The 57,671-nt window shown below is 73.2% G+C and carries 49 protein-coding genes (2 of these 49 only partly in view); 39 read left to right on the forward strand and 10 right to left on the reverse strand.

Translation table 11 applies throughout. From position 1 onward, the window contains the following. The 9 genes from AC5WAM_RS33995 to nusB form a co-directional block, all read left to right on the forward strand. Position 1 carries a 1-nt sliver of a shikimate dehydrogenase gene (locus tag AC5WAM_RS33995; RefSeq protein WP_495519857.1) on the forward strand. Its footprint begins 842 nt before the window's first position, so just 1 of its 843 coding nucleotides falls inside the window; its start codon lies beyond the left edge, outside the window; its stop codon straddles the left edge of the window (only 1 of its three bases is visible, at position 1). A 148-nt stretch (positions 2-149) separates the two neighbouring features. After that, positions 150-1,334 (forward strand): chorismate synthase, encoded by a 1,185-nt coding sequence (gene aroC, locus AC5WAM_RS34000; RefSeq protein WP_495519858.1) that lies wholly within the window; start codon positions 150-152, stop codon positions 1,332-1,334. A 53-nt stretch (positions 1,335-1,387) separates the two neighbouring features. Further along, positions 1,388-1,870: a shikimate kinase gene (locus AC5WAM_RS34005; RefSeq protein WP_495523699.1), complete on the forward strand. Its 483-nt coding sequence runs from the start codon at positions 1,388-1,390 to the stop codon at positions 1,868-1,870. Beyond that, entirely contained in the window at positions 1,867-2,958 is a 1,092-nt protein-coding gene (gene aroB, locus AC5WAM_RS34010) for a 3-dehydroquinate synthase (protein ID WP_366789795.1), read from the forward strand. Before AC5WAM_RS34005 ends, aroB begins: the two co-directional genes overlap by 4 nt. A 158-nt stretch (positions 2,959-3,116) precedes the next feature. Further along, on the forward strand, positions 3,117-4,169 hold the full coding sequence (locus AC5WAM_RS34015) for an AAA family ATPase (RefSeq protein ID WP_495519859.1): 1,053 nt from the start codon (positions 3,117-3,119) through the stop codon (positions 4,167-4,169). A 119-nt stretch (positions 4,170-4,288) separates the two neighbouring features. Continuing rightward, positions 4,289-4,795, forward strand: a complete 507-nt coding sequence (locus AC5WAM_RS34020; protein WP_495519860.1) for an excalibur calcium-binding domain-containing protein — start codon at positions 4,289-4,291, stop codon at positions 4,793-4,795. Between the two features lie 127 nt (positions 4,796-4,922). After that, entirely contained in the window at positions 4,923-6,023 is a 1,101-nt protein-coding gene (locus tag AC5WAM_RS34025) for a M24 family metallopeptidase (protein WP_366789798.1), read from the forward strand. 46 nt (positions 6,024-6,069) lie between these two features. Beyond that, positions 6,070-6,636, forward strand: coding sequence for an elongation factor P (gene efp / locus AC5WAM_RS34030; RefSeq protein ID WP_138958567.1), 567 nt, complete (start codon positions 6,070-6,072; stop codon positions 6,634-6,636). Between the two features lie 2 nt (positions 6,637-6,638). After that, complete coding sequence (gene nusB / locus AC5WAM_RS34035; protein ID WP_242715527.1) at positions 6,639-7,070, forward strand: transcription antitermination factor NusB; 432 nt, start codon at positions 6,639-6,641, stop codon at positions 7,068-7,070. A gap of 182 nt (positions 7,071-7,252) precedes the next feature. Here nusB and bldD read toward each other — a convergent pair whose 3' ends face one another. Next, positions 7,253-7,753 (reverse strand): transcriptional regulator BldD, encoded by a 501-nt coding sequence (gene bldD / locus AC5WAM_RS34040; RefSeq protein WP_016638847.1) that lies wholly within the window; start codon positions 7,751-7,753, stop codon positions 7,253-7,255. 240 nt (positions 7,754-7,993) lie between these two features. Here bldD and pyrR point away from each other — a divergent pair, with 240 nt between their 5' ends. The 8 genes from pyrR (at position 7,994) to pyrF (ending at position 18,119) form a co-directional block, all read left to right on the forward strand. After that, on the forward strand, positions 7,994-8,569 hold the full coding sequence (gene pyrR, locus AC5WAM_RS34045) for a bifunctional pyr operon transcriptional regulator/uracil phosphoribosyltransferase PyrR (RefSeq protein WP_030674879.1): 576 nt from the start codon (positions 7,994-7,996) through the stop codon (positions 8,567-8,569). A 122-nt stretch (positions 8,570-8,691) separates the two neighbouring features. Beyond that, positions 8,692-9,726 (forward strand): aspartate carbamoyltransferase catalytic subunit, encoded by a 1,035-nt coding sequence (locus AC5WAM_RS34050; protein ID WP_366794090.1) that lies wholly within the window; start codon positions 8,692-8,694, stop codon positions 9,724-9,726. Positions 9,727-9,731: 5 nt separating this feature from the next. Continuing rightward, the gene (locus AC5WAM_RS34055; protein ID WP_495519861.1) at positions 9,732-11,018 is read left to right on the forward strand and encodes a dihydroorotase; all 1,287 of its coding nucleotides are present in this window, start codon (positions 9,732-9,734) and stop codon (positions 11,016-11,018) included. Then, positions 11,015-11,644 carry a PH-like domain-containing protein gene (locus AC5WAM_RS34060; protein WP_366794092.1) on the forward strand — a complete coding sequence of 210 codons (630 nt, stop codon included), beginning with the start codon at positions 11,015-11,017 and terminating at the stop codon, positions 11,642-11,644. The genes AC5WAM_RS34055 and AC5WAM_RS34060 overlap by 4 nt, the downstream gene beginning before the upstream one ends. After that, positions 11,641-12,810: a glutamine-hydrolyzing carbamoyl-phosphate synthase small subunit gene (gene carA / locus AC5WAM_RS34065; protein ID WP_495519862.1), complete on the forward strand. Its 1,170-nt coding sequence runs from the start codon at positions 11,641-11,643 to the stop codon at positions 12,808-12,810. Before AC5WAM_RS34060 ends, carA begins: the two co-directional genes overlap by 4 nt. Beyond that, positions 12,803-16,111: a carbamoyl-phosphate synthase large subunit gene (gene carB / locus AC5WAM_RS34070; protein WP_366794094.1), complete on the forward strand. Its 3,309-nt coding sequence runs from the start codon at positions 12,803-12,805 to the stop codon at positions 16,109-16,111. Before carA ends, carB begins: the two co-directional genes overlap by 8 nt. A 56-nt stretch (positions 16,112-16,167) precedes the next feature. After that, positions 16,168-17,280, forward strand: coding sequence for a quinone-dependent dihydroorotate dehydrogenase (locus AC5WAM_RS34075; RefSeq protein ID WP_495519863.1), 1,113 nt, complete (start codon positions 16,168-16,170; stop codon positions 17,278-17,280). Then, positions 17,277-18,119, forward strand: coding sequence for an orotidine-5'-phosphate decarboxylase (gene pyrF, locus AC5WAM_RS34080; protein ID WP_366794096.1), 843 nt, complete (start codon positions 17,277-17,279; stop codon positions 18,117-18,119). Before AC5WAM_RS34075 ends, pyrF begins: the two co-directional genes overlap by 4 nt. Positions 18,120-18,289: 170 nt before the next feature. Here pyrF and AC5WAM_RS34085 read toward each other — a convergent pair whose 3' ends face one another. Next, positions 18,290-19,540: an IS701 family transposase gene (locus tag AC5WAM_RS34085; protein ID WP_495519864.1), complete on the reverse strand. Its 1,251-nt coding sequence runs from the start codon at positions 19,538-19,540 to the stop codon at positions 18,290-18,292. 607 nt (positions 19,541-20,147) lie between these two features. Between AC5WAM_RS34085 and AC5WAM_RS34090 the strand changes: the two genes are divergently transcribed. The 6 genes from AC5WAM_RS34090 to AC5WAM_RS34115 all read left to right on the forward strand — a co-directional run bounded on the left by AC5WAM_RS34090 (position 20,148) and on the right by AC5WAM_RS34115 (position 26,489). Next, positions 20,148-20,471, forward strand: coding sequence for an integration host factor (locus AC5WAM_RS34090; protein ID WP_016638838.1), 324 nt, complete (start codon positions 20,148-20,150; stop codon positions 20,469-20,471). Between the two features lie 62 nt (positions 20,472-20,533). Beyond that, positions 20,534-21,091, forward strand: a complete 558-nt coding sequence (gene gmk, locus AC5WAM_RS34095) for a guanylate kinase (RefSeq protein WP_138958558.1) — start codon at positions 20,534-20,536, stop codon at positions 21,089-21,091. A 26-nt stretch (positions 21,092-21,117) separates the two neighbouring features. Next, positions 21,118-21,390, forward strand: a complete 273-nt coding sequence (gene rpoZ, locus AC5WAM_RS34100; RefSeq protein WP_005319902.1) for a DNA-directed RNA polymerase subunit omega — start codon at positions 21,118-21,120, stop codon at positions 21,388-21,390. A 109-nt stretch (positions 21,391-21,499) separates the two neighbouring features. Beyond that, positions 21,500-22,708, forward strand: coding sequence for a bifunctional phosphopantothenoylcysteine decarboxylase/phosphopantothenate--cysteine ligase CoaBC (gene coaBC, locus AC5WAM_RS34105; RefSeq protein ID WP_366794097.1), 1,209 nt, complete (start codon positions 21,500-21,502; stop codon positions 22,706-22,708). Between the two features lie 309 nt (positions 22,709-23,017). Next, positions 23,018-24,226, forward strand: a complete 1,209-nt coding sequence (metK, locus tag AC5WAM_RS34110; RefSeq protein WP_495519865.1) for a methionine adenosyltransferase — start codon at positions 23,018-23,020, stop codon at positions 24,224-24,226. Between the two features lie 112 nt (positions 24,227-24,338). Further along, the gene (locus AC5WAM_RS34115; RefSeq protein WP_495519866.1) at positions 24,339-26,489 is read left to right on the forward strand and encodes a primosomal protein N'; all 2,151 of its coding nucleotides are present in this window, start codon (positions 24,339-24,341) and stop codon (positions 26,487-26,489) included. A 168-nt stretch (positions 26,490-26,657) separates the two neighbouring features. On the opposite strand, the gene AC5WAM_RS34120 is transcribed toward AC5WAM_RS34115, so the two are convergent. Continuing rightward, positions 26,658-27,203, reverse strand: a complete 546-nt coding sequence (locus AC5WAM_RS34120; RefSeq protein ID WP_138958554.1) for a hypothetical protein — start codon at positions 27,201-27,203, stop codon at positions 26,658-26,660. 576 nt (positions 27,204-27,779) lie between these two features. Here AC5WAM_RS34120 and fmt point away from each other — a divergent pair. Both fmt and AC5WAM_RS34130 read left to right on the forward strand, forming a co-directional pair. Next, a complete protein-coding gene (gene fmt, locus AC5WAM_RS34125; RefSeq protein ID WP_366794103.1) occupies positions 27,780-28,724 on the forward strand; it encodes a methionyl-tRNA formyltransferase in 945 nt (314 codons plus the stop codon). A gap of 73 nt (positions 28,725-28,797) precedes the next feature. Next, positions 28,798-30,264, forward strand: a complete 1,467-nt coding sequence (locus tag AC5WAM_RS34130) for an RsmB/NOP family class I SAM-dependent RNA methyltransferase (protein WP_495519867.1) — start codon at positions 28,798-28,800, stop codon at positions 30,262-30,264. A gap of 84 nt (positions 30,265-30,348) precedes the next feature. On the opposite strand, the gene AC5WAM_RS34135 is transcribed toward AC5WAM_RS34130, so the two are convergent. Then, positions 30,349-32,532: an MMPL family transporter gene (locus tag AC5WAM_RS34135; RefSeq protein WP_495519868.1), complete on the reverse strand. Its 2,184-nt coding sequence runs from the start codon at positions 32,530-32,532 to the stop codon at positions 30,349-30,351. A gap of 145 nt (positions 32,533-32,677) precedes the next feature. Here AC5WAM_RS34135 and rpe point away from each other — a divergent pair, with 145 nt between their 5' ends. The 9 genes from rpe to AC5WAM_RS34180 all read left to right on the forward strand — a co-directional run bounded on the left by rpe (position 32,678) and on the right by AC5WAM_RS34180 (position 43,837). Beyond that, entirely contained in the window at positions 32,678-33,364 is a 687-nt protein-coding gene (gene rpe / locus AC5WAM_RS34140; protein ID WP_366794106.1) for a ribulose-phosphate 3-epimerase, read from the forward strand. A 171-nt stretch (positions 33,365-33,535) separates the two neighbouring features. Continuing rightward, positions 33,536-34,534 carry a sugar-binding transcriptional regulator gene (locus AC5WAM_RS34145; protein ID WP_249401638.1) on the forward strand — a complete coding sequence of 333 codons (999 nt, stop codon included), beginning with the start codon at positions 33,536-33,538 and terminating at the stop codon, positions 34,532-34,534. 92 nt (positions 34,535-34,626) lie between these two features. Next, positions 34,627-35,043 carry a guanyl-specific ribonuclease gene (locus tag AC5WAM_RS34150; protein WP_495519869.1) on the forward strand — a complete coding sequence of 139 codons (417 nt, stop codon included), beginning with the start codon at positions 34,627-34,629 and terminating at the stop codon, positions 35,041-35,043. A gap of 13 nt (positions 35,044-35,056) precedes the next feature. Beyond that, a complete protein-coding gene (locus tag AC5WAM_RS34155) occupies positions 35,057-35,467 on the forward strand; it encodes a barstar family protein (RefSeq protein WP_366794108.1) in 411 nt (136 codons plus the stop codon). A gap of 104 nt (positions 35,468-35,571) precedes the next feature. Beyond that, positions 35,572-38,370 (forward strand): helix-turn-helix transcriptional regulator, encoded by a 2,799-nt coding sequence (locus AC5WAM_RS34160; protein WP_495519870.1) that lies wholly within the window; start codon positions 35,572-35,574, stop codon positions 38,368-38,370. Between the two features lie 216 nt (positions 38,371-38,586). Beyond that, positions 38,587-39,813, forward strand: a complete 1,227-nt coding sequence (locus AC5WAM_RS34165) for an MFS transporter (RefSeq protein WP_366794110.1) — start codon at positions 38,587-38,589, stop codon at positions 39,811-39,813. 184 nt (positions 39,814-39,997) lie between these two features. Continuing rightward, a complete protein-coding gene (locus AC5WAM_RS34170; protein ID WP_366794111.1) occupies positions 39,998-41,440 on the forward strand; it encodes a GuaB1 family IMP dehydrogenase-related protein in 1,443 nt (480 codons plus the stop codon). A gap of 422 nt (positions 41,441-41,862) precedes the next feature. Further along, a complete protein-coding gene (locus tag AC5WAM_RS34175) occupies positions 41,863-43,356 on the forward strand; it encodes an amino acid permease (RefSeq protein WP_366794112.1) in 1,494 nt (497 codons plus the stop codon). A gap of 25 nt (positions 43,357-43,381) precedes the next feature. After that, a complete protein-coding gene (locus AC5WAM_RS34180) occupies positions 43,382-43,837 on the forward strand; it encodes an Lrp/AsnC family transcriptional regulator (protein ID WP_030674789.1) in 456 nt (151 codons plus the stop codon). Positions 43,838-43,977: 140 nt separating this feature from the next. Here AC5WAM_RS34180 and AC5WAM_RS34185 read toward each other — a convergent pair whose 3' ends face one another. Beyond that, positions 43,978-44,586, reverse strand: coding sequence for a Repetin (locus AC5WAM_RS34185; protein ID WP_366794113.1), 609 nt, complete (start codon positions 44,584-44,586; stop codon positions 43,978-43,980). A 402-nt stretch (positions 44,587-44,988) separates the two neighbouring features. Between AC5WAM_RS34185 and AC5WAM_RS34190 the strand changes: the two genes are divergently transcribed. Both AC5WAM_RS34190 and AC5WAM_RS34195 read left to right on the forward strand, forming a co-directional pair. Next, entirely contained in the window at positions 44,989-45,777 is a 789-nt protein-coding gene (locus tag AC5WAM_RS34190) for a carbon-nitrogen hydrolase family protein (protein ID WP_495523700.1), read from the forward strand. Between the two features lie 53 nt (positions 45,778-45,830). Then, positions 45,831-47,525, forward strand: coding sequence for a flavin monoamine oxidase family protein (locus AC5WAM_RS34195; protein WP_366794114.1), 1,695 nt, complete (start codon positions 45,831-45,833; stop codon positions 47,523-47,525). Between the two features lie 46 nt (positions 47,526-47,571). Here the strand turns inward: AC5WAM_RS34195 and AC5WAM_RS34200 are convergent, their stop codons facing one another. Together AC5WAM_RS34200 and AC5WAM_RS34205 are read right to left on the reverse strand one after the other, a co-directional pair. Next, positions 47,572-48,501, reverse strand: coding sequence for a TIGR03619 family F420-dependent LLM class oxidoreductase (locus tag AC5WAM_RS34200; RefSeq protein WP_495519871.1), 930 nt, complete (start codon positions 48,499-48,501; stop codon positions 47,572-47,574). Positions 48,502-48,604: 103 nt separating this feature from the next. Beyond that, positions 48,605-49,330 (reverse strand): DUF5995 family protein, encoded by a 726-nt coding sequence (locus AC5WAM_RS34205; protein WP_301549610.1) that lies wholly within the window; start codon positions 49,328-49,330, stop codon positions 48,605-48,607. A gap of 116 nt (positions 49,331-49,446) precedes the next feature. On the opposite strand from AC5WAM_RS34205, the gene AC5WAM_RS34210 reads away from it, so the two are divergent. Beyond that, positions 49,447-50,544 (forward strand): glycoside hydrolase family 6 protein, encoded by a 1,098-nt coding sequence (locus AC5WAM_RS34210; RefSeq protein WP_495519872.1) that lies wholly within the window; start codon positions 49,447-49,449, stop codon positions 50,542-50,544. Here the strand turns inward: AC5WAM_RS34210 and AC5WAM_RS34215 are convergent. Continuing rightward, entirely contained in the window at positions 50,523-51,950 is a 1,428-nt protein-coding gene (locus tag AC5WAM_RS34215) for a uracil-xanthine permease family protein (RefSeq protein ID WP_495523701.1), read from the reverse strand. The genes AC5WAM_RS34210 and AC5WAM_RS34215 overlap by 22 nt on opposite strands. 297 nt (positions 51,951-52,247) lie before the next feature. On the opposite strand from AC5WAM_RS34215, the gene AC5WAM_RS34220 reads away from it, so the two are divergent. Then, positions 52,248-53,579, forward strand: coding sequence for an alginate lyase family protein (locus AC5WAM_RS34220; protein ID WP_495519873.1), 1,332 nt, complete (start codon positions 52,248-52,250; stop codon positions 53,577-53,579). A 7-nt stretch (positions 53,580-53,586) separates the two neighbouring features. On the opposite strand, the gene AC5WAM_RS34225 is transcribed toward AC5WAM_RS34220, so the two are convergent. After that, positions 53,587-54,810 (reverse strand): MFS transporter, encoded by a 1,224-nt coding sequence (locus AC5WAM_RS34225; protein WP_495519874.1) that lies wholly within the window; start codon positions 54,808-54,810, stop codon positions 53,587-53,589. A gap of 150 nt (positions 54,811-54,960) precedes the next feature. Between AC5WAM_RS34225 and AC5WAM_RS34230 the strand changes: the two genes are divergently transcribed. Beyond that, positions 54,961-56,133 (forward strand): ROK family transcriptional regulator, encoded by a 1,173-nt coding sequence (locus AC5WAM_RS34230; protein WP_495519875.1) that lies wholly within the window; start codon positions 54,961-54,963, stop codon positions 56,131-56,133. 128 nt (positions 56,134-56,261) lie between these two features. Here AC5WAM_RS34230 and AC5WAM_RS34235 read toward each other — a convergent pair whose 3' ends face one another. Then, on the reverse strand, positions 56,262-57,671 hold the 3' portion of the coding sequence (locus tag AC5WAM_RS34235; protein ID WP_495519876.1) for a chitinase C-terminal domain-containing protein. 924 nt of this gene lie beyond the right edge of the window; the window shows 1,410 of its 2,334 coding nt (coding positions 925-2,334); the start codon falls outside the window, past its right edge; its stop codon occupies positions 56,262-56,264.

A 57,671-nucleotide genomic window follows, 5' to 3' on the forward strand; every position in this document is an offset into this window, starting at 1 on the left:
AGCCCCGGACCGGACTTGCCCATCCCGCTGTCCGCCGAGTGGACCGGGGCCGGTGCGGGGCGCCGGACGTGGGAGGATCAGGGGAGGCGGGCCAGGCCGCGCACCCGGTCGCGCCGTCGCAGTTCCAGGCGCGAGCAGGAGGAGCACCGTTGAGCAGGTTGCGCTGGCTGACCGCGGGGGAGTCCCACGGCCCCGCACTCGTCGCGACGCTGGAGGGACTTCCCGCCGGCGTGCCGATCACCACGGAGATGGTGGCGGACCACCTGGCCCGGCGGCGCCTCGGCTATGGACGCGGCGCCCGCATGAAGTTCGAGCGTGACGAGGTCACCTTCCTCGGCGGCGTGCGCCACGGCCTGACCATGGGCTCGCCCGTCGCGGTCATGGTGGGCAACACCGAGTGGCCCAAGTGGGAGCAGGTCATGGCGGCCGACCCGGTCGACCCGGCCGAGCTCGCCGAGCTGGCGCGCAACGCGCCGCTGACCCGCCCCCGCCCCGGCCACGCCGACCTCGCGGGCATGCAGAAGTACGGCTTCGACGAGGCCCGGCCCGTCCTGGAGCGCGCCTCCGCCCGCGAGACCGCGGCCCGCGTCGCGCTCGGCGCGGTGGCCCGCTCGTACCTGAAGGAGACGGCCGGGATCGAGATCGTCTCCCACGTCGTGGAGCTGGCGAAGGCCAAGGCCCCCTACGGCGCGTACCCGACGCCCGCCGACGTGGAGCGCCTCGACGCCGACCCGGTGCGCTGCCTGGACGCCGACGCGTCGAAGGCGATGGTCGCCGAGATCGACCAGGCCCACAAGGACGGCGACACCCTCGGCGGCGTCGTCGAGGTGCTCGCCTACGGCGTGCCCGTCGGGCTCGGCTCGCACGTGCACTGGGACCGCCGTCTGGACGCGCGCCTGGCCGCGGCCCTCATGGGCATCCAGGCCATCAAGGGCGTCGAGGTCGGCGACGGCTTCGAGCTCGCCCGGGTGCCCGGCTCGCAGGCGCACGACGAGATCGTCTCCACGGACGACGGCATCCGGCGCACCACCGGCCGCTCCGGCGGCACCGAGGGCGGCCTGACCACCGGCGAGCTGCTGCGCGTACGCGCGGCGATGAAGCCGATCGCGACGGTGCCGCGCGCGCTCGCCACGGTCGACGTGGCCACCGGCGAGGCCACCAAGGCCCACCACCAGCGCTCCGACGTGTGCGCGGTCCCGGCCGCCGGGATCGTCGCCGAGGCCATGGTCGCCCTCGTCCTCGCGGACGCGGTCGCGGAGAAGTTCGGCGGCGACAGCGTGCCGGAGACCCGGCGCAACGTGCGGTCGTACCTCGACCACCTCCAGATCCGGTGAGCGCCCCGGCACCGGAGGGCGCCGGCGCGCCGCGCATCGTGCTCGTCGGGCCCATGGGCTCCGGCAAGTCCACCGTCGGCGGGCTGCTCGCCGAGCGGCTCGGCCTGCCCTACCGGGACACAGACGCGGACATCGTGGCGGCCGAGGGCCGCGAGATCTCCGACATCTTCGTCGAGGACGGCGAGGAGCACTTCCGCGCCCTGGAGCGCGCGGCGGTGCGCGCCGCCGTCGCCGGGCACGAGGGCGTACTCGGCCTCGGCGGCGGCGCGATCCTCGACGAGGGCATCCGGTCGCTGCTGCGCGGCCTGCCCGTCGTCTACCTCTCGATGGACGTCGAGGAGGCGGTGCGCCGCGTCGGCCTCGGCACCGCGCGGCCGCTGCTCGCCGTCAACCCGCGCAAGCAGTGGCGCGAGCTGATGGACGCCCGCCGTCCCCTGTACGAAGAAGTCGCCCGCGCCGTCGTCGCCACCGACGGCCGGACCCCGGAAGAGGTCGTGGAAGCGGTCCTCGACGCCCTGGAGTTGACACAAGCATGAGTGAGGCAGTGACGCGGATCCCCGTCGGCGGCTCGGCGGGCACGGAGCCGTACGAGGTGCTCGTCGGGCGACAGCTGCTCGGTGAGCTCGGCGGCCTGATCGGCGGCTCGGCCAAGCGCGTGGCCGTCATCCACCCCGAGGCGCTCGCCGACACCGGCGAGGCGCTCCGCCAGGACCTGGCCGACCAGGGGTACGAGGCGGTGGCCATCCAGGTGCCCAACGCCGAGGAGGCCAAGACCGCCGAGGTCGCCGCCTACTGCTGGAAGGCGCTCGGCCAGTCCGGCTTCACCCGCACCGATGTGATCGTCGGCGTGGGCGGCGGTGCCACCACCGACGTGGCCGGGTTCGTGGCCGCTACCTGGCTGCGCGGGGTGCGCTGGATCGCGGTCCCCACGACCGTGCTCGCCATGGTGGACGCGGCGGTCGGCGGGAAGACCGGCATCAACACCGCCGAGGGCAAGAACCTGGTGGGCTCCTTCCACCCGCCCGCGGGCGTGCTCTGCGACCTCGCGGCACTGGACTCGCTGCCGGTGCACGACTACGTCTCCGGGCTCGCGGAGATCATCAAGGCCGGGTTCATCGCGGACCCCGCGATCCTCGACCTGATCGAGGCCGACCCGCAGGCGGCCCGCACGCCCGCCGGGCCGCACACCGCCGAGCTGATCGAGCGCTCCATCAGGGTCAAGGCCGATGTCGTCTCCGGCGATCTGAAGGAGTCCGGACGGCGCGAGATCCTGAACTACGGGCACACGCTGGCGCACGCCATCGAAAAGAACGAGCGCTACCAGTGGCGGCACGGCGCGGCCGTCGCCGTCGGCATGCACTTCGCGGCCGAACTCGGCCGCGTGGCCGGCCGGTTGGACGACGAGACGGCGGACCGGCACCGCACGGTCCTGGAGTCCGTGGGGCTGCCCCTGAGCTACCGCTACGACCAGTGGCCCAAGCTCCTGGAGACGATGAAGGTCGACAAGAAGTCCCGTGGCGACCTGCTGCGCTTCATCGTCCTGGACGGCCTCGGCAAGCCGACCGTCCTGGAGGGGCCGGATCCGGCGGTGCTGCTCGCCGCGTACGGCGAGGTCGCCGACTGACCGTTCGCTCCGCCCGCGCGCGGGCGGAGCGAAACAAGCCACGGGCACTTCGGGGCCGCCCCGGCCGTTCACACAACGTCGGCCGGGGGCGGTACCGTTCAATGCGGGTGGCCCCGCCGCCCGTACCAGGTCAGTCGCACGAGACGGAGTGGCACCGGATGCAGCACACCGTGGGGTCTCCGCTGCCGCCGCCCCCTCAGCCGGGGCACGGACCGGCCACCGGCTGGTCGGTGTCCGCCCACCACCCGAGCGCCCCGCAGCCGGGTGCCGTGCCCGTCGGCGCGCCGCACCCCGCGCCCGCGCCGGGCTTCGCGGCCACCGCCTCCGGCCCCGCACCGCACCCTCCGGGCCCGGCGCCCCTGCCGCCCGCCGCCCACGCTCCGGGAGCCCCACAGGCCCCTGGCGCCCCGCACGCACCGGGAGCGCCGCACGCGCCCGGCGGGGCCCCGCACGCGCCCGGAGGCGCTCCACACGCACCCGGGGGAGCGCCGCACGTCCCGGCGGGAGCCCCGCACCCCCACGCCGTCCCGCACGCCGCGCACCACGCCCCGGCGCCGCCCGCGCGCGACACCACGAGCCACATCCAGCTCCCGCCCGGCGGCCCCGTCGCCGTGCCGAGCCCGCCGCCCGGCACGGCCCCCGCCGACACGGGCTCCACGACCCTCGCCGTGCTCCTCATCGGCCCCGCGGGCGCGGGCAAGACCAGCGTCGCCAAGTACTGGGCCGAGCACCGCCGGGTGCCGACGGCCCACATCAGCCTCGACGACGTCCGCGAATGGGTGCGCTCGGGCTTCGCCGACCCCCAGACGGGGTGGAACGACAACTCCGAGGCGCAGTACCGCCTGGCCCGCCGCACCTGCGGCTTCGCCGCGCGGAACTTCCTGGCCAACGGCATCTCCTGCGTCCTCGACGACGCGGTCTTCCCGGACCGCCCGGTGGTCGGCCTCGGCGGCTGGAAGCGGCACGTGGGCCCCGGCCTGCTGCCCGTGGTCCTGCTGCCCGGACTGGAGGTCGTCCTGGAGCGCAACGCCCAGCGCTCGGGCAACCGCCGCCTCACCGACGAGGAGGTGGCCCGCATCCACGGCCGCATGGCCGGCTGGTACGGCTCGGGCCTGCCCATCATCGACAACTCCCAGCTGGACGTCCCCGCCACGGCCCGCGTCCTGGACGAGGTCCTCACCCGCGCCCTCACGAGCCCGCCCCAGTGGTAGACCCGGGCCGCTAGAGGCGCACGGTCACGACTGCGTCACCACCGAGCCGAAGCCCCCGCGCGGCGGCCACCCCGGCGCTACGGTCTGCTCCCAGCGAGTACGACCCCTTGGGGGACGCCATGAGCCATCCGTACGCACCCACGCCCTCGCCCCGGCCCGCGCCGGGATGGGCGCGCAAGCGCTACGTCATCCCCGCCCTGGTCCTCGCCTGCTTCCTCGGCGCGGCCGTGGGAGGCGGCGGGGGCGACGGCGGGTCCACCAGCGCGGCGGCGGGCCCCACCGTCACCGCGACCGAGACCCTCACCAGGACCCGCACCGCGACGCCGACGGCCGAGCCGGAGCCGGCCGAGACCGTCACCGTGCGTGCGACGAAGACGGTCAGGGCCACGGTCACGGCGCGGCCTCCCGCGGCGGGCGGCGGCTCCGCCGACGACGGGACCGGCGGCGCGGGCGGCGGCGACGCGGGCGGTGGCGTGCGCGACGGCGACGTGGGCGGTGGCGGCGGCGTCTCCTACGCCAACTGCGCCGAGGCGCGTGCCGCCGGTGCGGCACCCGTGCACCAGGGCGATCCGGGGTACGGACGGCACCTCGACCGGGACGGCGACGGAGTGGGCTGCGACACCTGAGCGGGCGGACCGGGCGGCAGGGGAGCCCGTCAACCCGGTCCGGCCCCGCCCCTCGTCCGCGCGGCCCTGACGCCCGGTCGGACGCGCTGAACCGGCCCGGACGGGAGCGCGCTCTTAGGCTCGCCCCATGTCAGAGGTGTACGCGGCCCGGCGGGAGCGGGTCAGGGAGCGGTGTGCGGGGGGTGGCGCGGCCCTGGTGTCACGGCCTGCCAACATCCGCTATCTCGCGGGAGCGGCGCCCCAGGGAGCCGCCCTCCTCCTGGGCCGGTCCGAGGACGTCCTGCTGTGCCCACGGCCACCGGGGGAGGAGGACGGTCCCGAGCGGCCCGACGCCGAGCTGCGCACCCGGGTCCTCGACGCACCGGCCGGTGACGCCGCCGTCGCGGCGGCCGGGCAGGCGCAGGCGCAGGGCGCGGAGTCCCTGGCCGTCGAGGAGCACCACCTCAGCGTGGCCCGGCACCGGGCCCTGGCGTCCGTGGCGCCCCGGCTGCGCCTGGTCGACCTCGCGCGCGGCGTGGAGCAGCTGCGCCTGGTCAAGGACGAGGAGGAGATCTCCTGTCTGCGGATCGCGGCGGAGATCGCCGACCAGGCCCTCGGGGAGCTGCTGGAGTCGATCCTGGTGGGCCGCACCGAGCGCCACCTCGCACTGGAGCTGGAGCGGCGGCTCGTCGACCACGGTGCGGACGGCGCGGCCTTCCCGACCTCCGTGGCCACCGGGCCGCACTCCGGGCGCGGCGGCCACCGCCCCACCGACCGGCGCGTCGAGGAGGGCGACTTCCTGTCCGTGTGCCTCGGCGCCGCGTACCGCGGCTATCGCAGCGAGGTCGGGCGGACCTTCGTGATCGGGACCTCGCCCGCGGACTGGCAGATCGAGCTCTACGACGTCGTCTTCGCCGCGCAGCGGGCTGGCCGCGAGGCCCTGACACCCGGCGCCGCCTGCCGCGACGTGGACCGCGCGGCCCGTCACGTCCTGGACGCCGCCGGGTACGCGGAGGGCCTCGCCGCACGCACCGGACACGGCGTCGGGCTCGAAATCGACGAGGACCCGCAGTTGGCGCCCGCAGCCATGGGTAAACTGGACGCTTGCGTGCCGGTCACCGTCGAACCGGGGGTTCACCTCCCGGGCCGGGGCGGGGTCCGGATCGATGACACGCTCGTCGTTCGCTGCGAGGCGGACGGCGGACCCGAGCTACTCACCATCACGACCAAGGAGCTGCTCGCGCTGTAGCGCGTGCGCCGGGGTCGTCCACGTCAGTCCAGGAGATTCCGCAACCGTGGCTTCCACGAACGACCTCAAGAACGGCATGGTGCTCAAGCTCGACGGGGGCCAGCTCTGGTCCGTCGTCGAGTTCCAGCACGTCAAGCCCGGCAAGGGCCCTGCCTTCGTGCGCACCAAGCTGAAGAACGTGCTCTCCGGCAAGGTCGTCGACAAGACGTTCAACGCCGGCGTCAAGGTCGAGACGGCCACTGTCGACAAGCGCGACATGCAGTTCTCGTACATGGACGGCGAGTACTTCGTCTTCATGGACATGGAGACCTACGACCAGCTGCACATCGACAAGAAGGCCGTCGGCGACGCCGCGAACTTCCTGATCGAGGGCTTCACCGCCACGGTCGCGCAGCACGAGGGCGAGGTCCTCTTCGTCGAGCTGCCCGCCGCCGTCGAGCTCACCATCCAGGAGACCGAGCCGGGCGTCCAGGGCGACCGCTCCACCGGCGGCACCAAGCCCGCCATCCTGGAGACCGGCCACCAGATCAACGTGCCGCTCTTCATCACCACCGGCGAGAAGATCAAGGTCGACACCCGCGACAGCGGCTACCTCGGCCGGGTGAACAGCTAACCGTGGCCGCCCGTAATACGGCCCGCAAGCGCGCCTTCCAGATCCTCTTCGAGGCCGACCAGCGTGGCGTCGACGTGCTCACCGTGCTCGCGGACTGGGTGCGTCACTCGCGGAGCGACACCCGGCAGCCGCCGGTGAGCGAGTACACCATGGAGCTCGTCGAGGGCTACCAGGAGCACGCGGCCCGCATCGACGAGCTGATCTCCCAGTACGCGGTGGGATGGACGCTCGACCGCATGCCGGTCGTCGACCGGAACATCCTGCGGCTCGGCGCGTACGAACTGATCTGGGTGGACGGTACGCCCGACGCCGTCGTCCTGGACGAGGCGGTTCAGCTCGCCAAGGAGTTCTCGACCGATGATTCGCCCGCCTTTGTGAATGGGCTGCTCGGTCGCTTCAAGGACCTCAAGCCGAGCCTTCGCCGGGACGCATAGCGACAGTTCGTTTTCGCGGTACCCCGGAGGGCCCGCGGCCAATACGGCCGCGGGCCCTCCGGGGTTTTCCGCGTCAGAGGAAATCCACTGGGCATGACAAAGCCGCCAGGGTGGCCGGAAACCCTCTCTGGGTTTCCGGCCACCCCGGCGGCACGTTTCTGCTGGAATCTCCCTTGACGGGCTCAGACCTCTTCGTGGGCCACGGCGCGGCGCGCGTCCGCGTCCAGGACGCCCCAGCTGATCAGCTGCTCGGTGAGCACCGACGGCGACTGGTCGTAGATGACGGCGAGGGTGCGCAGGTCGTCCTGACGGATGGAGAGGACCTTGCCGTTGTAATCACCGCGCTGCGACTGGATCGTGGCGGCGTACCGCTGGAGCGGGCCTGCCTTCTCGGCGGGGACGTGGGCGAGGCGCTCCAGGTCAAGGACCAGCTTGGGCGGCGGCTCGGCGGCACCGCCGGGCGGTGTGCCCGGAAGCAGTTCCTGCACCGGAACGCCGTAGAAATCCGCCAGCTCGGCGAGGCGCTGCACGGTCACGGCGCGGTCGCCGCGCTCGTACGACCCCACCACGACCGCCTTCCAGCGACCCTGGGACTTCTCCTCGACACCGTGGAGGGAAAGGCCCTGCTGGGTACGGATGGCGCGGAGCTTGGCCCCGAGCTGTTTGGCGTATTCGCTGGACATATAGCTCCCCGGACGCTGTGACAACGTGCGGCTCCGCCGCGCGGCTGGTGACTCACTGTGAGGTTACGCAGCGTTACTTGGCTGCGTCAAGCCGAATGGGTCCGAGGGCCCCTTCCGAGGGGGAGGTGACGGCCCGCGTTGCCGTTGCTGGTACCGTGAAAGACGCTGTAGGCGCCAGATGGCGCAAATTAGACGTCCTTTAAGGTCCGTCCCGTGAGGCGGAGAAGGAGGTCCGTTTTTATGGACACGCATGCCTCCGGTGTGCCGCGGCCCGTTCTCGAAGGCCCGGACATCGCACGGGTGTTGACCCGTATCGCCCACGAAATCGTGGAGCGCGCCAAGGGCGCCGACGACGTCGTTCTGCTCGGCATTCCGACCCGCGGCGTCTTCCTCGGCCGGCGGCTCGCCGCCAAGCTCGAGGAGATCACCGGCCGCAAGGTCCCCGTCGGCTCCCTCGACATCACGATGTACCGCGACGACCTGCGCATGCACCCGCCGCGGGCGCTCGCCCGCACCGAGATCCCCGGTGACGGCATCGACGGCCGCCTGGTCGTCCTGGTCGACGACGTGCTCTTCTCCGGTCGCACCATCCGTGCCGCCCTCGACGCCCTGAACGACATCGGCCGCCCGCGCGCGGTGCAGCTCGCCGTTCTCGTCGACCGCGGTCACCGAGAACTGCCCATCCGCGCCGACTACGTCGGCAAGAACCTCCCGACGTCGCTGCGGGAGACGGTCAAGGTCCAGCTCGCCGAGGAGGACGGCCGCGACGCCGTGCTGCTCGGTGCCAAGCCGACCGCCGCGGCCGGCGAGCAGTAGCCCGCCCCGTACCGGTACCGGACCCGTCGGGTCCGTGCTGGCGCGCGCCCGCGCGCCGCTGCCCGGCCCAGGGACGCCCCCAGGCCTGAAGCACACCTGAAATCCCTTACGGAGCCCACCAGATGATGCGACACCTCATCTCGGCCGCCGACCTCACCCGCGACGACGCCGTCCTCATCCTCGACACCGCCGAGGAGATGGCCCGCGTCGCCGACCGGCCGATCAAGAAACTGCCGACGCTGCGCGGCCGTACCGTGGTCAACCTCTTCTTCGAGGACTCGACCCGCACCCGGATCTCGTTCGAGGCCGCCGAGAAGCGGCTGTCCGCCGACGTGATCAACTTCAGCGCCAAGGGGTCGAGCGTCTCCAAGGGGGAGTCCCTGAAGGACACCGCGCAGACCCTGGAGGCCATGGGTGTCGACGCCGTCGTCATCCGGCACGGGGCCTCCGGCGCGCCGTACACACTCGCGAACTCCGGCTGGGTCGACGCGGCCGTCATCAACGCCGGTGACGGCACCCACCAGCACCCCACGCAGGCCCTGCTCGACGCCTTCACCATGCGCCGCAGGCTCGTCGGCCGCGACCCCGGCCTCGGGCAGGACCTGAGCGGCAGGCGGATCACGATCGTCGGCGACGTGCTGCACAGCCGCGTCGCCCGCTCCAACGTGGACCTGCTGCACACCCTCGGCGCCGAGGTCACCCTCGTCGCCCCGCCCACCCTGGTCCCGGTCGGCGTCGAGCACTGGCCGTGCGAGGTGTCGTACGACCTCGACCGCGTGCTGCCGAAGTCCGACGCCGTGATGATGCTGCGCGTCCAGCGCGAGCGCATGAACGCCGCGTTCTTCCCGACCGAGCGCGAGTACTCGCGCCGCTACGGCCTGGACGGCGACCGCATGGCCAAGATGCCCGACCACGCGATCGTGATGCACCCGGGCCCGATGGTCCGCGGCATGGAGATCACCGCCGAGGTCGCCGACTCCGACCGCTGCACGGTCGTCGAGCAGGTCGCCAACGGCGTCTCCATCCGCATGGCCGTCCTCTATCTGCTGCTCGGCGGCCAGGAGCCCGCCGTCACCCACACCCGCCCGCCCGTCTCCCACCACCACCCTTCCAACGAGCGCTCCGCGCACACCGATTTCGCGGCCGAGGAGAAGTAGACATCATGAGCAAGATCCTTATCCGTGGTGCGCGGGTGCTCGGCGGCGAGCCGCAGGACGTGCTGATCGACGGCGAGACCATCGAGGCCGTGGGCGCCGGTCTGAGCGCCGCGGGCGCCACCGTCGTCGAGGCGGACGGCAAGGTCCTCCTGCCGGGCCTGGTCGACCTGCACACCCATCTGCGCGAGCCCGGCCGCGAGGACTCCGAGACCGTCCTCACCGGCACCCGCGCGGCCGCCAGCGGCGGCTACACCACCGTGTTCGCGATGGCCAACACCTTCCCGGTCGCCGACACCGCGGGCGTCGTCGAGCAGGTCTGGCGGCTCGGCAAGGAGTCCGGCTACTGCGACGTCCAGCCGATCGGCGCCGTCACCGTCGGCCTGGAGGGCAAGAAGCTCGCCGAGCTGGGCGCCATGCACGATTCGGCCGCCGGGGTCACGGTCTTCTCCGACGACGGCAAGTGCGTCGACGACGCCGTGATGATGCGGCGCGCCCTGGAGTACGTGAAGGCGTTCGGCGGCGTCGTCGCCCAGCACGCCCAGGAGCCGCGGCTCACCGAGGGCGCCCAGATGAACGAGGGCGTCGTCTCGGCGGAGCTGGGGCTCGGCGGCTGGCCCGCCGTCGCCGAGGAGTCGATCATCGCCCGCGACGTGCTGCTCGCCGAGCACGTCGGCTCCCGGGTGCACATCTGCCACCTGTCCACGGCCGGGTCCGTCGAGATCGTCCGCTGGGCCAAGTCCCGCGGCATCGACGTCACCGCCGAGGTCACCCCGCACCACCTGCTCCTCACCGACGAGCTGGTCCGCTCGTACAACCCGGTCTACAAGGTCAACCCGCCGCTGCGCACGGAAGCCGACGTCATGGCGCTGCGCGAGGCCCTGGCCGACGGCACCATCGACATCGTGGCCACCGACCACGCCCCGCACCCGCACGAGGACAAGGACTGCGAGTGGGCCGCGGCCGCCATGGGCATGGTGGGCCTGGAGACCGCCCTCTCGGTGGTCCAGCACACGATGGTCGACACCGGCCTGCTCACCTGGGCCGGGGTCGCGGACCGGATGTCCGCCAAGCCCGCCGAGATCGGGCAGGCGCGCGGCCAGGGCCGTCCCGTCGCGCCCGGCGAGCCCGCGAACCTCACCCTCGTCGATCCGGCATACCGTGGAGAGGTGGACCCCGCGGGCTTCGCCTCCCGGAGCCGCAATACCCCCTACGAGGGCCGTGAGCTTCCGGGACGCGTCACGCACACCTGGCTCCGGGGTCGGGCCACGCTCGTCGACGGGAAGCTTCAGTGACCGCAACGCATCTCCTCACCTCCTCCGCCCTGCCCCAGCTGGCCGCCGACGAGAAGTCCGCGCAGGTCACCGACTGGGCCGCGCGCATCGGCTGGGTCGTCGGAATCCTGCTCTTCGTCGCGCTCGTCTACTGGCTGATGCGCGAGGGCTGGAAGTGGCGCGGCACCCTCCAGAGCGACCTGCCGGAGCTCCCTGGCGCGCCGTCCGAGCCGGGTGCGACGAAACTTGAGCTGACCGGCCGCTACCACGGCTCCACCACCGCGGGCCAGTGGCTGGACCGCATCGTGGCGCACGGCCTGGGCACCCGCAGCCGGGTGGAGCTGACGCTCACCGACGCGGGCCTGGACGTCGTCCGCCCCGGGGCACGGGACTTCTTCATCCCGAAGGAGGCCCTGCGCGAGGCCCGGCTCGACAAGGGCATCGCGGGCAAGGTCCTCGCCGAGGGCGGTCTGCTGATCGTCACCTGGGCGCACGGCGACAGGCTGCTCGACTCCGGCTTCCGCTCGGACCACGCCGCGGAGCAGGCCGACTGGGTCGAGGCCCTCAACAACATGATCGAAAACACCGAGATCGACGGCACCGGCGCCGGGATCCACAGCACGACGGAAACGGAAGGCGCACGATGACGACCTCCACCAAGGGAGCCGTGAAGACTCCCGCCGTACTCGTCCTTGAGGACGGCCGTGTCTTCCGCGGCCGCGCCTACGGCGCGGTGGGGGAGACCTTCGGCGAGGCCGTGTTCTCCACCGGCATGACCGGCTACCAGGAGACCCTCACCGACCCCTCGTACCACCGCCAGGTCGTCGTGATGACCGCGCCGCACGTCGGCAACACCGGCGTCAACGACGAGGACCCCGAGTCGCAGCGCATCTGGGTCGCCGGCTACGTGGTCCGCGACCCCGCCCGGGTGCCCTCCAACTGGCGCTCCCGGCGCTCCCTCGACGAGGAGCTGCGGCGCCAGGACGTGGTCGGCATCAGCGGCGTCGACACCCGCGCCCTGACCCGCCACCTGCGCGAGCGCGGCGCCATGCGCGTCGGCGTCTTCTCCGGCGACGCGATCGCCGCCGACGCCGAACTGCTCGCCAAGGTGCAGGCGCAGCCGCAGATGAAGGGCGCGAACCTCTCCGCCGAGGTCGCCACCAAGGAGGCGTACGTCGTCCCCGCGCTCGGCCCCGACGGCGAAGCCCTGCCCCTCGGCACCGCGAAGTTCACCGTCGCCGCCGTCGACCTCGGCATCAAGGGCATGACCCCGCACCGCATGGCCGAGCGCGGCATCGAGGTGCACGTCCTGCCCGCCACCGCGACCGCCGAGGACGTCTACGCGGTCGACCCCGACGGCGTGTTCTTCTCCAACGGCCCCGGTGACCCGGCGACCGCCGACGGCCCCGTCGCCGTGATGCAGGAGGTCCTGAAGCGCAGGACGCCGCTGTTCGGCATCTGCTTCGGCAACCAGATCCTCGGCCGCGCCCTCGGCTTCGGCACGTACAAGCTGAAGTACGGCCACCGCGGCATCAACCAGCCCGTGCAGGACCGCACCACGGGCAAGGTCGAGGTCACCGCGCACAACCACGGCTTCGCCGTCGACGCGCCCCTGGACAAGGTCTCCGACACCCCCTTCGGACGCGCCGAGGTCTCCCACGTGTGCCTCAACGACCAGGTGGTGGAGGGACTCCAGCTCCTCGACCAGCCCGCGTTCAGCGTCCAGTACCACCCTGAGGCGGCGGCAGGACCGCACGACGCCGCGTACCTCTTCGACCGCTTCGTTTCCCTGATGGAGGGCCAGCGTGCCTAAGCGCACCGATATCCAGTCCGTCCTGGTCATCGGCTCCGGCCCGATCGTCATCGGCCAGGCCGCGGAGTTCGACTACTCCGGCACCCAGGCGTGCCGCGTCCTCAAGTCCGAGGGCCTGCGCGTCATCCTCGTCAACTCGAACCCGGCGACGATCATGACCGACCCGGAGATCGCCGACGCCACGTACGTCGAGCCGATCACCCCGGAGTTCGTCGAGAAGATCATCGCCAAGGAGCGCCCCGACGCGCTCCTGCCGACCCTCGGCGGCCAGACCGCGCTCAACACCGCCATCTCGATGCACGAGCAGGGCGTCCTGGAGAAGTACGGCGTCGAGCTGATCGGTGCCAACGTCGAGGCGATCAACAAGGGCGAGGACCGCGACCTGTTCAAGGAGGTCGTCGAGGCCGTCCGCGCCAAGATCGGCCACGGCGAGTCCGCACGCTCGGTGATCTGCCACTCCATGGACGACGTCCTCAAGGGCGTCGACGAGCTCGGCGGCTACCCGGTCGTCGTGCGGCCCTCCTTCACCATGGGCGGCGCCGGCTCCGGCTTCGCGCACAACGAGGACGAGCTGCGCCGCATCGCGGGCCAGGGCCTCACGCTCTCGCCGACCACCGAGGTGCTCCTGGAGGAGTCCATCCTCGGCTGGAAGGAGTACGAGCTGGAGCTGATGCGCGACAAGAGCGACAACGTCGTGGTCGTCTGCTCCATCGAGAACTTCGACCCGATGGGCGTGCACACCGGTGACTCGATCACCGTCGCGCCCTCGATGACCCTCACCGACCGCGAGTACCAGATCCTGCGGGACGTGGGCATCGCGATCATCCGTGAGGTCGGCGTCGACACCGGCGGCTGCAACATCCAGTTCGCGGTCAACCCGGTCGACGGCCGCGTGATCGTCATCGAGATGAACCCGCGCGTCTCGCGGTCCTCCGCGCTGGCGTCGAAGGCCACCGGATTCCCGATCGCGAAGATCGCCGCGAAGCTGGCCGTGGGCTATACGCTCGATGAGATCCCCAACGACATCACCGAGAAGACCCCGGCCTCCTTCGAGCCGACGCTCGACTACGTGGTCGTCAAGGCGCCGCGATTCGCCTTCGAGAAGTTCCCACAGGCCGACTCCACGCTGACCACGACGATGAAGTCGGTCGGCGAGGCCATGGCCATCGGCCGCAACTTCACCGAGGCCCTCCAGAAGGCGCTGCGCTCCCTGGAGAAGAAGGGCAGCCAGTTCTCCTTCACCGGCAAGCCCGGCGACAAGTACACGCTCCTGCGCGCCGCCGTGCGCCCCACCGACGGCCGCATCAACACCGTCATGCAGGCCATCCGCGCCGGGGCCACCCCGCAGGAGGTCTTCGACGCCACCAAGATCGACCCGTGGTTCGTCGACCAGCTCTTCCTGATCAAGGAGATCGCGGACGAGCTGACCGAGGCCGACGACCTCACCCCCGAGCTGCTCGCCGAGGCCAAGCGGCACGGCTTCTCCGACACGCAGATCGCCGAGATCCGCGGCCTGCGCGAGGACGTGGTGCGCGAGGTCCGGCACGCCCTCGGAGTCCGGCCGGTCTACAAGACGGTCGACACCTGCGCCGCCGAGTTCGCCGCGAAGACGCCGTACTTCTACTCCTCCTACGACGAGGAGTCCGAGGTCGCGCCCCGCGAGAAGCCCGCGGTGATCATCCTGGGCTCCGGCCCGAACCGCATCGGCCAGGGCATCGAGTTCGACTACTCCTGCGTGCACGCCTCCTTCGCGCTGAGCGACGCGGGCTACGAGACCGTCATGGTCAACTGCAACCCGGAGACCGTCTCCACCGACTACGACACCTCCGACCGGCTCTACTTCGAGCCGCTCACCCTGGAGGACGTCCTGGAGATCGTCCACGCCGAGTCCCTCGCGGGCCCGATCGCGGGCGTCGTCGTCCAGCTCGGCGGCCAGACCCCGCTCGGCCTCTCGCAGGCCCTGAAGGACAACGGCGTGCCCGTCGTCGGCACCCCGCCGGAGGCCATCCACGCCGCCGAGGACCGCGGCGCCTTCGGCCGCGTGCTCGCCGAGGCGGGCCTGCCCGCGCCCAAGCACGGCACCGCCACGACCTTCGCCGAGGCCAAGGCCATCGCCGATGAGATCGGCTACCCCGTGCTCGTCCGGCCCTCGTACGTGCTCGGCGGCCGCGGCATGGAGATCGTGTACGAGGAGGCCCGCCTCCAGGCGTACATCGCCGAGTCCACCGAGATCGGCGCCGACCGCCCGGTCCTGGTCGACCGCTTCCTCGACGACGCCATCGAGATCGACGTGGACGCGCTCTACGACGGCCACGAGCTGTACCTGGGCGGCGTCATGGAGCACATCGAGGAGGCCGGCATCCACTCCGGCGACTCGGCGTGCGCCCTTCCCCCCATCACGCTGGGCGGCCACGACATCAAGCGCCTGCGCACCTCCACGGAGGCCATCGCGCGCGGCGTCGGGGTGCGCGGCCTGATCAACATCCAGTTCGCCATGGCCGGGGACATCCTCTACGTCCTGGAGGCCAACCCGCGCGCCTCGCGCACCGTGCCCTTCACCTCGAAGGCCACCGCGGTGCCGCTCGCCAAGGCCGCCGCCCGCATCTCGCTCGGCGCGACCGTCGCCGAGCTGCGCGCCGAGGGCCTCCTGCCGGCCACCGGGGACGGCGGCGAGCTGCCGCTCGACGCGCCGATCTCCGTCAAGGAGGCCGTGATGCCGTGGTCGCGCTTCCGCGACATCCAGGGCCGCGGCGTCGACACCGTGCTCGGCCCGGAGATGCGCTCCACCGGCGAGGTCATGGGCATCGACTCCGTCTTCGGCACGGCATACGCCAAGTCGCAGGCGGGCGCGTACGGGCCGCTGCCCACCAAGGGCCGCGCGTTCATCTCCGTCGCCAACCGCGACAAGCGCTCGATGATCTTCCCGGCGCGCGAGCTCGTCGCCCACGGCTTCGAGCTGCTCGCCACGTCCGGCACGGCCGAGGTCCTCAAGCGCAACGGCATCAACGCCACGGTCGTGCGCAAGCAGTCCGAGGGCGAGGGCCCGGGCGGCGAGAAGACCATCGTCCAGCTGATCCACGACGGACAGGTCGACCTCATCGTCAACACCCCGTACGGCACCGGCGGCCGCCTCGACGGCTACGACATCCGCACCGCGGCCGTCGCCCGGTCCGTGCCGTGCCTGACGACGGTCCAGGGCCTCGCCGCCGCGGTCCAGGGCATCGACGCCCTCCACCACGGCGGAGTGGGCGTGCGCTCGCTCCAGGAACACGCACAGCACCTGATCGCGGCCCGCGACTAGACAGCCCACGAGGGGGACACCGGATCCGGTGTCCCCCTCCTCATGAGGACACCAGCATGTACGCATTCTTCTTCCGGCTCGTCTTCCGGCGCATGGACCCCGAGCGCGCCCACCACCTCGCCTTCGCCTGGATCCGCCGCGCGGCCCGCGTCCCCGTCCTGCGGACCTTCGTGGCCGCCGCCCTGGCCCCCCGCTACAAGGAGCTGCGCACCGAGGCCCTCGGCCTGCGCATGCACGGCCCCTTCGGGCTCGCCGCCGGGTTCGACAAGAACGCCGTCGCGATCGACGGCATGGCCATGCTCGGCTTCGACCACGTCGAGATCGGCACGGTCACCGGCGAGCCGCAGCCCGGCAATCCCAAGAAGCGCCTCTTCCGCCTCGTCGAGGACCGCGCCCTGATCAACCGCATGGGCTTCAACAACGACGGCTCCGCGGCCGTCGCCGAGCGCCTCGCGACCCGGACGCCGGTCTTCCGGACCACCGTCGGCGTCAACATCGGCAAGACCAAGGTCGTGCCCGAGGCCGAGGCCGCCGCCGACTACGTGAAGTCCACCGAGCGCCTGGCCCGCCACGCCGACTACCTCGTCGTGAACGTGTCCTCGCCGAACACGCCGGGCCTTCGCAACCTCCAGGCCACCGAGTCGCTGCGGCCCCTGCTGAGCGCCGTGCGCGAGGCCGCCGACCGCAGCGTCGAGGGCCGCCGTGTCCCGCTGCTCGTCAAGATCGCCCCCGACCTGGCCGACGAAGACGTCGACGCGGTCGCCGACCTGGCCGTGGAGCTCGGCCTGGACGGCATCATCGCCACCAACACGACCATCGCGCGCGAGGGCCTCGGCCTGGTCTCCGACCCGCAGCTCGTCGAGGAGACCGGCGGCCTGTCCGGCGCGCCCCTCAAGGAGCGCTCCCTGGAGGTCCTGCGCCGCCTCTACGCGCGCGTGGGCGACCGGATCACCCTGGTGGGCGTCGGCGGCATCGAGAACGCCGAGGACGCCTGGCAGCGCATCCTCGCGGGCGCGACCCTGGTGCAGGGCTACAGCGCGTTCATCTACGAGGGCCCGTTCTGGGCGCGCGGGATCCACAAGGGCCTCGCCGCGCGGCTCGCCGCCTCCCCGTACGCCACGCTCGCCGAAGCGATCGGCGCCGACACCCGAAAGGCCTCCGCCGCATGAGCCCCCAGGAACCCTTCGGCGCGCGCCTGCGCCAGGCCATGGACACCCGCGGCCCGCTCTGCGTGGGCATCGACCCGCACGCCTCCCTCCTGGCGGCGTGGGGCCTCAGCGACGACATCAAGGGCCTGGAGACCTTCACGCGCACCGTCGTGGAGGCCCTGGGCGACCAGGTCGCCGTCTTCAAGCCGCAGGCAGCCTTCTTCGAGCGCTTCGGCTCGCGCGGCGTCGCCGTCCTGGAGCGGGCCGTGGCGGAGCTGCGCGCCGCCGGCGGCCTGGTCGTCATGGACGCCAAGCGCGGCGACATCGGCTCCACCATGGCCGCGTACGCGGAGGCCTTCCTGCACCCGGACGCGCCGCTGTTCTCGGACGCCCTGACGGTCTCGCCGTACCTCGGGTACGAGTCCCTGCGGCCCGCCGCGGACCTCGCCCGGGAGAGCGGCTCGGGGCTCTTCGTGCTCGCCCTGACGTCCAACCCCGAGGGCGCGGAGGTGCAGCGCGCCGAGCGCGCCGACGGCCGCACCATCGGCGCGACCATGCTGGGCCACCTCGCGCGCGAGAACGCGGGTGCCGCGCCCATGGGCTCCTACGGCGCGGTGGTCGGTGCCACCCTCGGCGACCTGTCGTCCTTCGACCTGGACATCAACGGGCCGCTGCTCGCCCCCGGCATCGGCGCGCAGGGGGCGACGCCCGCGGACCTGCCCCGCGTCTTCGGCGCGGCCGTGCGCAACGTCGTGCCGAACGTGAGCCGCGGCGTGCTGAAGGCGGGCCCCGACGCCGGGGCGCTGCGGGAGGCCGCCGCGCGCTTCGCGGACGAGGTGCGCCGGGCGGTCGGCGGCTAGTACTCCAGCAGCGTTTCGCTATTCCTGCTGGTCAGGGGCCTGATTTTGAGTGTAGTGGGGTGAGGTTCCGTCCGGCGTGGGTTCGGGGGGTCCGTGGTGGAGTTGGGCTCTGCGGCGGTAGTGGCAGTGGCGGGCGACGGCCTGGTGGCGCCGACGCCACCGCGACCAGCTCAGTGCTCGAACCCGACTGTGTGGCTGTGGTGTTGGCCGGGAATGGCAAGCTGCCAGGAGTCTTCGGACTTCCGCCACGGACAGGGGCGCGAGGAAGCCGGAACCGTTTCTTCGTCCCCCTTTTCGATTGCTGCGGCGGCCATCGCGGCGAGGAACGCATGGGCGAGCATGGCCAGGGTGATGTGCCGATACCAGCCCGGATAGCGGCGAACCTCGTACTCGTCCAGGCCGCACTCATTCTTCGCGGCTTGGAAACACTCCTCAATCGCCCACCGGGAGCCCGCGATGCGGACCAGGTCGGCGGCCGTGCTGCTCGTTGGAGCGTAGGCCAGGTAGTAGGCGATCTCGTCGGGGCGCTTGATGCTGCGGCGGGCCAGCACCCAGCGGCGGTGAGTGGGCTCGTCGCCGTCGAAGAAGTCGATGACCGGCAGCTTCGCGGATGCCCAGTCGAACAGGCGCGGGCCCTTGGCGCCGTCACCGCAGGAGAGTTGCTGCCAGGCATCTGCCGGTGCCTCCGCGATCAGCTGGTCAATGCGCCAGATCCCGGCCAGTGACTTGACCTGCTGTGATTTCGGGACAGCGAGCACATAGCCGAGACCCGCTTCTTCCAGGAAGCGGCGGAATCCCCACTCCTGGCCGTAGGCGGAATCGGCGGTGACCCAGCCGATAGGCAGGTCGGAGGCGAGCGCCCGCAGCACCAGGTGCCGGGCGAGCTCGCCTTTCGTCGCGAACGCGCGCTCTTCGGGAATCTTGGCCGCGCGGCAGCGGTCGGGATCGCTGGTCCAGGACTTGGGCAGATACAGTTCCCGGTCCACCAGTGCTCGTCCTTTGGCGGAGGCGTAGGCGGCGAACACGCCGATCTGGCAGTTCTCGGTGCGGCCGGCGGTGCCGGAGTACTGCCGTTGGACCCCGGCGGAGGTGGTGCCCTTCTTGACGAATCCAGTGTCGTCGATGATCAGGACGCCGTCTGTTCCGCCGAGCTTCTCGGCAACGTATCCCTGCAGGTCATCGCGGAGTTCGTCCGGGTCCCAACGGGTCCCGGCGAGCAGCCGCTGCAGTCCGTCCGGAGTGGCATGGCCAGCAAACTCGGCCAGCTGCCAGCCGTTCTTGCGGCCGACCGGCCCCAGCAGGCCCCGCACGTAGTCCCGCATCCTCCGCCGCGGCTCGATACGCGAGAACCTGGCGCCCACCCGCAGGAACAGCTCCTCAAGTCCCGCTGCCCACAACCCAGTTCCAAGATCCTCGATCACGCTCGGACCCTGCCCACACCAAGCACCCGACCCGCACAAACCCACCCATCAGATGAGACTCCCCCCGAACCCACACCGGACGGAGCCTCACCCCACTACACTCAAAATCAGGCCCCTGACCAGCAGGAATAGCGAAACGCTGCTGGAGTACTAGCCCTTCCCGTCACGGCGGTCGGCGGCCAGCCGTTCCCGCCACGTGCCCGAGGTGTCCGCCCCGGGGCCGGATCGTCCGGTCCCGGGGCGGACGCATGGGTGCCCGGACCCGGCGGGCGACCGCGCTCCGGGGTCGGTCCTCGGCCACGTGTGTGTTCCGCATTCGGCCCCGTGGACGTTCCGCGGACGTCCTGCATCGACGGCATCAGCCTGCCGAACTAACGCGTTGCTTACACGACACCCGGCCAAAACAGGGGTGAATTGCCCGATATGCCCGGCTCGGGCGAGGCTGACCTGGACTTTTCGCTTGTTCTCGCTGACTCAGGCGGCCATGGCCGCTAGTCTCCGACCAGAGCCAACGGGCAAGCGCGTTGCACGTTGCTCCCCTGGTGTGGGGCGACTAGGTTCCTCACCGGTCCGTATCCGACAGTTCGATCTTCGAGGTGACGTAGGCGTGGCTCTTCCGCCCCTTACCCCTGAACAGCGCGCAGCCGCGCTCGAAAAGGCCGCCGCGGCTCGCCGGGAGCGGGCCGAGGTCAAGAATCGACTCAAGCACTCCGGCGCCTCCCTGCATGAGGTCATCAAGCAGGGCCAGGAGAATGACGTCATCGGCAAGATGAAGGTCTCCGCCCTCCTGGAGTCCCTGCCCGGCGTGGGCAAGGTCCGCGCCAAGCAGATCATGGAGCGCCTCGGCATCTCCGAGAGCCGCCGCGTACGCGGTCTTGGCTCCAACCAGATCGCGTCCCTGGAGCGCGAGTTCGGCGGCAGCGGCGCCTGACGGCCCCGCGCCGTCCGGGGAACCTGGTCTCAGGCACCTCTGAGAACCTGGATAATCGCTGCATGAGTGAACGTCCGCGGCTGACCGTGCTCTCCGGCCCCTCCGGGGTCGGCAAGAGCACGGTCGTCGCCCACATGCGCAAGGAACACCCCGAGGTCTGGCTCTCGGTCTCGGCGACGACCCGCAAGCCGCGCCCCGGCGAGCGCCATGGTGTGCACTATTTCTTCGTCTCCGACGAGGAAATGGACAAGCTGATCGCCAATGGTGAGCTCCTGGAGTGGGCGGAGTTCGCGGGCAACCGCTACGGCACGCCCCGCCGGGCCGTCATGGACCGCCTGGAGGCGGGCGAGCCCGTCCTCCTGGAGATCGACCTCCAGGGCGCCCGGCAGGTGCGGGAGTCGATGACCGACGCCCAGCTGGTCTTCCTCGCCCCGCCGAGCTGGGACGAGCTGGTCCGCCGCCTCACCGGCCGCGGCACCGAGGCGGCCGAGGTCATCGAGCGCAGGCTCCGGGCCGCGCGCGTGGAGCTGGCCGCGGAGCCCGAGTTCGACACCACCCTGGTCAACACCTCGGTCGAGGATGTAGCGCGCGAGCTGCTAGCCTTGATGAAAGTTGTTTGATCTTCACCCCCTTCGGAAGGCAGAGAGTGTCCTCTTCCATCACCGCGCCCGAGGGCATCATCAACCCGCCGATTGATGAGCTGCTCGAGGCCACCGACTCGAAGTACAGCCTGGTGATCTACGCCGCCAAGCGCGCCCGCCAGATCAACGCGTACTACTCGCAGCTCGGTGAGGGCCTCCTCGAGTACGTCGGCCCGCTCGTGGACACCCACGTGCACGAGAAGCCGCTGTCGATCGCGCTCCGCGAGATCAACGCCGGCCTGCTGACGTCCGAGGCCATCGAGGGCCCGGCGCAGTAAGCAGTCATACGTTCACCACAGGCCCGGCAGCGCACCTGCCGGGCCTGTGGTGTGTCATGGAGTCGTACGCGCGCGGCAGCGGCCGCGCAACCGAGTGCGGGGAGGCACGGTGGACAAGCCGAAGGTCGTTCTGGGGGTCAGCGGTGGAATCGCCGCCTACAAGGCGTGCGAGCTGCTGCGCAGGCTCACCGAGTCCGGCCACGACGTACGGGTCGTGCCCACCGGGTCCGCGCTGCACTTCGTCGGCGCCGCGACCTGGTCGGCGCTGTCCGGCCACCCCGTCTCCACGGAGGTCTGGTCCGACGTCCACGAGGTGCCGCACGTGCGCATCGGGCAACACGCCGACCTGGTGATCGTGGCGCCCGCCACGGCCGACATGCTGGCCAAGGCCGCCCACGGCCTCGCCGACGACCTCCTGACGAACACGCTGCTCACGGCCCGCTGCCCGGTCGTCTTCGCGCCGGCCATGCACACCGAGATGTGGGAGCACCCGGCCACCCAGGAGAACGTCGCCACGCTGCGCCGCCGCGGCGCCCTCGTCGTGGAACCGGCCGTCGGCCGCCTCACCGGCGTCGACACCGGCAAGGGGCGCTTCCCCGAGCCCGCCGAGCTCTTCGACGTCGTACGCCGCGTCCTCGCGCGCGGCACGGCCGCGCAGGACCTCGCGGGCCGGCACGTCGTCGTCAGCGCGGGCGGCACCCGCGAGCCCCTCGACCCGGTGCGCTTCCTCGGCAACCGCTCCTCCGGCAAGCAGGGCTACGCCCTCGCCCGCAGCGCGGCCGCGCGCGGCGCCCGCGTCACGCTCGTCGCGGCGAACACCGCGCTGCCGGACCCGGCGGGCGTCGACCTCGTGCCCGTGGGCACCGCCGTGCAGCTGCGCGAGGCCGTCCTGAAGGCGGCCGCCGACGCCGACGCCGTGGTCATGGCCGCCGCCGTCGCCGACTTCCGCCCGGCCGCGTACGCCGCCGGAAAGATCAAGAAGCGGGACGGCGAGGACCCGGCGCCGCTCACCCTCGTCCGCAATCCGGACATCCTCGCCGAGCTCTCGGGCGACCGCCCGCGCCCCGGGCAGGTCGTCGTGGGCTTCGCGGCCGAGACGGACGACGTGCTGGCCAACGGCCGGGCCAAGCTCGCCCGCAAGGGCTGCGACCTTCTCGTAGTGAACGAAGTCGGTGAGCGCAAGACGTTCGGCTCTGAGCGGAACGAGGCCGTGGTCCTTGGTGCCGACGGCAGCGAGACGCCGGTGCCCTACGGGCCCAAGGACGATCTCGCCGACACGGTGTGGGACCTGGTCGTTCCGCGCCTTGACCGGTCGTAACGCCACTGAACCCATCGGTCCGGATCGCGACCCGGCCGATGGCCGGATCGAGCCTCCGGCGCACCATTCGCCCCACTGGGCCCTTTAAACCCACCCTAAACCCGCCAAATGCGGGCCTTGAGCCCTCTGGTGGAGACCGATCGTCGTATCGCACAATGCAGTGCCGCAGGTCACAGGCCTCTCTTCTGACGAGAGAGGTGGCCATGCGGCCGTGTGTGACCGATAAACTGGTCTCGGACGTCGTCGAGCGCAGCTCTCGGCCCGTCCATCAATGATCAGCCAGCAGCCGCTGCAACCACAGGGAGCGATGTGTCCCGCCGTCTCTTCACCTCGGAGTCCGTGACCGAGGGTCACCCCGACAAGATCGCTGACCAGATCAGCGACACCATTCTCGACGCGCTTCTGCGTGAGGACCCGACGTCCCGGGTCGCCGTCGAAACGCTCATCACCACCGGCCTCGTGCACGTCGCCGGTGAGGTCACGACCAAGGCGTACGCGCCGATCGCGCAGCTGGTGCGCGAGAAGATCCTCGAGATCGGATACGACTCCTCCAAGAAGGGCTTCGACGGCGCTTCCTGCGGCGTCTCGGTGTCCATCGGCGCGCAGTCCCCGGACATCGCGCAGGGCGTCGACACGGCGTACGAGAGCCGCGTCGAGGGCGACGAGGACGAGCTCGACCGCCAGGGCGCCGGTGACCAGGGCCTGATGTTCGGCTACGCCTGCGACGAGACCCCGGAGCTGATGCCGCTCCCGATCCACCTCGCGCACCGCCTCTCGCGCCGCCTCTCCGAGGTCCGCAAGAACGGCACCATCCCCTACCTGCGTCCCGACGGAAAGACCCAGGTCACCATCGAGTACGACGGCGACAAGGCCGTCCGCCTCGACACGGTCGTCGTGTCCTCGCAGCACGCGTCGGACATCGACCTGGAGTCGCTCCTCGCCCCCGACATCCGCGAGTTCGTCGTCGAGCCGGAGCTCAAGGCCCTGGTCGACGACGGCATCAAGCTGGAGACCGAGGGCTACCGCCTCCTGGTCAACCCCACCGGCCGCTTCGAGATCGGCGGCCCGATGGGTGACGCGGGCCTGACCGGCCGCAAGATCATCATCGACACCTACGGCGGCATGTCCCGCCACGGCGGCGGCGCCTTCTCCGGCAAGGACCCGTCCAAGGTGGACCGCTCGGCGGCGTACGCGATGCGCTGGGTCGCCAAGAACGTGGTGGCCGCGGGCCTCGCCTCGCGCTGCGAGGTCCAGGTCGCCTACGCCATCGGCAAGGCCGAGCCGGTCGGCCTGTTCGTCGAGACCTTCGGCACCAACACGATCGACACGGACAAGATCGAGCAGGCCATCAGCGAGGTCTTCGACCTCCGCCCGGCCGCGATCATCCGCGACCTCGACCTGCTCCGCCCGATCTACTCCCAGACCGCCGCGTACGGCCACTTCGGCCGCTCGCTGCCGGAGTTCACCTGGGAGAAGACGGACCGCGTGGACGCGCTGCGGAAGGCCGCCGGTCTCTGATCGAGCCCAGTGCGCACGGCCCCGGACCCCTGTGGTCCGGGGCCGTTGTCGTGTGCCCGCGCGGGCCCGCCGGGCCGTGGCGCTGTCAGTGGCGTCTGGTAGGAATTTGGCTGTGAGCAGCGAGAACGGGGCAGGTGGCGGGGCGGTGGGTGAGGGGCCGGAGCAGCTTGCGCTCATTCGGGAGAGTGTGCGGAAGGCGAAGGCGCCGAAGGCCAAGCCGCGAACGTGGCGGGGGGCCGCGCTCGCCGAGGAGCGTCCGGTGGCGCGGGTCGTCGTGGACAAGGGCGTGCTGCACCTCGACCGGTACTTCGACTACGCGGTGCCCGCCGAGCTCGACGAGCAGGCGCAGCCCGGGGTGCGGGTGCGCGTCCGCTTCGGCGCCGGCTCGCGGAACGTGCGCGCGGGGCGCCGCGAGGGCGGCGGCCTGATCGACGGCTTCCTGGTCGAGCGCGTCGCCGAGTCGGACTACAGCGGGCCGCTGGCGGCCATCGCCCAGGTCGTGTCGCCCGAGCCCGTCCTTGACGCGGAGCTGCTCGGGCTCGCCCGGGCCGTGGCCGACCGCTATGCGGGGAGCCTCGCGGACGTGTTGCAGCTGGCGATTCCGCCCCGGCACGGCCGGGCCGAGGGGCGGCCGTCGCCGCCCGCCCCCGAGCCGCCGCCCGCGCCGGAGCCCGGGTCGTGGCGGCGGTATGCGCGGGGGCCCGAGTTCGTCGCCGCGCTCGCGGCGGGCGGGGCGCCCCGGGCCGTGTGGACCGCGCTGCCGGGGCCGCTGTGGGCCGAGGAGATCGCCCGGGCCGTGCAGGCGACGCTGGCCTCGGGGCGCGGCGCGCTCGTCGTCGTGCCCGCCGGGCGGCCCGCGGCCCGGGTGGACGCCGCGCTGCGGGCGCTGCTCGGCGAGGGGCAGCACGCGCTGCTGACCGCCGACGCGGGGCCGGAGCGGCGGTACCGGGAGTGGCTGGCCGTCCGGCGCGGCTCCGTGCGGGCCGTCGTGGGGACGCGGGCCGCCATGTTCGCACCGGTGCGCGATCTCGGCCTCGTCGTCGTCTGGGACGACGGGGACGCCAGTCATGGGGACGACAACGCGCCCTTCCCGCACGTGCGGGAGGTCCTGGAGCTGCGGGCCTCGCGGGACAGGTGCGCCTTCCTGCTCGGGAGCTGGGGCTGCACGGTCGAGGCCGCGCAGCTCGTCGAGAGCGGCTGGGCGGTGCCCGTGGTGGCCGACCGGGAGCAGGTGCGGGGCGCGGCGCCGCTGGTGCGCACCGTGGGGGACGGCGACCTCGCGCGCGACGAGGCCGCCCGGGCTGCCCGGCTGCCGAGCCTGGCCTGGCAGATCGCCCGCGACGGGCTGAAGCACGGCCCCGTCCTGGTGCAGGTGCCCCGGCGGGGGTACGTACCGCGGCTGGCGTGCGAGCGGTGCCGGGAGCCCGCGCGGTGCCGGCACTGCGCGGGCCCGCTGGAGGCGCGGGGCGCCGGGGCCCTGGTCTGCGGCTGGTGCGGGCGGGACGAGGCCGCCTGGCACTGCCCCGAGTGCGGCGGCTTCCGGCTGCGGGCGCAGGTCGTGGGCGCGCGGCGGACCGCCGAGGAGCTGGGGCGGGCCTTTCCCGCGGTGCCGGTGCGGACCTCCGGGCGCGAGCAGGTGCTCGACACGGTGGGCGGGGCGCCCGCCCTGGTCGTGAGCACGCCGGGCGCGGAGCCCGTGGCCGAGGGGGGCTATGCCGCGGCGCTGCTCCTCGACGGCTGGGCCATGCTCGGGCGGCCGGACCTGCGCGCGGGCGAGGACGCGCTGCGGCGGTGGATCGGCGCGGCCGCGCTGGTGCGCGACCAGGGCGCGGGCGGCACGGTGGTGATCGTTGCCGAGCCGACGCTGCGGCCGGTGCAGGCGCTGGTGCGGTGGGATCCGGTCGGGCACGCGGTGCGGGAGCTGGCCGAGCGGGCGGAGCTGGGGTTTCCGCCGGTGTCGCGGATGGCGTCGGTGACGGCCGCCCCCGAGGCGCTGACCGAGTTCCTGGCCCAGGCGGAGCTGCCGCCGGACGCCGAGGTCCTCGGGCCGGTGCCGGTGCCCACCGCCGAGCCCGGCCGCCCGCGCCGCCCCGGCGACGCGCCGGTGGGCGAGCGGTGGGAGCGCGCCCTGGTGCGGGTGCCCCCGGGCAGCGGCGCGGCGCTGGCCCGTGCCCTCAAGACGGCGCTGGCCGCGCGGATGGCGCGGGGGGTGGCGGCGCAGCAGGCGGTCCGGGTGCGGATCGATCCGGCGGACATCGGGTGAGCCCAGGGCTCCGGGGCGCCCGCCGACGGCCTCCGGGGCGGCCTCCGGCCTGGGCTCACAGGAGGGCCTTCGCCGCGCCTCGCAGGGCGTACGGGCGTCCCGTGCCCGTCCTGTCACAGGACACAGCGATGCCCCTGCCCCGACGTCGGGCCAGGGGCATCGTGGACGTCAGCCGTTGCGCGGGCCGGGGAAGGCGCCAGGGCGGACGTCGTCACGGAGGCCGGGGCTGCCCGCCGTGGGCTGGGTGGGCATGGCGCGGGCCGCGGGGACGGAGGGGAGCGGGGTGCCCACGGGGACCGTGCGGGTCGTGGTGGAGGGCTCGGTGGCGCGGTCCGGCTCGGCGGCGGCCGGTGTGGTCTGTGCCGTGGTCCTGCGGGCGCCGTAGCGGCGGTGGACCGCCTGCTTGGTGACGCCGAGCGCGGAGCCCACCGCGTCCCACGAGAAGCCCAGCGAGCGGTCGAAGTCGACCGCGGCGGTCACCAGGGTCTCGACGCTGTCCCGCAGTTCCTGGGCGAGGCGGACGGTCGGAGCGGGTGCGCGCCCGTACACGACGAAGCCCGCGGAGGGGCTGGAGCGACGCGGGCGGTAGACGTTGCCGAGCTGCGCGGTGAGGGTGCGCAGCGCGTCCACCTGCCGGCGGACCCGCTCGATGTCCCGTACCAGGAGGTGCAGGCTGGCCCGTGCCTGGGCGTCGTGGGTTGCGTGGTCGGCCATGAACAAGCCTCTCGAACCGGCGTTGAGGGATCGGGTGGTGTGGAGTGGTCGGACTGGGAGGTCGGGAACGGGGTGGGTGGGGACGGGGCGGGGCGGAAGCGACGGGTGGCCCGGCCGCCGTGCGGGTGCCGGGACGCCTCGGGGGTGGTGGTGAAGGAAATGACGGGGAACGACGGGCAATGCGGAGAGGGCCGCGTGTGCGGCCCGTTCCGGTCAACTTTTTCTTGACCAACGCGCTACGTCGTGAGGGGTCACGGTCCCAGGGCGTATCCGCATATGCGCAGGGCGCGCGGGGGTGCGTACGCCCCCGGGGCGCCTCCGCGGTCGTTCCGGGCGCCCTGCCGGGACGGGCCGGGGCACGCCGGAACGCCGCTCCGGGGCAAAGTCCCCAAGTCATCTGAAAGTTGTTTAAAAGGGCTTGTGCGCCGTCCCCCGTGGGCGGAACCGCGGCGGCCCATAGACTGGTGCGCTGCCGTCGCCGGACCGGTGCGCTGCTGCCGTCGCACGGCGCGCCGCCGCCGAGAGGCGCCGCCGACCCCCAGCGAGCCGACCCCCAGAAATCCGAGGTAGCACCCAGTGAAGCTGGTCTTCGCAGGCACCCCCGAGGTCGCCGTCCCCGCCCTGGACGCCCTGATCGCCTCCGGCCGGCACGAGGTGGCCGCCGTCGTCACCCGCCCCGACGCCCCGGCGGGCCGGGGCCGCAGGCTGGTCGCGAGCCCGGTCGCCGAGCGCGCGGCGGAGGCCGGGATCGAGGTGCTCAAGCCCGCGAAGCCGCGTGACGAGGAGTTCCTCGCCCGGCTCCGGGAGATCGCCCCGGACTGCTGCCCGGTGGTCGCCTACGGCGCCCTGCTGCCCAAGGCGGCCCTGGACATCCCCGCCCACGGCTGGGTCAACCTGCACTTCTCGCTGCTGCCCGCCTGGCGCGGCGCGGCCCCCGTGCAGCACGCCCTCATGGCCGGTGACGAGATCACCGGCGCTTCGACCTTCCTGATCGAGGAGGGCCTGGACTCCGGCCCTGTGTACGGCACGGTCACCGAGGAGATCCGGCCCACCGACACCAGCGGCGACCTGCTGACCCGCCTCGCGTTCGCGGGTTCGGGGCTGCTCGCCGCGACCATGGACGGCATCGAGGACGGCAGCCTGACCGCCGTCCCGCAGCCCGCCGACGGCGTCACCCTCGCGCCGAAGATCACGGTCGAGGACGCGCGCGTCGACTGGGCGGCCCCCGCGCTGCGCGTGGACCGCGTGGTGCGCGGCTGCACCCCCGCGCCGGGCGCCTGGACCGTCTTCCGCGGCGAGCGCCTCAAGCTGATCCAGGCCGTGCCGGCGGTGGACCGCACCGACCTCGCGCCCGGCGAGCTCTCCGTCGGCAAGAAGAACCTGTACGTCGGCACGGGCTCGCACGCCGTGGAGCTGCTGTGGGTGCAGGCGCAGGGCAAGAAGCCGATGGCCGCCGCCGACTGGGCGCGCGGGGTGCGCATCGCCCCGGGTGAGACCTTGGGTGCGGGCGACGTACGCTGAACTGGTCCGTCCCTCGGCCCGCAGCGGGCCCCCGGCCTTGGCGGACGTCTGATCCTCATGCAGCGGAGCACCTTTGAACGACCAGCCGAGCCGCCGTCCCCGCACCCAGGGCAAGCCCGGGAAGTCCGGGAAGCCCGGCAGGCCCCACAAGCCCTACCGGCGCCCGGAGCGGGACCCCGTGCGCATCCTCGCCTTCGAGGCGCTGCGGGCCGTGGACGAGCGCGACGCGTACGCGAACCTGGTCCTTCCGCCGCTGCTGCGCAAGGCCCGCGAGAAGGGCGACTTCGACGCGCGGGACGCGGCGCTCGCCACGGAGCTCGTCTACGGCACGCTGCGCCGCCAGGGCACGTACGACGCGATCGTCGCGGCCTGCATCGACCGGCCGCTGCGCGAGGTCGACCCGCCCGTCCTCGACGTACTGAACCTGGGCGTGCACCAGCTGCTCGGCACCCGCATCCCCACGCACGCCGCCGTGTCCGCGTCCGTGGAGCTGGCGCGCGTGGTCCTCGGCGACGGGCGGGCCAAGTTCGTCAACGCGGTGCTGCGCAAGGTCGCGGGCGACGACCTCGACGGGTGGCTGGAGAAGGTCGCCCCGCCGTACGACGACGACCCCGAGGACCATCTGGCCGTGGTGCATTCGCATCCGCGATGGGTCGTCTCCGCGCTGTGGGACTCGCTCGGCGGCGGCCGGGCGGGCATCGAGGACCTGCTCGAGGCCGACAACGAACGGCCCGAGGTGACCCTCGTGGCCCGGCCGGGACGGTCCACGGCCACGGAGCTCCTGGACGCGCTCGACAGCGAGGCCGCGCTGCCGGGCCGCTGGTCGCCGTACGCCGTGCGGCTCGCCGAGGGCGGCGAGCCCGGGCGGATCGAGGCGGTGCGCGAGGGGCGCGCCGGGGTGCAGGACGAGGGCAGTCAGCTCGTCGCCCGCGCGCTCGCGGACGTGCCGATCGAGGGGCCCGACACGAAGTGGCTCGACGGGTGCGCGGGCCCCGGCGGCAAGGCCGCGCTGCTCGCGGGGCTGGCCGCCGAGCGCGGGGCGGTCCTGCTGGCCTCCGAGAAGCAGCCGCACCGGGCCGGGCTCGTGGGTCAGGCCCTCGCGGGCAACCCCGGCCCGTACCAGGTCATCGCCGCCGACGGCACGCGTCCGCCGTGGCGGCCCGGCACCTTCGACCGGATCCTCATGGACGTGCCCTGCACGGGGCTCGGCGCGCTGCGGCGGCGGCCCGAGGCGCGGTGGCGGCGTCGCCCCGAGGACCTGGAGGGGTTCGCGCCGCTCCAGCGGTCGCTGCTGCGCAGGGCGCTGGAGTCCGTGCGCGTGGGCGGTGTCGTGGGGTACGCCACCTGTTCGCCGCACCTCGCGGAGACCCGGGCCGTCGTGGACGACGTGCTCAAGCAGACGGACGGCGCCGAGCTGGTCGACGCGCGCCCGCTGTTCCCGGGGGTGCCTGCGCTGGGCGAGGGGCCCGACGTGCAGCTGTGGCCCCATGTGCACGGGACGGACGCGATGTACTTGGCGGTCGTCCGCCGCACGGGGTGAGCCCGGGGCACCGCCCTGGAGCCCCCTGGTCGGCGCACGCGGTGACCCCGGGAGCCCCTGGTGCCTCGCGCCGCGGGCCCGTCCTCACACGCCGGACGGGCTCGCGTCCTCCGTCGGGCTCGCTTGCTCCGGCGCCTGTTCCTTCGCCAGCGCGTGCGGCCACCAGATCTTCGGGCCCACGTCCAGGAACACGCTCGTGACCAGGATCGAGCGGACGATGAAGGTGTCCAGGAGGACGCCCAGGGCCACGGAGAAGCCCACTTCGACGAAGGCGACCATCGGGATCGTGCCGAGGACGGCGAAGGTGCCCGCGAGGACCAGGCCCGCCGAGGTGATGACCGCCCCGGTGGCGGCCAGGCCGGTCACGACGCCGCGGCGGGTGCCGTGGGCGGCCGCGTCCTCGCGGACGCGGGTGGTCAGGAAGATGTTGTAGTCGATGCCCAGGGCCACGAGGAAGACGAAGACGAACAGCGGGAAGTCCGTCGACTCGCCGGGGAAGTCGAAGACGTGGCGGAAGACCAGCGCGCTGATGCCGAGGGCCGCGGAGAAGGACAGGACCACGGTGGTGATGAGCAGCAGCGGCGCCACGATCGCCCGGAGCAGCAGGGCGAGGATCAGCAGGACCACCACGAGCACGAGCGGGATGACCAGTTTGTCGTCGTGGATCGTGGCCTTGTCCATGTCGAGCAGCGTCGCCGTGCCGCCGCCGATCTTCGCATCCGCGTCGGGTACGTCGTGGACGGCGTCGCGGACCCGCTCGACGGTGTCCTTGGCCGCCTCGCTGTCGGAGGGGTCCGTGAGGACCGCCTCGTAGAGGACCTTGCCGTCGTGCTCGGGTTTGGTGCCCGGCGGCACGGCCACCGTCGCCGGGTCCACGCCGCGGGTCCCGCTGACGACGCGGCTGACGTCCTCGGCCTTGGCCCGGTCGGCGACCACGACCAGCGGGTCGCCGCTGCCCGCGGGGAAGTACTTCGCCGAGACCTCCTGGCCGGTGACGGAGTTCGGCTTGTCGAGGAAGGCGTCCTCGTTGCTGACGCCCGCCGCACGCAGCTGGAGCAGGCCCAGGGAGAGCGCCGCGAGCGCCACGGAGGTGGCGACCCACGTCAGCCGGGGGCGGCGCGCGATGCGGCGGCCCATGCGGGCCCACACGCCGTGCTCGGCGGGGTCGGCGGAGCCGTGGCGCGGGATCTTCGGCCAGAACAGCCAGCGGCCGCAGATCACAAGGAGGGCGGGGAACAGCGACAGCATCACGAGCAGCGCGACCCCCACGCCGATCGCGGCGACGGGCCCGAGGCCGCGCGTGGAGTTCATCTCGGCCGCGAGCAGCACCAGCATGCTCACGACGACGGTCGCGCTGGAGGCGATGACGGCGGGCCCGGCCCGGTGCAGGGCGAGGGCCATCGCTTCGTGCCGGTCCTCGTGGCGGCGCAGCTCCTCGCGGTAGCGGGCGACCAGGAGCAGGGCGTAGTCCGTCCCCGCGCCGAAGACGAGCACGGTGAGGATGCCCGCGCTCTGACCGTTGACGGTCAGGCCCGCGTGCTCGGCGAGGAGGTAGATCAGTGCCTGGGCGGTGAAGAGGGAGACGAGTGCGGAGAGGAGGGGCACCAGCAGGAGGACGGGGCTGCGGTAGGTGATCAGCAGCGCCACCACGACGACGCCGCCCGCGGCGAGCAGCAGCGTGGAGTCGATGTCGGCGAACGCCTTCGAGAAGTCCGCGCCGATCCCGGCGGGCCCCGTGACGTAGACGTCCAGGCCGTCGGCGCTGTCGCCCACCGCGTCGCGCACGTCGTCGACGGCGTCCGGCAGGTCGTTGTAGGTGTCGTTGTTCACCGTGAGCGGCACGTACACCTGGGCCGCGTGGGCGTCGCCGCCCTTCTTGTCGAACGTCGGGCCGCGGGTCTCCTCGCCGCGGATCCAGTGCGAGCGCAGCTGTTTGACCCTGCCGACGCCCTGGTCGATGCGGTCGCGGTCCGCGGCCGTCAGGGGGGCGTCCTCGCGCGCGAACACGACGACCATCGGCATCGTCTCGGGCCTGAACTCATCCGACACGTCCAGGACTTGGGTGGACTCGGCGGACCGCGGCACCCAGGACGAGGTGGTGTTGTCCTGCTCGTCGGTGAGCTTCTGGGCGAACGGCGCCGCGAGGACGAGGGCGGCCAGCCAGAGCACGAGCACCAGCCACTTGGCGCGCCGTCCACAGACCAGCCATGCCGCCCCCCGGCGGGCCTGCCGCCGTTGGTCGGGCCGTGCCTTCGGCGTTCCTGGCATAGGTGCCCCCTGCTGCCCCACGCACTGCCGGTGGACGGCCAGCATGGCACGGGGCGTGCGGGCGCGGGAGGGAGTAGGGGGACGCCCGGCACACCTTGGCGGGACCGGAGCGGGCAACGACCGCCGGGCATGGCAGGCTTGGGGCATGGCCCCGCAGATCAACCCCAGCATCCTGTCCGCCGACTTCGCCCGCCTCGCCGAGGAGGCGAAGGCCGTCGAGGGCGCGGACTGGCTCCATGTCGACGTCATGGACAACCACTTCGTGCCGAACCTCACCCTCGGGGTGCCGGTCGTAGAGTCCCTGGCGCGGGCGACGGACACCCCGCTGGACTGCCATCTGATGGTGGAGGACCCGGATCGCTGGGCCCCGCAGTACGTCGAAGCGGGTGCCGGGTCCGTCACCTTCCACGCGGAGGCCGCCGCCGCGCCCGTCCGGCTCGCCCGCGAGATCCGCGCCAAGGGTGCCCGCGCCTCCATGGCGCTGAAGCCCGCGACGCCCATCGAGCCGTACGAGGACCTGCTCCCCGAGCTCGACATGCTGTTGATCATGACGGTCGAGCCCGGCTTCGGGGGCCAGGCCTTCCTCGACATCATGCTCCCCAAGATCCGCCGCACCCGTGAGCTCATCGGCAAGCACGGCCTCGACCTGTGGCTCCAGGTCGACGGCGGGGTCTCGGCCGCCACCATCGAGCGGTGCGCCGAGGCGGGCGCCGACGTCTTCGTCGCCGGGTCCGCCGTGTACGGCGCCGAGGACCCGGCCGAGGCGGTCCGCTCCCTGCGCGCGCAGGCGGGGGCCGCCACGGCGACCGCCGGGTGGGCGTGCGCTCACTGACCCCCGCGCGGCCGACGGCTTGGCCACGGGAACGTGAACGCGGCCCATCGAGGCTGATCAAGTACGCCGGATCTGCGAGGATGAACAGCGAATCCAGGTGTACGAATGTCGTGAACAGCAGTGAGCAGTGAGGAGAGCGCCGTGTCGGCCATGTCGGCGGGTCGGTCAGCCATGCGGATGGGACCCGCGGAGCTGGTGCAGGCGGCGGCCATGGCCCGCCGCTTCTATCTCGAGGGCAAGTCCAAGATCCAGATCGCCGAGGAGTTCGGCGTCAGCCGCTTCAAGGTGGCCCGGGTCCTGGAGACCGCTCTCGAACGGGACCTTGTACGGATCGAGATCCGCGTGCCCGCGGAGCTGGACGCCGAGCGCTCGGACGCGCTCCGCGCCCGCTACGGCCTGCGGCACGCCGTCGTCGTCGAGTCGCCGTCCTCCACGGACGACGTCGACGAGTCGCCCGACCCGGAGAACCTCGGCGAGGTCGCGGCGGGACTGCTCGGCGAGCTCGTGGCCGAGGGCGACGTGCTCGGCCTCGCGTGGGGCCGCTCGACCATCAACATGGCGGCGGCGCTCGAGGCGCTGCCGCCCTGCACCGTCGTACAGCTCACGGGCGTGTACGACGCGGGCACCGCGGAGCGCGGCTCCGTCGAGGCCGTGCGCCGCGCCGCGCAGGTCTCCGGCGGCGACGCCCACCCCATCTACGCGCCCATGCTCCTCCCGGACGCGGCGACGGCCGCCGCGCTGCGGCACCAGACGGGCATCGCCCGCGCCTTCGAGTACTTCGACAAGGTGACCGTCGCCGCGGTGTCCATCGGCTCCTGGGAGCCGGGCATCTCCACGGTGCACGACATGCTCACGGACGAGGAGCGGGCGCACTACGCCTCGCTCGGCGTCGCCGCCGAGATGTCCGCGCACCTCTTCGACGCCGAGGGCCGCAGGGTCGGGCGCGATCTGGGTGAGCGCTGCATCACCGTCGAGGCGGACCGGCTGCGCCGCATCCCGGAGGTCGTCGCGATCGCCGGGGGCCAGCGCAAGGCCGCGGCCATCGACGCGGTGCTCCGCTCCGGGCTCGTGACCAGCCTGGTCACGGACACGGCGGCGGCCGACCACCTCCTGGAGAAGGGGCCGTCCCCCCGGCCCGCGCTCGACCGCGCGGACCCGGACGGGAACTGACCCGCTCGCAGGCACGACCAGGGGCCCGGTGGTGTCCGGCGTCCGGACGCCGGCGCGTGCCGGTGCGCGGAGGCTGTGGCAGCATCGGGCCCATGATCATTCGGTCGGCGGGGCGCGTCCTGGGCGCGCTGCTCGTCTGTCTCGCGGTCCTCGTCACGGGCTGCGGCACTCAGCGGGACGGCGGCACACAGCCGGACGGCGGCACGTCCTCGACACCCGCCTGGGCGCGCGGCATGGCGACCGTCACGGCCGACCGGCTGCCCGCCGAGGCCCGCAGGACCCTGCGCCTCATCGACGAGGGCGGGCCCTTCCCCTACGCGAAGGACGGCACGGTCTTCGGCAACTTCGAGGGCCGGCTGCCCCGTGAGCCACGCGGCTACTACCACGAGTACACCGTCCGTACGCCGGGGGAGCGCGGCCGGGGCGCCCGGCGCCTCGTCACCGGCCGCGAGCACGAGACGTACTACACGGACGACCACTACGCGTCGTTCAAGGCGGTGCTGAGATGACGGAGGCACAAGCGTGACGACGGGTGACTGGGCGGGAGAGGAACCCGCCGCTGCGGACGGCGCGTCGCCGGGGGCGCTCGCGGGGGTGCTCGGGGCCGTGCGCGGCACCGGGTGGAGCACCGTGGCCCTGGAGCTGAGCGGCGTCCGGGACAAGGACGCCTTCATGGAGCGGTGCGCCACGGCGTTCGCGCTGCCGGAGTGGTTCGGGCGCAACTGGGACGCGCTGGCCGACTGTCTGACGGACCTGTCGTGGCAGCCGCGCGCGCGAGGGCGCCTCGTGGCCGTCACCGGCTGGCAGGAGTACGCGCGCCGGGCACCGGACGACTGGGAGATCGCGCAGGACGTCTTCGCCGCGGCGGTCGAGCACTGGCGGGGCGAGGACACGGCACTGGAGGTCGTGCTGGCACTGGGGCCGCCGGACTGACGGCACCGGGGCGTACGCCGCGCTGACGGCGTACCGGCACAGGAACACACCGGGCGGACGGCGGGCACACCGGCGGACGCGCGGACACACGGGGGGAACGGGGCATGGAGCTGTACGGGCGCGATCAGGAGCGGGCCGTCGTCGAGGGACTGCTCGACGGGGCGAGGAAACAGCGGGGCGGGGTGCTCGTCGTGCGCGGCGAGGCCGGGATCGGCAAGACGGCCCTGCTGGACCACGCCGCCGAGCACGCCACGGACCTGCGGGTGCTGCGCGGGCTCGGCATCGAGTCGGAGTCGGAGCTGGCCTTCGCGGGCCTGCATCTCCTGCTCGGGGCCCACGCCGACCGGCTCGACGCGCTGCCCGCGCCGCAGGCCCGGGCGCTGCGCGCGGCGTTCGGCCTGGACGTCGACCTCCCGGGCGGCAGCACCGCCGACCGCTTCCTCGTGGGGCTCGCGGTCCTGTCCCTGCTCGGGGAGATCGCCGAGGAGCGGCCCCTGGCCGTGCTCGTCGACGACGCGCAGTGGCTGGACCAGGCGTCGGCGGAAGCCCTGCTCTTCGCCGCGCGGCGGCTCGGCTCCGACCCCGTGGCGCTGGTCTTCGCGGTCCGCGACGGGCATCCGTTCCCCGCGTCGGGCCTCGCCGAACTGCGGCTCGCCGGGCTCGACGAGGAGACCGGCGCGCGCCTGCTCCACCAGCACGCCGACGGGCTGCCCGCGCACGTGCGCGGCCTGGTCCTGCGGGAGGCGCGCGGCAATCCGCTGGCCCTGCTCGAACTGCCCGCAGCGCTCAGCGCCGCCCAGCGCTCCGGCGATCTGCACGCCGACTTCTTCCACCTGGGCTCCCGGCCGGTGTCCGAACGCGTCGAGCGGACCTTCCTCGACCGGGCGCGGGCCCTGCCGCCCCGGGCCCAGGACCTGCTCGTGGTCGCCGCCGCCGAGCCCACCGGCGACCTGGGCGCCGTCCTGGCGGCGGGGCGGGCCCTGGACGCCTCGCTCGACGACCTGGCCGCCGCCGAGGCGAGCCGGCTGATCTCCGTGGCCGACGGGCGGCTGCGCTTCACGCACCCGCTGAGCCGTTCCGCGGTGTACCGCGCCGCGCCCCTGTCCCTGCGCACGGTCGTGCACCGCGCCCTCGCCGAGGCCACCACCGCCGACCGCCGCGCCTGGCACCGGGCGGCGGCCGCGACCGGGCCCGACGAGAGCGTCGCCGCCGACCTGGAGCACACCGCTCAGGCCGCGCGCCGCCGCGGCGGGCACCAGGCCGAGGCCGCCGCGTACGAGCGTGCCGCCGCGCTCTCGCCGACCGACGAGCAGCGCGCCCGGCGGCTCGTGGCCGCGGCCGAGGCCGTGGAGAACGCGGGCGAGCAGCAGCGCGCCGCGGGGCTCGCGGACCGGGCCGCCGCGCACCCGCACGACCCGCTGACCCGGGCCCGGCTGGCCCGCATCCGCGCCACGGCCGCGAACGCGCGCGGCGACCAGCGCGCCGCGCACGCCCTCCTCGTCGAGGCCGCGGCCGAGGTCGGGCCGCACGACGCGCGGGCGGCCGCGTACATGTTCCTGGACGCGATGTCCGCCGCCTGGGCGCTCAACGACCCGGGCATGATCGCGCGGACCTCGGCCGGGCTCACGGCGCTGCGGCCCGTGCCGTCCGGCCCGCGCGCCGAGCCCGGGGCCGCGCGCCTGATCACCGCCGTCGACGGTCTGGCCGCCGTGGCGCTCGGCGACCCGGCCCGGGGGCTGCCCGCCGCCCGCCTCCTCGTCGAGGCGCCCGGTGCCGCGGAGAGCGCGCCGGGGCTGTGGGAGCGGGCCAGCACGCACTGGTGGCACCAGCTCATCGGCGACCTGGGCGCCGCGTACGAGCGGGCCCGCGCGCTGGAGCGGGACTGCCGGGCCGGGGACGCGATCGGCCTCATGCCCGCCGCGCTGTTCCACCTCGCGCGAGCCCAGCTGCTCATGGGCCGTTTCCGGGACGCCACGGCGTCCGCCGCCGAGGGCGCGCGGATCGCGGAGGACACCGCGCAGGGCCTGTTCGCGGGCAATCTGCGCGGGGTGCTCGCGCACATCGCCGCGGCCGAGGGCGACGAGGACCGCTGCCGGGCGCTCACCAGGGAGCTCGCCGCGCAGGGCCTGCCCATCGCGGGCGCCTGGTCGAGCGGCGCGCTCGCCCTGCTCGACCTCGGCCACGGCCGCCACGACGAGGCCCTGCACCGCCTGGAGGACCTGTGGGCCGGGCCGCACGGGCATTCCGGCTTCGCCCTGTACGCCCTGCCCGACCTGGTGGAGAGCGCGGTGCGCGGGGGCAGGACCGAGCGCGCAGAGGCCGCGGCCGCCGCGTTCGCGAAGTGGGCGGACGCCACCGGGCAGCCCTGGGCGCGGGCCGTGGCGCTGCGCTGCCGCGCGCTGCTCGCCACGGTGGGGGCCGCCGGGGGCGACGGGGCCGCTGAGGCCACCGCGCAGGGCGACCCCGCCGACGCCCTCTTCGCCGAGGCCGTCCGGGTCCATCTGCACGACCAACGCCCCTTCGAGCGGGCCCGCACCGAGCTCCTGTACGGGGAGTGGCTGCGGCGCAGGCTGCGCAGGTCCGACGCCCGGCCCCGGCTGCGCGCCGCCCTGGAGCTGTTCGACGCGGTCGGCGCCCCGCTGTGGGCGGAGCGCGCCCGCGCCGAGCTGCGGGCCACCGGCGAGACCACGCCGGTCCGCGACCGCGAGGCGGGCCTGCTCGACCGGCTCACGCCGCAGGAGCTCCAGATCGTGCGGCTCGCGGCGACCGGCCTGAGCAACCGGGACATCGCGGCCCAGCTGTTCCTCAGCCCGCGCACCGTCGGCTACCACCTCTACAAGGCGTATCCGAAGCTGGGCGTCGCCTCGCGCGGCGAGCTGGCCCGCATGGACCTGGGGGAGTAGGGCCGACGCACGGGCGGGGCGGGCGGGGCGGGTGCCGGGACCGGCGCGGGGCGGGGCGGCGGGCGGCGCGGGTGCCGGGACCGGCGTGGGAGCGACGACGGACGCACACCAGTCATGTGACTGATTCGCGCCCCTCGGCCGCTTCCTAGCGTGTTCCTCGCGGCCTTCACCGCCGCGTACAGCCCCAAGCGAACCGCTCGGAACGGGAGTTCAGCCATGTCCGGCCCCAGCAAGTCAGCCACCTCCGCCACACCCACCGCTCCCGTCACCCCCAGCACGCCCGCGCCGCCGCCGGACCGGGTCTCCGTCAAGACCTGGCTGGCCGTCGTGGCCATGGCGCTCGGCACCTTCGCCATGATCACCGTCGAGGCCCTCCCGGTCGGCCTGATGACCTCGATCAGCGGCGGGCTCGACGTCTCCGAGGGCGCGGTCGGCCTCCTGGTGACCGTGCCGGGTCTCGTGGCCGCGGTGACCGCGCCCGTCCTGCCCGTCCTCATCGGCCGCCTCGACCGGCGGCTCGTCCTGCTCGCCCTGCTCACGCTGATGGTCGCGGCCAACGCCCTCTCGGCGGCCGCCTCCGGCTTCGCCCTGCTGCTCGTCGCGCGGTTCGTCGCGGGCGTCAGCATCGGCGGGTTCTGGGCCCTCGCGGCGGGCATCGCCGTGCGGCTCGTGCCCGAGCGGCACATCCCGCGGGCCACCGCACTCGTCTTCGGCGGCGCGACCGCGGCCAACGTGATCGGCGTGCCCGCGGCGACGTTCGTCGGTGAGCTCTCCGACTGGCGGATCGCGTTCCTGGCCGTCGCCGGGCTCGGTCTGATCGTGGTCGCGGGCCTGGTGTTCCTGCTCCCGAGCCTGCCCGCCACCGAGCCGGTGCGCCTGTCCGAGCTGCCCCGGCAGTTCCGCAACCGCACGGTCCGCGCGGGCGTCATCGCCACCGGCCTGCTCGTGGGCGGCCACTACGCGGCCTTCACCTTCATCAGCCCGATCCTCCAGGACACCTCGGGCGTCAGCGAGAGCCTGATCGGTCCGCTGCTGCTGGTCTACGGCCTCGCGGGCATCGGCGGCACGGTCCTCGCGGGCATCACCGCGACCCGTGACGTGCGCGCCACCATCATCGCCATGAGCGTGCTGCTCGCCGCCGTGCTCGCGCTGTTCCCGCTGGTCGGCCGGAGCCCGGCGACCGGGATCGTGCTCCTGGTGCTGTGGGGCCTCGCCTTCGGCGGCATCCCCGTGGCCGTGCAGACCTGGGTGCTCAAGGCCGCGCCCGACTCGACCGAGGCCGCGACCGCGCTGAACACCTCGATGTTCAACCTGGCCATCGCCTCGGGCGCGGCGCTCGGCGGCGTGGTGGTGAGCGCGGTGTCGCTCACCGCGGTCCTCGGATTCGGCGCGGTCCTCAGCGCGCTCACCTCGCTGGCGGTGTGGCGCACCCGGAAGATCTAGACGCAGCGCAGGCCCGCGGCAGCGGACGGTGGTGCCCTTGGAGGATCTGACCAGGGGGTTCATGCGCCGCCTGGGGGATCGTCCCAGGCGGCGCAATCGGTTGGGCATGGGACAATGAAGTACGTGCTTTTCCCCCGGCTGTCCGGTTCGGGGGCCACCTCTGATCGACTGGGATGAGCAGCACGTGCGTTTCCTCAATGACATCCAGCCTGCGTACGACCTGACGTACGACGACGTCTTCATGGTCCCGAGGCGCTCCGCCGTCGGTTCCCGCCAGGGTGTCGACCTCGCCTCGCCCGACGGCACCGGCACCACGATCCCGCTGGTCGTCGCCAACATGACGGCGATCGCGGGCCGCCGCATGGCCGAGACCGTCGCCCGTCGCGGCGGGATCGTCGTCATCCCGCAGGACATCCCGATCGAGGTCGTCACCGAGGTCATCTCCTGGGTGAAGACGCGCCACCACGTCCTGGACACCCCGATCGTCCTCTCGCCGTCGCAGACCGTCGCGGACGCGCTCGCGCTGCTGCCCAAGCGCGCGCACAACGCGGGCGTCGTCGTGGACGCGGACCACCGCCCGGTCGGCGTGGTCACGGACGCGGACCTGAGCGGCGTCGACCGCTTCACGCAGCTCGCCGAGGTCATGTCCAAGGACCTGGTGCTGCTCGACGCGGACATCGACCCGCGCGACGCGTTCAACAAGCTGGACGGCGCCAACCGCCGCTACGCGCCCGCCGTCGACAAGGACGGCCGCCTCGCGGGCATCCTCACCCGCACCGGCGCCCTGCGCGCGACCCTCTACAAGCCCGCCCTGGACGCGGACGGCAAGCTGCGCATCGCCGCCGCCGTCGGCATCAACGGCGACGTGGCGGGCAAGGCCAAGCAGCTGCTCGACGCCGGTGTGGACACGCTCGTCGTGGACACCGCGCACGGCCACCAGGAGTCGATGATCGCCGCGGTCAAGGCCGTGCGCGCGCTCGACCCGCAGGTGCCGATCGTGGCGGGCAACATCGTCGCCGCCGAGGGCGTCCGCGACCTGATCGAGGCCGGCGCCGACATCATCAAGGTCGGCGTGGGCCCCGGCGCCATGTGCACCACGCGCATGATGACCGGCGTCGGCCGCCCGCAGTTCTCCGCCGTCCTGGAGTGCGCCGCCGAGGCCAAGAAGTTCGGCAAGCACGTCTGGGCCGACGGCGGTGTCCGCCACCCGCGCGACGTCGCCATGGCGCTCGCCGCGGGCGCGTCGAACGTCATGATCGGCTCCTGGTTCGCGGGCACGTACGAGTCCCCGGGCGACCTCCAGCACGACGCCCAGGGGCGCGCCTACAAGGAGTCCTTCGGCATGGCCTCCGCCCGTGCCGTGCGCAACCGCACGTCCGACGAGTCGGCGTACGACCGCGCCCGCAAGGCGCTCTTCGAGGAGGGCATCTCGACCTCCCGCATGTTCCTGGACCCGGCGCGTCCGGGCGTCGAGGACCTGATCGACTCGATCATCGCGGGCGTCCGCTCCTCCTGCACCTACGCGGGCGCGGGCTCCCTGGAGGAGTTCGCCGACCGGGCCACCGTCGGCATCCAGAGCGCCGCCGGATACGCCGAGGGCAAGCCGCTGCACGCCAGCTGGAGCTGACGCGCCGGCCCCCGGGCCCAACTCATCGACGGCCCCCGCGAGTTCGCTCGCGGGGGCCGTCGGCGTTTCCCCGGTGCTTCGGGAAGATTACAAACGGAATACGGATCGACCGACGGGCGGGATGCGGGAGCCGTATCGGCGGCGGCCGCGCCGGAAACAAACGGAATCCCCAGCAGGGGACAAAACGGACGTCGCGCAACGGACGAAAGGGACGGCGCAATAAAGATCCGTCCCTTCGGCGCTCACGCAACGATCTTCCGCCGGTGCGCAACGTTGCTGCATTTCGGCTGAGAAGCGGAACCCCTTAGAGTCTGGCGCTGTACGTGGCGTGGCGGGGACTGCCTGCTCGGTGGTTCCCGTGGTGATGCTCGGGCTGCCGTGGGTCCCGGCCATTTCGACCGGCAGCGATTAAGGAGCCACCCGTGCTCGACCAGGGCGTCCCCCCGAAGACCCGCCCACGCCCCCAGGGCGACAGCGGTTTCGGCAGCCGAATAACGCGGCGCAAGCCGGTGGACCGCCTGGTCGCCGAGGGCGGCCAGGGCGAGGGCGGCACGCTCCGCCGGACCCTCGGCATGTGGCAGCTGACCATGATCAGCATCGGCGCGACGCTCGGCACCGGCATCTTCGTGGTGCTCGGCGAGAGCGTGCCCAAGGCCGGCCCGGCCGTGACGGTCTCCTTCGTCATCGCCGGACTCACCGCCCTGTTCTCGGCCCTGTCCTACGCCGAGCTCGCGGGCACCATCCCGGTGGCCGGATCCTCGTACTCGTACGCGTACGCGACGATGGGCGAGCTCGTCGCCTGGGTCTGCGGCTGGTGCCTGGTCCTGGAGTACGGCGTGTCCGTCGCGGCCGTCGCCGTCGGCTGGGGCCAGTACCTGAACGAGCTGCTCGACGGCACCATCGGCGTCACCATCCCGGACGCGCTCTCCGCGGCGCCCGGTGAGGTCGACGGGGCGATCATCAACCTGCCCGGTCTGATCGTCGTGCTGCTCGCCATGGTGTTCCTGCTCGGCGGCGCCAAGGAGTCCGCCCGCGCGAACACGATCATGGTCATCGTGAAGATCGCGGCCCTCGTGCTGTTCTGCGCGGTCGGCTTCACGGGCTTCAAGTCCGGCAACTACGCCGACTTCATGCCGCTCGGCGTCGCCGGGGTCAGCGCGGCCGGAGCGAGTCTGTTCTTCTCCTACATCGGCTTCGACGCCGCCTCCACCGCGGGCGAGGAGGCCAAGAACCCGCAGCGCGACCTGCCCCGAGCGATCATGCTGTCGCTGATCATCGTCACCGCCCTGTACGTTCTGGTCGCCGCCGTCGCCGTCGGCGCCTGGAACTGGAAGGACTTCGAGGGCTCCGAGGCGTCGCTCACCGCGATCATGAACGACGTCACCGGCCAGACCTTCTGGGGCACCCTGCTCGCCGCCGGTGCCGTCATCTCGATCGCCAGCGTCGTCCTGACCGTCCTCTACGGCCAGACCCGCGTGCTGTTCGCGATGTCCCGCGACGGCCTCGTGCCGAAGACGTTCGCCAAGGTCAGCGGCAAGACCGGCACGCCCCGCGTGAACACCGTCATCGTGTCCCTGTTCTGCGGCGTCCTCGCCTCGGTGATCCCGCTCGGCAAGCTCGTCGACGCCACCAGCATCGGCACGCTCTTCGCCTTCGGCCTGGTCAACATCGCCGTGGTCATCCTGCGCCGCACCCGCCCCGACATGCCGCGCACCTTCCGGGTGCCGCTCGGCTGGCTCTTCCCGGTGCTCGGCTTCGGCTTCTGCGCGTACAACATGTACAACCTCGACGCGGCGACCTGGAAGGTCTTCGGTGTCTGGATGGTCGTCGGGCTCGTGTTCTACTTCCTGTACGGGATGCGCCGCTCCCGTCTGGAGACCGAGCCGCCCGCCGCGGAGGCCTCCGCAGTGAAGTGACACGCAGAGAAGTGAACGACCCCCAGTGCGACTGAACGATCTCGACGAACGCATCGTGCACGCCCTCGCCGAGGACGCCCGCCGCTCCTACGCCGACATCGGCCAGCTCGTCGGCCTGTCCGCGCCCGCCGTGAAGCGGCGCGTGGACCGGCTGCGGGCCACCGGAGCGATCACCGGATTCACCGTCCGCGTCGACCCGGCCGCGCTCGGCTGGGAGACCGAGGGGTTCATCGAGATCTACTGTCGCCGCAACACCTCGCCGGAGGCGATCCAGCGCGGTCTGGAGCGCTATCCCGAGGTCGCGTCCGCCTCCACCGTCACCGGGGAGGCGGACGCGCTCGTGCAGGTCTTCGCCGCGGACATGCGTCATTTTGAGCGCGTGCTCGAACGGATCGCGGGGGAGCCGTTCGTCGAGCGCACCAAGTCGGTGCTCGTCCTTTCGCCGCTGATGCGGCGGTTCTCCTCGGGGTCTCCCGCCTAGTTCTCCGACTGCGGGCGCGCGGTGGCTGGTCGCGCCCACGCGGCGGAGCCGCATAGCGAAACAGCCCCGCGCCCCTTCGGGGTGCTTTCCCCAAGGGGCGCGGGCCGCCCGACCCCCGTGCGGGCCGCCCGCGCCCCGGCTCAGTCGCCCTCGGGGTACGGCGGGTTCCACGGGGTCACGTGGAAGTCGCCCGTGCCCTTCTTGAGCTTTTCGAACGGGGCGGCGCTGTTGCACTTGGTCAGCTTCTTGTCACCGGTGGGGCCGCCGGTCGCGCCCCAGCTGTAGCCGACGCGGTCGTTCTTGCCCTGGTCGTGGACGCTGAAGCCGACGCGGCCACCCTTGATCTCCTTGATGTTGGTCTCGGTGATGACGCCGGTCGTCGTCGCCACCTTGCCGCCCGTCACCAGGCAGTCGATCCGGCCCTTGGCCCAGCCGCCCTTGCCGCCCGGCTTGTCCAGGTGGACGAACTTGAAGGTGCCGGTGGCCTTGGACGGGTCGCCGTTGTGCCGCTCGGCCAGGTGCGCGTCGAACGTGAAGGTGACGTCCTCCGTCGTCTTGCGGAACATCTTGCCCGTGCCGGTGAGCGCGGCCGCCTCACGGGGCTTCGCCTGCTGCTCGGCGGCCGGTACGGGGCGCGTGACGTCCTCGCCGGACGCGGCGGCCACGCCCGCCGCCCCCGCGGCGACCAGGAACGCCGCGCTCACGGCGAGGACGCGGGTGCTGTTGCGGGTGAAGGTGATGCGGCTCACGGGAAGCCCTCCGTCGGTCGAAGCGACCCGGTCGTTCCGGGTGACTTCACGATCTCCCGGGGAGGGGGCCCGGCACGTCGGGCCCGAGGCTGCTCTCCGCTTCCCCCGCGCGGGGGAGCCCCGCGGCGGCCGGCTGCGCCCCAGGTCGGACCTCCCGTAGCCCTGGCAGCCCCCTAGCACACGGGCCCACCGTCCGTACGCGCCCCGTACGCCGTCCCTACGCGACCTGTACGCCGCCCCGCAACGAATCTCCGCCCCGACCCCTCGACGCGCAACGGATCGCGGGGGCAGGCGCAACGGTCGTGTCTTGTCCCGTCACACCCGCGAAACGTACGGTCTATCCGACTCACCCCGCCCCCCGCCCGTGCCCCTTCTGCGCCCCCGAGGTCCGCCATGCCGCCGCTGCGCACCGCCCTGCTCCAGAGCTCGGGGCGTCCCGGCTCCGTCGCCGCCAACCTCAAGGCCCTGGACGAGGCGGCCGCCCGCGCCGCGGCCGCCGGGGCACGGCTCCTGGTGACGCCGGAGATGTTCCTGACGGGCTACGCCATCGGCGACGACGTGCCGCGCCTCGCCGAGACCGCGGACGGCGAGGCGGCCGACGCCGTCGCCGAGACCGCGGTGCGCCACGGCCTGGCCATCGCCTACGCCTACCCCGAGCGCGACGGCGAGCGGGTCTACAACGCCGTCCAGCTCATCGGCGCCGACGGCACCCGCCTCGCCAACTACCGCAAGACCCACCTCTTCGGCTGCTTCGAGCGCGACCACTTCACGCCCGGGGAGCAGCCGGTCGTCCAGGCCGAGCTCGACGGCGTCCGGATCGGCCTGATGATCTGCTACGACGTGGAGTTCCCCGAGAACGTCCGCGCCCACGCCCTCGCGGGCACCGACCTGCTGCTCGTGCCGACGGCCCAGATGCACCCCTTCCAGTTCGTCGCCGAGTCGGTCGTGCCCGTGCGCGCCTTCGAGAACCAGATGTACGTCGCGTACGTCAACCGCGTCGGCCAGGAGGGCGAGTTCGAGTTCGTCGGCCTGTCGACGCTCGCGGGCCCCGACGGCGTGGCCCGCGCCCGCGCCGGGCGCGGCGAGGAGCTGGTGTTCGCCGACGCCGACCCGGAGTTCCTGGCCGCCTCCCGCGAGGCCAACCCCTATCTGCGCGACCGCCGCCCCGGCCTGTACGCGTCCCTCGGCTGAGCCGAGCCCCCACCCGCACCACCGTTCCGTACTGTGCAAGGAGTCCGTACCCCATGACGTCCACGGTGCCCACCGCCGTCCAGCACACCGACGCGCAGCCGCCCATCACCATGTTCGGGCCGGACTTCCCGTACGCGTACGACGACTTCCTCGCCCACCCGGCGGGGCTCGGGCAGATACCCGCGACCGAGCTCGGCACCGAGGTCGCCGTCATCGGCGGCGGTCTGTCCGGCATCGTGGCGGCGTACGAGCTGATGAAGATGGGCCTCAAGCCCGTCGTGTACGAGGCCGACCAGATCGGCGGCCGGCTGCGCACCGTCGGCTTCGAGGGCTGCGACCCGTCGCTGACCGCCGAGATGGGCGCGATGCGCTTCCCGCCGTCCTCGACGGCGCTCCAGCACTACATCGACCTGGTGGGCCTGGAGACGCGGCCGTTCCCCAACCCCCTGGCGGAGTCGACGCCCTCGACCGTCGTCGACCTCAAGGGCGAGTCGCACTACGCCGAGACCGTCGCCGACCTGCCGCAGGTCTACCGCGACGTGGCGAAGGCGTGGAGCGACTGCCTGGAGGAGGGCGCGGACTTCTCCGACATGAACCGCGCGCTGCGCGAGCGCGACGTGCCGCGCATCCGCGAGATCTGGGCGAAGCTCGTCGAGAAGCTCGACAACCAGACCTTCTACGGCTTCCTCTGCGAGTCCGAGGCCTTCAAGTCCTTCCGGCACCGCGAGATCTTCGGCCAGGTCGGCTTCGGTACCGGCGGCTGGGACACCGACTTTCCCAACAGCATCCTGGAGATCCTCCGCGTGGTCTACACGGAGGCGGACGACCACCACCGCGGCATCGTCGGCGGCTCCCAGCAGCTGCCGCTCCGCCTGTGGGACCGCGAGCCGCGGAAGATCACGCACTGGCCGCTCGGCACCTCCCTGGCCGAGCTGCACGAGGGCCGCGCGCCGAAGCCCGCCGTGACCCGGCTGCACCGCACCGCGGGCAACAACATCACGGTGACCGACGCCAACGGCGACATCCGCACCTACCGGGCGGCCATCTTCACCGCGCAGTCCTGGATGCTGCTCTCCAAGATCGAGTGTGACGACTCGCTGTTCCCCATCGACCACTGGACGGCGATGGAGCGCACCCACTACATGGAGTCGTCCAAGCTCTTCGTGCCGGTGGACCGGCCGTTCTGGCTGGACAAGGACGAACAGACGGGCCGGGACGTCATGTCGATGACGCTCACCGACCGCATGACGCGCGGCACCTACCTGCTCGACGACGGACCGGACAAGCCCGCCGTCATCTGCCTCTCCTACACCTGGTGCGACGACAGCCTGAAATGGCTGCCCCTGTCGGCGAACGAGCGCATGGACGTCATGCTCAAGTCGCTCGGCGAGATCTACCCGAAGGTCGACATCCGCAAGCACATCATCGGCAACCCGGTGACCGTGTCCTGGGAGAACGAGCCCTACTTCATGGGCGCGTTCAAGGCCAACCTGCCGGGCCACTACCGCTACCAGCGCCGCCTGTTCACGCACTTCATGCAGGACGGCCTCCCCGAGGACAAGCGCGGCATCTTCCTCGCGGGCGACGACATCTCCTGGACGGCGGGCTGGGCCGAGGGCGCCGTGACGACCGCCCTGAACGCCGTGTGGGGCGTCATGCACCACCTGGGCGGCGCCACGGACCCGACGAACCCCGGCCCCGGCGACCTCTACGAGGACATCGCGCCGGTCGAGCTGCCGGAGGACTGAGGCCGACGGGGGTCCCGCGCCCGAGCGCGGGGCCCCCGGCGCCGCTCTACACCCCCGCGGCCCGCGCCGCCGCGTACAGCTCGGCGGCGACGTCCTTGAGCTCCTGCGCGTCGCGCACACTGGTCTGGACGTCGATGAAGATCTCGTCGAGGCCGACCGCGGCGTGCGCGGCCAGGTCCTCGGCGATCTGCTCGACGCTGCCCCGGAACGGCGCGCGGTCGGCGCCGTCGTAGGCCTTGGGCGTGTACCGGGGGTTCACGCGCAGCACGGACCGGACGGGCTCCGCGCGGCCGCGCTCGGCGGCCACCTCGCGAAGCCGCCGCCACTGCTCGGCGAGCTTGTCGGCGCCCGTGCCGATCGGCATCCAGCCGTCCGCCCGGTCCACCAGGCGGCGCAGCGCGCGCGGGCTGTTCGCGGGCAGCAGGATCGGGATGGGCCGCGCGGGCTTCGGGCCGACCTCCGAGGGCACGATCCGCGACAGCTCGCCCTCGTGCGCCACCGGGTCGGGGCCCCACACCGCGCGGCACACGTCGATGACCTCGTCGAGCACCGCGCCGCGCCGCTCGAAGGGGGCGACCGCGGCGGCCGCGTACTCGTCCACGGACCAGCCGGTGCCGAGGCCCGCGACGACCCGGCCGCCGCTGGCCGCGTCGAGCGAGGCCAGCGAGCGGGCCAGCTGGAAGGGCCCGTGCAGCGGGGCCACCAGGACGCTGGTGCCGAGCCGGGCCCGCTCGGTGGCCGCCGCGGCCAGGGCCAGCGTGACCAGCGGGTCGGCGACCGAGCGGTAGTCGTCGGGCCAGGGCAGGCCCGGGACGCCGTACAGGCCGTGCGCGGGGGGCTCGGGGAACAGGACGCGCTCGAAGACCCACAGGCTGTCGAAACCGGTCCGCTCGGCGAAGCGCGCCACGTCCGGGACGTCGCGCCCGAGGTCCGCCCACTTCAGCTGCGGCAGGCCCAGTCCGAGTCGGGTCGTCATCGTTGTCCTCCTGCGGGGGAGATCGCCGTGGCCGGTTCAACGTACAACGAGCGCACGGGAGTTCCGGCGCACCCGTCGCGGCCCTGGCCGGATCGGCCCGGCGTCAGTCGGGCAGCGGGGTGAGCAGCATCCGCCCCACCAGGCCCACCGCCCCGTCGAGGCGCTCGCGCAACTCCCCGGCGACAGCGGGGAGGTGGCGCAGGGCCCACAGGGCGCGCGCCGTCGACCAGGCGCTGTCCCGGGCCCGCTCCAGGCTCCAGGAGCCCAGCAGATGGGTCAGCGGATCGGCGACCTGGAACACGTCGGGGCCCGGCATCAGCTCTTCGCGGACACGCTCCTCCAGCGACACGAGGATGTCGCCCACGCGGTCGAACTCGTCCTCCAGGTCGGCCGGTTCGCAGCCGAGGGCACGGCAGGTGTCGACGACGGCGAGCGCCAGGTCGTGCCCGATGTGCGCGTTGACGCCCGCGAGGGCGAACTGCAGCGGCCGTACGCCCGGATGCCGCCGGAGCTGGAACAGCGGACGCCAGCAGGCGGGCGGGCGCCGGTCGGCGGCCACCGCGTCCACGGCCGCCAGATAGCGCTCGGCGAAGCGGACGTCCAGCGTGACGGCGGCCTCGACGTCCAGGAACGCGCCCGCGCCGACGTGCCGGCCGACCTCCTGCGTCACCGCGAGGTACACGCGGTTGAAGACCGCGACGCCGTCCCGGCGCGGCCACGCCCTGTCAAGGGCGCGCATGCGCGCCACCACCGCGTCCACGTCGCGCGCCACCACGTCCACTCCGTGCGCCGGGTGAGTGCACTCGGCCAACCGCTCCAACCGCGCCATGGGGGCAGGGTCCCAGCCCTAGCCTTGCCCACGGGTCCGCCGGGCGGGCGCTTCCCCAGAACGGGGGAACGGCCCGCGACGGACCCCGGGGGAGCGGTACGAGGGGGGAGCGGGACGTGGGGGAGACACGTGCGCGCGGCCGGGGCGGGCGGTGGCGCGGGCTCGGCGGGCTCACGGCGACGGCGGCCCTGGTGGTGGCGGCCACCGGGGTGCTGGCCGGAGCGGTGACCGTGGCCGGGGACGACGGGCCGGGCCGGACCGAGGCGGTGGAGGGGCCGCGGTCGGGTCCGGCGCCGTCGGAGCACGCGGCGTCGGCGCGGCCGTCGCGGCCGGGAGGGGGCGCGGCGGCCGGTGCCGGACGGCTGTACCGGTACGAGGGCGCGCAGGTCGTCGCGTGGGTGCGGGCACACCGGGACGACCCGAGAAGCCGGCTGATCGCGTCCCGGATCGCCGCGCGGCCCGCCGCCGTGTGGTTCACCGACCCCCGGCCGTGGGCCGTCACGGCGCAGGTGCGGGCGGTCACCGAGCGGGCGGGCGACCGGATACCGGTCCTCGTCGCGTACGCGATCCCGAACCGCGACTGCGGCGGTGCCTCGCGGGGCGGGGTGCCGCGCCTGGCCGCGTACGCCCGGTGGATCGAGCGGTTCGCGGCGGGCCTCGGCTCCCGGGCGGCCGTCGTCATCCTGGAGCCGGACGCCGTCGCGCTCGCGGACTGCCTGTCCCCCGGCGAGCGGGCGCGGCGGTTCGCGGCGCTGGCCCGCGCGGGCGCCGTCCTGAAGCGGGCGAACCCCGCGGCGCGCGTCTACTACGACGGCGGGCACTCGGGCTGGCACCGGGCCGAGCGGCAGGCGGCCGCGCTGCGCCGGGCGGGCGCGGCGTCCCCCGCCTCGTCGGACGGCGTGTTCACGAACGTGTCCAACTTCCACCGCACCGCCGCCGAGGTGGCGTACGCGCGCCGGGTCCTCGCCGCCCTGGGCGGGCCGCGCGGCCTCGGCGCCGTCATCGACACCAGCCGCAACGGCAACGGCGCCCCGGCGGACGGCCGCTGGTGCGACCCCGCGGGGCGCCGCGTCGGCCGCCCGCCCACGCTGCGCACCGGCGCGGCCCGCATCGACGCCTACCTCTGGGTCAAGCTGCCCGGGGAGTCGGACGGCTGCCGGGGCAGGCCCGGCACCTTCTCGCCGGGGTACGCCTACGACTTGGCGCGCGGCTGACCGGGGGAGCCGCCGGTGCCCGGCCCGTCCGGCTCCTGCTCGTCGTACGACGACGTCCCCGAGTCGAGCAGCGGCTCCTGGGTCTTGAGGTGGGCGGGGGCGAAGGCTCGCAGCACGTGGTAGCCGGTGATCACCACGATGGTGCCGAGGGCGATGCCGCTGAGGGAGAAGGTGTCGGTGAACTTCAGCGAGACGTTGCCGACGCCGATGATGATGCCCGCGGCGGCCGGGACCAGGTTCAGCGGATTGCGCAGGTCGACGTCGGCGTTGATCCAGATCTGGGCGCCGAGCAGGCCGATCATGCCGTACAGGATGACGGTGATGCCGCCGAGCACCCCGCCGGGGATCGCGGCGACGACCGCGCCGAACTTCGGGCACAGGCCGAAGAGCAGCGCGAAGGCGGCGGCCGCCCAGTACGCGGCCGTGGAGTAGACGCGGGTCGCGGCCATCACGCCGATGTTCTCGGAGTACGTGGTGTTGGGCGGGCCGCCGACCGCCGTGGACAGCATGGACGCCGCGCCGTCCGCGGAGATCGCGGTGCCGAGCTTGTCGTCGAGCGAGTCGCCGGTCATCTCGCCGACCGCCTTGACGTGGCCCGCGTTCTCGGCCACCAGGGCGATCACGACGGGCAGCGCGACGAGGATCGCCGACCACTCGAAGCTCGGGCCGTGGAAGGTGGGCAGGCCGATCCAGTCTGCGTCGCCGACCGCCGACAGGTCCAGGCGCCAGTGGTCGGTGACCTTGCCGGAGCCGTCCGCCGAGTGGATCTTGCCGAAGACCGCGTCGAGGACCCAGGACAGCGCGTAGCCGAAGAGCAGGCCGAGGAAGATCGCGACCCGGGACCAGAAACCCCGCAGGCACACCACGGCCAATCCGGTGAACAGCATGACGCACAGGGCCGTCCACTGGTCCTGCGGCCAGTAGGTCGAGGCCGTCACCGGGGCGAGGTTGAAGCCGATGAGCATGACGACCGCGCCGGTGACGATCGGCGGCATCGCCGCGTGGATGATCCGCGCGCCGAACCGCTGCACGGCGAGCCCCACCACGAACAGCGCCGCGCCCACCACGAACACCGCGCCCGTCACCGTGGCGCTGGAGCCGCCCTGGGCGCGGATCACGGCCGCCACGCCCACGAAGGACAGCGAGCAGCCGAGGTAGCTGGGCACCCGGCCGCGCGTGGCGAGCAGGAAGATGACGGTCGCGACGCCCGACATCATGATCGCGAGGTTCGGGTCGAGGCCCATGAGGACCGGGGCGACGAACGACGCCCCGAACATCGCCACCACGTGCTGGGCGCCGAGGCCGAACGTCCGGGGCCACGAGAGCCGTTCGTCGGGTCGGACGACGGCCCCGGGCGCGGGGGTGCGCCCGTCGCCGTGCAGCCGCCAGCGCACGCCGAGATCCATGGTGAGTTCGCTTTCTGTGCGCGGGACGAGCTGTGCCGTCGCGGGGGACGGGCCGTGTCGTCGCAGGGGGACGAGCTGTGTCGTCATGTCGACGATCAGCGTCGACATGTTAGTGCGACGTAAGTGCGACTTCTTTCCGGCGGTGTCCGGTGTGGTGTCCCGTACGGCTGCCGATGCGGTGTCCGGTTGGCTTCCGGTGCGGCTGCCGGGTGCCGGTGGGTGGAGCTCTCCGGCTCCTTCCGGTACGGTGCCGCGGCCAGGTCGATGAACTCTGTTCATGTATCTGATTGGAGTGCCATGACAGCCCGCTCCTTCCTGGGTGCCCTGCTGGCGGCGGTGGTCCTCGCCGCAGTGCCCCTGGCCGCCCCCGCCACGGCGGCGCCGCCCGCCGCCCCCGCCACGGCGGCGCCGCCCGCCGGCCCCGCCACGGCGGCGCCGCCCGCCGCCCCTGGCGCCGCCGTCCCCGACACCGTCGTCCTCGACGGCCACCGGCTCGCCGAGGCCAAGCGCCGCCTCGACCGGGGCGACCCGCGGCTGCGCCGCGCCCTGCGGGACCTCACGGCCCGCGCGGACCGCTGGCTGGACCAGGGCCCCTGGACGGTCGTCGACAAGCCGAGGCCCGCGCCCGGCGGCGACCCGCACGACTATCTGAGCCAGGCCCCCTACTGGTGGCCGACCGGGCCGAGGACCCCCGAGAACCCCTGGGGCTGCCCGTACGAGCAGCGCGACGGCGAGCGCAACCCCGAGGTCGACACCGGCACCGACCGCCGGGACGCGGAGAACGTCTTCGACTCCAGCTACGAGCTGTCCCTCGCCTGGTACTACACGGGCGAGCGCGCGTACGCCGAGCACGCCGCGACCGTCCTGCGCACCTGGTTCCTCGACCCGGCGACCCGGATGAACCCGCGCCTCGACCACGGGCAGTTCATCCCCTGCAGGTACGACGGCCGGGCCATCGGCATCATCGACTTCTCGCAGTCGTACACGAGCGTCCTGGACGCCCAGGCGATCCTCGCCGCCGGCGCCCCCGGCTGGACCCGCACCGACCGGGCGCGGATGACGGCCTGGAACAAGGACTTCCGCGACTGGCTGGCGCACAGCGACTTCGGCAAGCAGGAAGGCGCCGCGAAGAACAACCACGGCACCTTCTACGACCTGCAACTCGCCGCCCTCGCCCGCGCCACCGGGGACGAGGCCCTCGCCCGCGAGACCGTCCGCGACGCGCGCGCCCGGCGCCTCGACCCGCAGATCGCCGCCGACGGCAGCCAGCCGCAGGAGCTCGCCCGCACCCGCAGCTGGCACTACTCGACCTTCGACCTGGTCGCCTACGCGCGCCTCGCCGACATCGGCCGGCACGTGGGCGTGGACCTCTGGGCCCACCGGGGCCCCGCCGGGCAGAGCCTGCGCGGGGCCGTCCGCTATCTGCTGCCCGCCGCCACCGGCGAGCGGCCGTGGCCGCACCCCGAGCTGGACTTCCGCCGGTACGCGGCGGCCGACGTCGTGCACGCGGCCGCCGACGCCGGTGACCGGGCGGCGCGGGCCGCGGTGCCGAAGCTCCAGGCCCCGCCCGGCGGCGACCTGTGGGAGCTGCGGCCCGCGGCGGAGCAGCTGGACTCCATCGCCGGGTGAGGGCGCCTCAGCCCTTGCGGTCCACCGCCTCGGTCTGCGGGGCAGTGGCCTGCACGGGCGCCCGCCCGGCCGTGCGCAGCACCCCGGCGAACACCATGAGCCCGCACGCGAGCGCGGTGACCAGGGTGAAGGAGGCGACCAGGCTCGTCGCGTCGGCGAGCGTGCCGATCGCCGACGGCGCGATCAGGCTGGAGGTGTAGGTGATGGTGGCGACGCCCGCGATGGCCTGGCTGGGGTTGGGGCCGCTGCGCCCGGCCGCGGCGAACGCCAGCGGCACGACGACGGCGATGCCGAGGCCCATCAGCGCGAAGCCGGTCATGGCGAGGGCCGCGTGCGGCGCCGTCACCACGCACAGGCCGCCGACCGCGGCGAGCAGCCCGCCGACCCGCACCGTGCGCACCGAGCCGTACCGGTCGACCACCTTGTCGCCGACGAGGCGGGCGATGGCCATCGTCAGCGTGAAGCCGGTCGTGCACGCGGCGGCCAGACCGGCCGACGAGTCGAGCACGTCCTTGAGGTACACCGCCGACCAGTCGAGGCTGGCGCCCTCGGCGAACACCGCGCAGAACCCGACCGCGCCGATGAGCAGCGCCGACTTCGGCGGCAGGGCGAAGCGCGGCGGCGGGTCGTCGTCCGGGGCCGCACCCAGTTCGAGCACGCCCTGACAGGCGATCAGACCGGCCGTGGTGAGCACGGCCGCCGCGAGCGCGTGGTGCACCCGGGCGTCCGCGCCCAGGTGCGCCGCGACCGTGCCGCCCGCCGAGCCGACCAGGGCGCCGACGCTCCACATGCCGTGCAGGCCCGACATGATGGACTTCTCCAGGCGGTTCTCGATCTCGACGCCGAGCGCGTTCATCGCGACGTCCGCCATGCCCGACGTCGCGCCGTACACGAAGAGCGCCGCGCACAGCGTGGGCAGGTTCGGCGCGAGCGCAGGGAGCGTGAGCGCGAGCGTCCACAGCGCGAGCAGCGCGCGCAGCGCGGTCCGCACGCCGAAGCGATGGCTCAGCCAGCCCGCGAGGGGCATCGCGAGGGACGCGCCGATCGCCGGGAAGGCCAGCGCGAGGCCGAGCATGCCCGCGCTGACGTCCGCGTGGTCCTGGATCCACGGCACCCGGGTCGCGAACGACCCGGCGACCGAGCCGTGCACGCAGAAGATGACCGCGACCGCGAGCCGCGCCCGGCTCAACTGGCGCTTGCTGTAAACCACTTGGCCCTGCCCCTCACTCATCCGCTCCACCCCTCCACGGTCCCCTCCGGGACCGCCGCAGTAAACTATCAGGAACCCTGCCTGATAGAAGAGGGCCAGGGAACCGAACATCGCGCGCATCGCGGCCGCCGCCCCGGCGGACCGGTCCGGGCGCTGTGGAAGGATCCGGCCATGCCCGCATCACCGAGCACCGCTCGGGCCATCAACGACCGGCTCGCGCTGCGCCTCCTGCAAAGCGAAGGCCCCTTGACGGCAGGGCAGTTGAAGCAGCTCACGGGGTTGTCCCGGCCCTCCGTCGCCGACCTCGTGGAGCGGCTGCGGGACTCCGGCCTGATCACGGTCGTCGGGGAGGCGGGGGAGCGGCGCCGGGGCCCGAACGCGCGCCTGTACGGCATCGTCGCCGACCGCGCCCAGCTGGCCGCGCTCGACGTCCGCACCGAGAGCGTCACCGTCGTCGTCGCCGATCTGCTCGGCACCCCGCTCGCCGAAGCCTCGCTCCCCATGGACGACGGCACGGGCACCGGGCCCGCCGTCGAGCGGGCCGTCGCCCTCGTCGAGCGCACCGCGGCCACGGCCGGGGCCACCCGGCTGCACACCGTCGGCGTGGGCGCCCCGGGCCTGATCGACCCGGCGACCGGCGACCTGCGCGACTCGGCGGGCCTGCCCGCCTGGCACCGCCGCCTGGTGGCGGCCCTGACGGACCGGCTCCCCGCGCGCGTCCTGGTGGAGAACGAGACCAATCTCGCCGCCCGCGCCGAGCAGCGCGACGGCGCCGCGCACGACCGCGACACCTTCGTGCTCCTGTGGCTCGGCGCGGGCACGGGCGCGGCCGTCGTCCTGGACGGGGCGCTGCGCAGGGGCGCGTCGGGCGGCACCGGGGAGATCGGCTTCCTGCCGGTGCCCGGCACCGGCGGGCTGCCCTCGGCGACGGCCTGCGACGGCGGCTTCCACACGCTCGCCGGGTCCGGTGCGGTGGCGGACCTGGCGGCGGACCACGGTCTGAAGGCGGAGCCGGAGCCGGGCGAACTGCCCGCGGCCGCGCTCGTGCGGCACGCCGTGGAGACGGACCACGCGGCGTTCCTCACCGCGCTGGCCGACCGCGTGGCCATCGGCGCCGCGTCCGTCGCGGCCGTGCTCGACCCGGGCTGCGTGGTGCTCGGCGGGGAGCTGGGGCGGGCGGGCGGCGCGGCGCTCGCCGACCGCGTCGCCCGCCGGGTGGCGGCGATGTCACCGCTGCGCACGGAGGTCAGGGCGAGCGCCCTGGGCGGCGCCGCGGTGCTGCGCGGCGCGCTGCTCACCGCCCGGGACGCCGCGCAGGACGAGCTGTTCACGACCGGGGCGTGACGCCGGGCACCCCGGCTCGCGGGCAGGCGCGCGGGTCGGGGTGAGGTGGTGGCCCGGCGGCGGGGCAAGGGCGTTTCTTCCCGCCGCCGGGCGTTCGGGGAGGGGCACCGGGTGCCCCGGTCGGGCCGTCAGCAGGCTCCCAGGTCCTGCCAGACGCCCCACTGGCCGGTGGTGCCGGGCTCCTCGCCCTTCGTCCACCACTTGGCCTTCCAGGTGTGCGACTTGTGGGACACGGTGGTCCCGGAGCCGTACTCCGACGTCGCGCTCCACGCGGGCGGGGTGCACTTGCCGGGCGGGTCCGTCGGCCCGGGCGGGTCCGTCGGGCCCGGACCCGTGCCGGGCTCGACCACCGTCGTGCCGCGCGCCAGGTCACCGGCGAGCGCGTAGGTCGTACCGCCGATGTTCACGGTCCAGTTCGACGGCGTCGACACCGGCAGGTAGTAGTTGAACGACAGGTCCACGGACGCGCCGGGCGCCAGGGTCTGCCAGGCGGGCAGCTTCAGCGAGACGCGGTGGAAGTCGCCCTTCAGGCCGCCCACGTTGTTCCCGGTGTGGCCGCTGCTGATCACCTTCGTGCCGAAGCCGGACTGGTCGGAGGCGTTGGCGGGGGCCGAGGTGGAGTAGTCGAACTGGAACTCCGTGCCGCCGGGCAGCGTCGCCTTCGTGTTGTTGGTGATCTTCAGCTTGGGCGTGATCGGGTAGTTGGAGTCGCCGAGCTTGAAGTCGCCGAACTCCACGCCGATGTCCACGGCCTTGGCGGGCAGGTCCTTGCCCGCGACCTTCGCGCCGTAGGGGGTCGCCGACTTGAACTTCTCGTACATGGCCGTGGTGAGCGTGTCGCCGATCTCGTACTGGCCCTTGGCGGTGTCGTACGCGTAGTCGCCCGCGAGCTCCCACACCATCGTGCCGCCGATGCCCTTGTCGACCACGTAGTCGGCCTTGGCCTTCACGGACTGCTCGTCCTCGGTGGACAGGAACACCTTCTTGTCGGCGTTCCACAGCCAGGGCGCGACCAGCTTCGCGTCGTACTTGCGGGCGTAGGTGCCGGTGAGCTTGGTGTCGGCGGGGAAGCCGTACTTGGTCACGTAGTCCCCGACGACGCCCTTCTCCAGGTTCTTGGCGTGCCACATCGGGTTGGACCCGGCCGGGGACTCCTTGCCGTTGTCGTCCTTGTCGTGCCACAGGTTGTCGATGCCGACCGCGCCGTCACCGCACTTGGTGAGCCCGGAGCCAGCCGGGCAGTTCGTCGTGGCGGCCTTGCCCCACAGGCCGTCCGTGCCGCCCTGCACGTTCTTGAAGCCGCGCGTGTAGTACGGCAGGCCGATGTTGATCCGCCCGGCGGGCATCGAGCCGCGGAAGTAGTGGTACGCCCAGTCGGTGTTGAGGTAGCCGATGCCGCCGTACTGCTGGCTGCCGTACACGCCCGCCGCGGCCAGCTCGCTGTCCTTGCCGTCGTCGTAGAGCGAGGCGTTCGGACCGACGTGCTCGTTCCAGGCGCCGTGCAGGTCGTACGACATGATGTTGACGTAGTCCAGGTA

The sequence above is a fragment of the Streptomyces sp. JLYT201 genome, from assembly GCF_059448825.1.

Coding starts and splice junctions, on each gene's coding strand:
- AC5WAM_RS34200 (WP_495519871.1), bottom strand. CDS start 48,501: ATGACGACCCGACTCGGACTGGGCCTGCCGCAGCTGAAGTGGGCGGAC.
- AC5WAM_RS34150 (WP_495519869.1), top strand. CDS start 34,627: ATGATCATTCGGTCGGCGGGGCGCGTCCTGGGCGCGCTGCTCGTCTGT.
- AC5WAM_RS34055 (WP_495519861.1), top strand. CDS start 9,732: ATGAGCAAGATCCTTATCCGTGGTGCGCGGGTGCTCGGCGGCGAGCCG.
- pyrF (WP_366794096.1), top strand. CDS start 17,277: ATGAGCCCCCAGGAACCCTTCGGCGCGCGCCTGCGCCAGGCCATGGAC.
- AC5WAM_RS34225 (WP_495519874.1), bottom strand. CDS start 54,810: ATGAGTGAGGGGCAGGGCCAAGTGGTTTACAGCAAGCGCCAGTTGAGC.
- rpe (WP_366794106.1), top strand. CDS start 32,678: ATGGCCCCGCAGATCAACCCCAGCATCCTGTCCGCCGACTTCGCCCGC.
- AC5WAM_RS34015 (WP_495519859.1), top strand. CDS start 3,117: ATGCAGCACACCGTGGGGTCTCCGCTGCCGCCGCCCCCTCAGCCGGGG.
- AC5WAM_RS34135 (WP_495519868.1), bottom strand. CDS start 32,532: ATGCCAGGAACGCCGAAGGCACGGCCCGACCAACGGCGGCAGGCCCGC.
- AC5WAM_RS34050 (WP_366794090.1), top strand. CDS start 8,692: ATGATGCGACACCTCATCTCGGCCGCCGACCTCACCCGCGACGACGCC.
- pyrR (WP_030674879.1), top strand. CDS start 7,994: ATGGACACGCATGCCTCCGGTGTGCCGCGGCCCGTTCTCGAAGGCCCG.
- AC5WAM_RS34160 (WP_495519870.1), top strand. CDS start 35,572: ATGGAGCTGTACGGGCGCGATCAGGAGCGGGCCGTCGTCGAGGGACTG.
- AC5WAM_RS34230 (WP_495519875.1), top strand. CDS start 54,961: ATGCCCGCATCACCGAGCACCGCTCGGGCCATCAACGACCGGCTCGCG.
- bldD (WP_016638847.1), bottom strand. CDS start 7,753: ATGTCCAGCGAATACGCCAAACAGCTCGGGGCCAAGCTCCGCGCCATC.
- AC5WAM_RS34145 (WP_249401638.1), top strand. CDS start 33,536: ATGCGGATGGGACCCGCGGAGCTGGTGCAGGCGGCGGCCATGGCCCGC.
- carA (WP_495519862.1), top strand. CDS start 11,641: ATGACGACCTCCACCAAGGGAGCCGTGAAGACTCCCGCCGTACTCGTC.
- AC5WAM_RS34205 (WP_301549610.1), bottom strand. CDS start 49,330: ATGGCGCGGTTGGAGCGGTTGGCCGAGTGCACTCACCCGGCGCACGGA.
- AC5WAM_RS34195 (WP_366794114.1), top strand. CDS start 45,831: ATGACGTCCACGGTGCCCACCGCCGTCCAGCACACCGACGCGCAGCCG.
- aroB (WP_366789795.1), top strand. CDS start 1,867: ATGAGTGAGGCAGTGACGCGGATCCCCGTCGGCGGCTCGGCGGGCACG.
- AC5WAM_RS34005 (WP_495523699.1), top strand. CDS start 1,388: ATGGGCTCCGGCAAGTCCACCGTCGGCGGGCTGCTCGCCGAGCGGCTC.
- AC5WAM_RS34165 (WP_366794110.1), top strand. CDS start 38,587: ATGTCCGGCCCCAGCAAGTCAGCCACCTCCGCCACACCCACCGCTCCC.
- gmk (WP_138958558.1), top strand. CDS start 20,534: ATGAGTGAACGTCCGCGGCTGACCGTGCTCTCCGGCCCCTCCGGGGTC.
- AC5WAM_RS34020 (WP_495519860.1), top strand. CDS start 4,289: ATGAGCCATCCGTACGCACCCACGCCCTCGCCCCGGCCCGCGCCGGGA.
- AC5WAM_RS34215 (WP_495523701.1), bottom strand. CDS start 51,950: ATGGATCTCGGCGTGCGCTGGCGGCTGCACGGCGACGGGCGCACCCCC.
- AC5WAM_RS34025 (WP_366789798.1), top strand. CDS start 4,923: ATGTCAGAGGTGTACGCGGCCCGGCGGGAGCGGGTCAGGGAGCGGTGT.
- AC5WAM_RS34120 (WP_138958554.1), bottom strand. CDS start 27,203: ATGGCCGACCACGCAACCCACGACGCCCAGGCACGGGCCAGCCTGCAC.
- AC5WAM_RS34075 (WP_495519863.1), top strand. CDS start 16,168: ATGTACGCATTCTTCTTCCGGCTCGTCTTCCGGCGCATGGACCCCGAG.
- AC5WAM_RS34220 (WP_495519873.1), top strand. CDS start 52,248: ATGACAGCCCGCTCCTTCCTGGGTGCCCTGCTGGCGGCGGTGGTCCTC.